Raw genomic sequence first — 48,813 nt, 5'->3', positions numbered from 1 at the left:
GCTACACCAAGGAAGAATGGAAGATGGTGGCCGAAACCAAGAAGATGCTCGATCCAAAGATCAAGCTTACGGCAACCGCTGTTCGTGTACCTGTATTCATCGGTCACTCGGAAGCAGTTAACATCGAGTTTGAAAATCCGATTTCGGCTGAAGAAGCGCGCGAAATTCTGCGCGAAGCGCCTGGCTGTCAGGTTGTCGATAAGCACGAAGACGGCGGCTATATCACGCCGTATGAATCGGCTGGCGAAGATGCAACCTACATCAGCCGTATCCGTGAAGACATCACGGTTGAAAACGGTCTGGCACTTTGGGTTGTTTCCGACAATCTGCGCAAGGGTGCTGCTCTTAACACGATCCAGATCGCAGAACTGCTTGTTGCTCGCGGCCTGATCACGCCAAAGGCACTTGCTGCTTAATCTAGATTGCAGTTTGAAAAAACAAAAGCGCCGGGAAACCGGCGCTTTTTTGATAGTGCATCCTGAAAAGTGTGGAACTGTTTTCGGGATGTGCGCTCGGGATCTAACCCGAGATACTGTCTTTGAGATTGTTGCGGACATCAAGCAGCTGTGCTCGAAGATCCTGCAAGTCGCTGATGGGCTGACCGAGTGCGCAGAAGACCTGCCCAGGAATGCTTTCGGCCTCTAGGCGCAAAGCTCTGCCTCCATCGCTCAGCGTAATGCGGACCTGCCGCTCATCCTGGCTGTCTCTGCGACGCGCGATATGCCCTGCTGCTTCCAGCCGCTTCAAAAGCGGGGTGAGGGTGCCGGAATCGAGACCGAGTTTCGCGCCGATTTCAGAAACCGTGCGGTTATCCTGTTCCCACAAAACAATCATGACCAGAAACTGCGGATAGGTCAGTTCCAGTTTGCTGAGGATCGGTTGATAAGCGCGGGTTAGCGCATTCGCGGTCGAATAGATCGCGAAACAGACCATATCCGACAGATTGAGATGGGATTCTTTTGGGTCTTCTTTCATAGCGCAAGCTCCATGGCAGAACTTTACATGAGGTGCAATTGAATTGCGCGTCACATATTTGTGACAATACATTTTGCAAAATTAGGTTGTGCACAATTTAATATTCTGTAATTTTGGTTGCGGAGATAAACGAACACTCACCAATGGAGATTTTCAAATGGCTATTCTTTACACGACCCAGTCAACAGCAACTGGCGGCCGTACGGGCAGCGCCAAGACCGCTGATGGTCGTTTAAGTGTTGTTCTCGACACCCCAAAGGAACTCGGCGGTTCGGGTGGCGAAGGTACCAATCCTGAGCAGCTGTTTGCATCCGGCTATGCTGCTTGTTTCCTCGGCGCATTGAAATTTGTCGCAGCGAAAGAAAAGATTTCGATTTCCGCTGACAGCACAGTGACTGCCACCGTTGGTATCGGTCCGCGTGAAGATGGCACAGGGTTTGGTCTGGATGTGGCTCTGGCAGTTGCTCTGCCGGGTGTTGAAAAAGCCAAGGCAGAAGAGCTGGTCAATGCCGCGCACATCGTCTGCCCTTATTCACATGCAACACGCGGTAATATCGATGTCCGCTTGAGCGTGGCATAAAGCGCATCCCGAAAAGTGGGTACCGGTTTTCAGAATAAGATGCGCGGTCAAACGAGTTAAGCAAAAGGCGCCCAAACGGGCGCCTTAGTTTCATTTATTGAGGCAGGTCATCCAACGCTTTCAATGCCGCCTCAACCTGTGCACGCGTTTCTCCGCCCAATGGCAGAATGGGTCGCGGTGGTTCGATCTTTGCAAGACCAAGCAGATCGGCGATCAGATACATGACGCGGAAACTGCCATGGGCTTTGAACAGGTTCCAGAGCGGTTCAAATGCAACGTTGATACGCTCGGCTTCTTGCTGTTTGCCACATTGTGCAACACGCACCAGTGCTGCAAACTGCTTCGGTAGAAGGCCCGCAGCCACGCTGTAGAAAGTATCAGCGCCTGCAAGCAGAGCGTCTTTTGCACCCCAATCGCCGCTATAACCGATGGCAAAATCATCTGGCGTTGTAGCGCGCAACTTCGCAACCTCTGCCGCGTAGTCATTATCGGCAGGCAGTGGCATTTTGATTGCCTTGATGTTTTTGAAATCTGCCAAGCGAGCAATCAGTTCATCGGTGAAAATGAAACGGGTGGTGCCGGGATTGTTGTAGATACACAAAGGTAGATCCGTCGTCTCGGCAACAGCTTTGAAATGCTGAAAGCCTTCTTCCTGTGTGAGCGGCGTATAGGACACGGGCGCGAGCAAAAGCGCATCAGCCCCGGCATCTGCCGCATCGCGGGCAAGCGCTTGCGCTTCATCGGTACGCAATGCGCCGATGCCCACGATCAGCGGTGTCTTGCCGCCGATGTATTGCACCGCAGTCCTGACCGTATGACGACGTTGTTCTCGTGTGAGGAAGGCATAGCCGCCAGTGCTTCCCAGCAGACCAATCGAGTCCGCGCCTGCCTCATGGATGCGTGTGAGAAATGCGTTGAGCGCGTCCTCGATAAGATTGCCTGCTGCATCGATTGGGGTGAGGGGGAAAGCGGAGAGGCCTTTGAAAATCTTCATTGCGATACTCATTTCTCAGACAGGTTCAGCGTGACAGAAGCAGGCGAATACCAGCGACAGCAAAGACGGCTGCAAGAACGCCTTCGATCCAGCGGCGAGCGCGTCGATACATGCGCACCATGGGCGCGGTAGAGAATACAATGGCGTAGCCGCAGAAAATGGTAATGCTCAGCGTTATACAGCCGCCGAGGAATGCCGTCAGCTGCGGCCAAGACGAGTTTGTGCCAAGGCCAAGCGTTACCAACGCGATCCATGACAGGATAGACTTGGGATTGGAAAGATGCAGCAGCAAGCCCCGTCGATAAAGCTCACCGCCTGATAGGAAAGCATCACCGCTCGTTGCGCGGGCAGCGATTTTCTCATCCGATGTCATGGCAGCGCGTGCCGCTTTGAAGGCCAGATACAGGAGGTAAAGCCCGCCGAAAATCTTGAGAACAATCAGTGCCTCGGCAAAACGTGTAAGGATCGCTGAAACACCGGTCGCAGCCATCAGCCCCCAGAAGATGGAGCCTGTCACGACGCCTGCGGCAAACATCAGTCCTGCTTTTCGGCCTTGGTTCATGGCAACGCCCATGATGCGCATATTGCTGGGGCCGGGACTTCCGGCAGCAATAACATAGGTCGTGTAAACGAGGAGAAGCTGATAGGCCGCCGGAGAAAGGCTCATGATCGTCACTCAGTTTGAACTGAGGCAATCAATAGCATTCTCTGCATGCAATATCTGTATGCGATTGTATCGAAATCTACCGGAAAAATGCCGAAATTGTCACGGTTTTGGTCGAAAATGGCAAAACTGTGCCGTTCATCGCAAATCCGTAATTCTATTCAGCCTGAGCTTCCAGCGCTTCCATATCGTCATCCGACAGGCCAAAATGATGGCCGATTTCATGGATGAGAACATGAGTGATGATATCGCCAAGCGTTTCTTCGTGTTCGGACCAGTAATCCAAAATTGCACGGCGGAAGAGCGTGATGCGATTGGGGCCTTCGCCGGTTTGCAGGCTGAAGCGTTCACCAATACCGGTGCCTTCGAACAGACCTAACAGGTCGAAAGGCGTTTCCAATCCCATGTCTTCGACAATCTGTTCTTCAGGAAAGTCAGAGATTTGGATAATGACATCGCCGCACAGCGTCCTGAACTCTTGCGGCAGATGCGCAAGAGCTTCAATCGCGATGGATTCGATTTCGTCTAGCGAGGGCGACAAACGTGCCGCCCAGTCACCGCTTTGATCTTCTCGGGCCATTTCAGCCAATCGTGTCCTATTCACTTGTTCAGGCCACCACGCATCGACCAGAGGCGTTTAATGCAATGACCATTATGCCCAAGGACGCTGTTGGGCGTTCTTTGCTTCAAATGTATCAATGTTCGTTACTTTTTCCATGGTCAGGCCGATGTCATCGAGACCATTGAGCAGGCAGTGACGCTTGAAATCATCGAGGTCAAAGGAAATTGAACCGCCATCCGGGCCATGGATTTCCTTGGCTTCCAGATCAATGGTGAGCGTAGCATTCGCACCGCGCGATGCATCGTCCATCAGCTTGTCGAGTTCTTCCTGGCTAACCTTGATCGGCAGAATGCCGTTCTTGAAGCAGTTATTGTAGAAGATGTCGGCGAACGAGGTCGAGATTACGCAACGAATGCCGAAATCGAGCAGAGCCCAAGGCGCATGTTCACGCGAGGAGCCGCAACCAAAATTGTCGCCAGCAACCAGAATCTGGGCGTTGCGATAGCCGGGCTTGTTGAGCATGAAATCCGCATTTTCGGTTCCGTCTTCGTTAAAGCGCATTTCGGCAAAAAGCCCCTTGCTCAGACCCGTGCGCTTGATCGTCTTCAGATAATCCTTTGGGATAATCATGTCCGTATCGATATTGACGATCGGCAGGGGGGCCGCGACGCCCGTGAGCTTGGTGAACTTATCCATGTTCCTGACCTGTCGGTTGGGTATTTTAAATTTGCAGTCTGATTTACATCAGCACCGCACAGAGTCAATGTTTCAGGCCATAACTGCCTAATAGGTCGCAACCCTGGGGCAGATTAGCAGCGCTTCCGGCCTGTTTTGAGGCAAGCCGGAAACAGTTAGCGTGTTCGGCGCAAGAATATGTCTGAAAATCGAATTAAATAATCAGAATCATGCGCCGAGGCGAAGTCAGGCGAAATTATTGCACGTTAAGTGCAATGCCGCCGGTCTCGCTGCCGGTCAACCTGCGAGATTTCCCGTCTGCACCAACAACGACCGTAAAGCGTCTGCGCAGCATCGAGAGGTTTGGTGAAACTGCGACATCAATCGCTGGATCAAACTGCAGGGTTATCCGCCATAGATCAGGCTTGATCGTTTCTTCAACACCGATAATGCGGGCTTCAAAGGCGGTTGAATGGAACATGCCTGAAACGCGTTGGCTGACACGATAAGGGGCAGCACTGTCTTCGATGAGAGCTGCTTCGGCTTTCACACCATGGGCTGCAAGGGTGTTCCAATCGCGCGTGCCGGACTGGCGAGCAACGAGGTCCAGTGCCTTTCCGTGGCTGATATGAATGCCTTCTTCACCCAGAGCCTGCCGCAAACGGCGAGCCTGATGTTTGAAATCAGTTGTATTGTGCCCAGCAAGGATAGCTGTGGTCATGGTTTCGCTCCTGAATGTGAGCAGCATTTTCGTAAACGGGTACTCGCATTGCCGTTTCTGCCGTCACCGGAACAGGAACGTGAATTCAGAATGCTTTACCAAGGCCGTGAGGCTGCGAGCGGCGGGTGCATTCCAACCGTAGGCTGGAAAATAAGCAGGCCTAAGGCGGATTTCAAGTCTTATGAATGGGAGGTGTTGCAACAGTTCACTCCTAGCAATATCCACTTTCAAAAGATCAATTATGCTGACAGCACGGAAATATTATATGTGCTTGACCGGATGGCTTAAATAATCAAAGTCTTATCTACGTTTTGATGTCTTATGATTAGCAGCGATGGGTGGAATATGCTTCGAATTTTTCTCTTGGGATTGACGGTTGCAGTGATGAGTTTGCCAGCTTCTGCGGAAAACAAGCCTGGCTTCAATCCGCATGAAGGACTTTTTACAAGCAATGAAGGCATGGAACTTAAGGCTGATGTGACGCACAAAAGTGGCGATCAATATGCCGTATCTCTGTCTACAAACGTCCCAATGGTCGACAATCAGCCAGGCTGCGGTGGCGGGGTGGCCGGTGATGTCACCATTAAAGACAAAAAGGCGATATTCAAAATCGAGAGCGAAGGTTTTGATCCGAAAGAAGCAGAGTCCGTCCGGAACCCGCGCTATTGCGAGATCAAGATGAATTTCGTTGGTGAATATAAGCTTGAGATCGAAGAGGTCGGTGGATGCACCTATTACCATGGCGCATCATGTGAATTCACCGGAACGCTCGAACACGAAGCGAGCGGAATTTAAAAAACTTTGTCGGGCGAGCGCTTGTCTGCTGATGCAGATCAGTGCACAAATTACGCATGAAAACAATTGCTCGCCCACGTCGTTCCGTCTTGTTCGTACCTGGATCCAATAGTCGTGCGCTCGAAAAGTCGCTGACGCTTGCAGCGGATTGTGTGATCTACGATCTGGAAGATTCCGTAGCGCCCGAAACCAAAATTGCGGCGCGAGACGCGCTGTCCGTACATTTTTCCGAGCATCCAAAGGTTGGATTTGAGCGGGTCGTGCGGGTGAATACTGCCGATACGCAATGGGGCAAAGGCGATGTTGCTGCTGCAGCCAATATGGGTGCAGACGCTGTGTTGCTGCCCAAGGTCGAGCGGCCGCAGGATGTGATTGACGCCGCCAATCGGCTTGACCGCAACGATGCGGACCCTGATATGCGTGTCTGGGCGATGATCGAAACGCCACGCGGCATCCTCAACGCGGATGAAATTGCGGTACTTGGCCGTCGTTCGGCGGCAAGGCTTGGCTGTTTTGTGGTGGGTCCAAATGATATTGCGCGCGCCACCGGCGTTCGTCCGCAAGCGGGACGGCCTTATCTGATCCCATGGCTGATGCAAATCATTCTGACTGCGCGCGCTGGCGGCATTGATGTGCTGGACGGCGTTTTCAATGACTTTCGGGATAGTGTGTGCTTTGAAGCGGAATGCTTGCAGGCGGCTCTGATGGGCTTTGATGGCAAGACGCTCATTCACCCCTCACAAATTGAGGTGGCCAATCGCGCCTTCTCCCCGTCGGATGAAGATGTTGCCCATGCCCGCGCGGTGATTTCAGTGTTTGCGCAGCCCGAAAATGCTGAGAAGGGCGTCGTGTCGCTCGATGGGCAGATGGTTGAGCGTCTGCATCTCGAAATGGCCGAGCGCATTCTCGCAAAATCAAATTCGTCATCATAACCAAGGAAGAATGACTATGAAGCTCTATCGTTTCATCACCGGCCCAGACGATTCCGCGTTCTGTCACCGCGTAACCGCAGCGCTTAACAAGGGTTGGCAGCTTTATGGTTCGCCGACCTATGCGTTCAACGCAGCAACCGGCGTTCTGCATTGTGGTCAGCCTGTGGTGAAGGAAGTCGACGGCGTCGATTACACACCAGACATCAAGCTCGGCGAATATTGATGGCTGTCCGCCGCATCGTATCCAACATAGCGGCCGATGATCTCGCGGCCGCGAAACGCTTCTACGGAGACGTATTGGAACTTGATGTGGTGATGGACCATGGCTGGATTGTCACCTATGCCGCAGATGCGGACGCAAGGGTGCAGATCAGTTTTGCCACCGAAGGAGGTTCGGGCACCCCGGTGCCCGAACTCTCAATAGAAGTCGATGATATCGATGCCGTCCATGGGCGGATGATTGCCGCTGGCTTTAAAGTTGAATATGGGCCGAGCGACGAGGAATGGGGTGTGCGGCGCTTCTTTGTGCGTGATCCCTACGGACGGCTTGTGAATATTCTCAGTCATAAGCAATGAAAAAAGGCCGGATTCCCGGCCTTTTCATTTTTTAGTTCAACCCACGCTTTTCAATCATCGCATCTGGCGTTGGCATCTTGCCGCGGAAGGCTTTGTAAAGCTCCTCCGGATCACGGCTGCCACCGGCTGAATAGATATATTGCTTGAGCTTTGCGGCCAGTTCCGGGTTAAACGCATCGCCCGTTTCCTCAAATGCCGAGAATGCATCGGCATCCAGCACTTCTGACCACATGTAGGAATAGTACCCTGCGGAGTAGCCGTCGCCGGAGAAAACATGGGTGAAATGTGGCGTGCGGTGGCGCATGATAATCGCATCCGGCATCGACAGCTTTTTCAGCGTTGCCGCCTCAAAGGCCAGCGGATCGCTTATCTTTTCAGTACCCGTATGGAAAGCCATATCAACAAGCGCGGATGAGGTGAATTCCACCGTATTGAAGCCTGCATTGAAAGAGCGCGCTGCAAGCACCTTGTCGAGCAGTGCCTTTGGCATTGCTTCTCCAGTGCGATAATGCACGGCATATTTTTCAAGCACGGCAGGGACTGTCAGCCAATGCTCGTAGAGTTGGGATGGCAGTTCGACAAAGTCACGCGAAACAGCGGTGCCGGAAACGGCAGGCCATGTCACATCCGACAAAAGCCCATGCAACGCATGACCAAATTCGTGGAACAGTGTGCGGGCATCGTCGAGCGAAAGAAGCGCGGGCTCACCTGCCTTCGGCTTTGCAAAATTCATCACGTTGTAGATGAAAGGCTTCTGCCCGGCATTAAGCTTGTGGCTCGATTGCAGCGAACTCATCCATGCGCCAGAGCGCTTGGAGGTGCGGGCAAAATAGTCGCCTAAAAACAGGCCGCGTTCGCTGCCGTCAGCGTTCAATACCTGGAACACCCTTACATCCGGATGCCAGACGGTGATGCCCTTCTTTTCCTCGAAACGGATACCGAACAAGCGGGTTGCAACATCAAAGCTTGCTTCGATGATTTTTTCGAGTTGCAGATATGGCTTGAGTTCCGCCTCATCAAAGGCAAAGCGTTCGGCACGGAGCTTTTCGGCGTAAAAACGCCAGTCCCACGGCGCTACTTTGTGGTTATGGCCGTCGGCCGCGATCAGACGTTCAAGTTCGTTTTCTTCTTCATGCGCCTTGGCACGCGCCTTGTCCCAGACTGGCTCTAGCAGGTCCATGACGGCCTTTGGCGTCTTGGCCATGGTGTCATCGAGCTTGTATGCGGCAAAGTTGGCATAGCCGAGCAGGTGGGCCTTGCGTTCGCGCAGTTCCACCATTTCGCGCACGATCTCGCGGTTGTCGGTCTCGCCGCCATTTTCGCCGCGCTTGCCCCAGGCGTTGAAAGCCTGTTCGCGCAGTTCACGGTTTTCCGAGAAGGTCAGGAATGGTTCGACAATCGAGCGTGATAGCGTGACTGCCCATGCGTCCGGCTGACCACGCTCGGCTGCAGCACTTTGCATGGCGTTTTTGAGGAAATCAGGAAGCCCCGCGAGATCGGCCTCATGGGTGATGAACAAAGCCCAGCTTGATTCATCCTTCAGAACATTCTGACCGAAGCGCGCGCCGAGGCCCGCCAGCTTTTCATTGATGCCTGCAAGTTCTTTTTTGCCGACTTCATCAAGCTTGGCACCGGAGCGAACAAAGCCTTTCCAGGTCTTTTCCAAAACGCGTTTGGTTTCGAAATCCAGATCAAGATGGTCGCGATTCTCATAAAGTGCATCGATGCGTGCAAACAGCTTCGGGTCCATCATGATGCGCGAATAGTGGCGCGACATTTTGGGTGCGATTTCGCGCTCCAGCGTTTGAATGGTCTCGTTGGTGTGAGCACCGGCACGCAGCCAGAAAATGGAGGAAACGCGATCAAGGGACTTACCCGTCAGCTGTAAAGCTTTCAGCGTATTTTCAATCGTCGCTTCAGTGGTCTCAAGAGAGATTGCTTCCACCTCCGCAAGGTCATCAGCCAGAGCTGCATCAAACGTGGCGGCGAAATCGTTATCCTTGAATGCGTTGAAATCCGGCAGGCCAAGCGGTCCGTTCCATTCGGTAAGCGCGTGATTGTAAGCTGGCTTTTCGGACATCAGAAAACTCCACATCAATTGAATTCCATATGCACCAGATTTAGGAGTTCATCTCCTTTCGGGCAAGGGCATTTGCTGTTGTTTCGCATTGCCGGATAGCGTGGCTTGACCCTGTCTCCCACAGATAATAGGGATGAAAGACGGTCTTGCTCCCATACAAATGGGAGTGCTTACAGGTTCCTCCAATTTAGGCTTTCTGATTACGGGTTTTCTTTTTCGTGGTCACGCCGAGAGCGATTGTTGCAATTCATGAATGTCGCGCCCGACCATCGTAGTGCCCAGAATGCGCAACCCGTAATGAGCGAATTGCGGGTCGGCGTTATCGGCGGTCTTCTCGCAGCGCTGGGTCTCATGTCGATGGCGCTTTATACGCCGGCTATGACCGAGATCGTGCATGCCTTTGGCACGACCGAAGCGATGGTGAAGCTCACCATATCAGTCTATCTCGCTGGCTTCTGCGTCTCACAGCTTATCTGCGGGCCGTTGTCGGACGGCTTCGGGCGAAGACCCATCACAATCGCCTTCATGGTGATTTATCTCGCTGCCAGCATCCTCGCGTTGTTCGCAACGACCATCGACACGCTTTTGGTTGCGCGGTTCCTGCAAGGCGTTGGTGCTGCTGTCGGCGTCACGATTTCACGCGCAATCGTTCGCGATCTTTTCACCCATGACGCATCCGCGCGGGTGATGAACCTTATCGGCATCGTTATTGCGGTCGGCCCTGCTGTCGCGCCCACACTTGGCGGGATGACGATGGAGCTGTTTGGCTGGCAGGCGATTTTTGTCGTCATGGTCTGTCTGGGAATTTTGGTTGTCCTGATGGCAATCTTCATTATCAGGGAAACCGTCAGTCGCGATCTCAGCCGTATTCGACCAAAGGAATTGCTGCGTTCCTACTGCACGTTGCTGACAAGTCGCCAGTTTGTCTACGCAAGTCTGGGCGTCGGCGGTACGACCGGAGGCCTTTATACGGCAGCTACCATTTTGCCGTTTGTGCTGATGGGGCGGGTGGGTATGACGGCAACGCAATTCGGTATTGGCCTGCTTTTGCAGACGAGTTGCTATTTCGTCGGGAGCCTGTTGTTCAGGCGGCTGATGACGATCTATCGCCCGCGACAGCTGGCCGCTGCCGGTTATGTTGCAATGGTTGCGGCAAGCATACTGATTGCGACGCTGCTCCGGGTGTTCGAGCCGGTGTATCTGCTGGTGATGCTGCCCATGGGGCTCTTTGCATTTGGAGTTGCGCTGGTCATGCCGGTGATGACATCCGCTGGCATGGCACCCTTTCCCAAGATGGCCGGTGCGGCTTCGGCCATGATGGGTTTCTTTCAGATGGGTGGCGGGCTGATTGGCGGCGCAATTGCGGCGCTGATGGGTGATCCGGTCATCGCCCTTGCAACGCTTATCCCGGCGCTCGGCTTCATCGCTGCGATTGCTTTTCTACTCTGGCTGCGTCTGCCGCAGACGGCCTGAAAATCACAATTTCAAACTCGTATGAAAAAGCTTTCATGATTATCCGCCGGGGCTTGACTTTGATTGCCGCCGGGCGCACATGACCCACGCAGCCGCATTTTCTTTGGCTGCATTTCAACCGGAGTCTTATTCTCTTATGCCAAGCGACAGTCACAGTCGATTGTTTCAGCCGTCAAGGCAGTTCGTGATCTGATCGTTTGGGGTCAGCTTGCACGGTCTGTCTTCGACGGCGGATCGACAGAAAGGCAAGCCTATGACCGACAACAACTTCGCCCCAGAAGTACTCAATGTTGCCGACCTCCCTGCTGCAGCAATTGCCAGCCGCATCGCCGATATTCGTACGGGCGACGCGGTAGAGATCGTCAATGAACTTGATGCAGATGACGCAGTCGCCGTTGTCGCCCAGCTTTCGCACGAAGATGCCATCCGCCTGCTTGATCAGCCGGAGCTGGAACGTGCCACAGAAATTTTGGCTATTCTTCCGCCAAACATTGCCAGCCAATTGTTGGATGGCATGTCTGCTGACCGTGCAACCGACGTCTTTCAGGAACTGGAAGACGCCGATCGTGCGCGCTTATTCCCAATTCTGGCACCAGAAACAAAGGCCGCGCTGAAGAAGCTGATGGGCTATCCGCCAAACACGGCTGGTAGTCTGATGACCATTGAGTTCATCGCGGTGCCTTCCGATTGGAATGTCGGGCAAACACTTGACCATATTCGTAAGGTTGAGCGCACGCGCGAAACGGTTTACGCAATCTATGTGGTTGATCCGCAGACCCGCGTTCTTCTTGGCGTGGTCAGCCTGCGTCGCCTTATTATTCGTGAACTTGATGAGCCGATTCTCTCGCTTGCACGCGACGATGATCCAATTACGATTTCGCCGCATGAAGATCGTGAAGACGTAGCCCGTCTGTTTCGTAAGCATGATCTTCTGGCCGTTCCTGTCGTTGATGACAGCCGCCACATCATCGGCATTGTAACTGTCGATGATGTGCTGGATGCCATGACAGAAGAGGCGAGCGAAGACGCCTATCGTTTCGGTGGTATGGAGGCACTCGACAAGCCTTACATGCGTATCGGTTTTGGCGAGATGCTGAAGAAGCGCGCTGGCTGGCTGGGCATTCTGTTTCTGGGCGAAATGCTGACTGCAAGTGCGATGCAGCATTTCGAGTTGGAACTTGAAAAAGCACTCGTTCTGACGCTGTTTATTCCGCTCATCATGTCTTCCGGTGGCAATTCCGGCTCGCAGGCAACATCTTTGATTATTCGTGCGCTTGCGCTGCAGGAAGTCAAACTGAAAGATTGGTGGCGCGTTGCCATCCGCGAAGTGCCAACCGGGCTAGCGCTAGGCAGTTTCCTTGGCCTCATCGGCATGGTTCGTATCGCCCTGTGGCAGAAGCTCGGCATTTACGACTATGGCGAGCATTGGATTCTGGTCGGTGCTACCGTCGGTATGGCGCTCGTCTGTATCGTGACTTTTGGCTCGGTAACGGGATCAATGCTGCCGTTTATTCTCAAACGGCTGGGCTTTGATCCGGCCAGTGCATCGGCGCCTTTTGTTGCCACATTAGTCGATGTGACGGGGCTTGTGATCTATTTCAGCGTGGCGCTGGTTATTTTGTCGGGAACGCTTTTATAGGCTCTGGCGACAAAAAACTGTTAGAAATACAGTGTAAAAACGCAATTAAATCCGGGCTTTTCGGGTTAATTAAGGGGCAGTTTCGCGCTGCCCCTTTCTAAAACGCAAAAAAACCTGTAAGAGCGCCCCATTGATTTTCCGTGCATCCATCTTGGCGCGGCTCCCAACTCATATAGAAGTGATCTCCATATGGAATTGCGTAATATCGCTATTATCGCACACGTCGATCATGGCAAAACCACATTGGTCGATGAACTGCTGAAGCAGTCGGGCTCGTTCCGCGACAATCAGCGCGTTGCAGAACGCATGATGGATTCGAACGACATCGAAAAGGAACGTGGGATCACCATTCTCGCGAAAGCCACTTCGGTTGTCTGGAAGAATACACGCATCAACATCGTCGACACGCCAGGCCACGCCGACTTCGGCGGCGAAGTTGAGCGTATTCTTTCGATGGTGGACGGCGCTATCGTTCTCGTCGATGCTGCTGAAGGCCCAATGCCACAGACGAAGTTCGTTGTTGGCAAGGCACTGAAGGTTGGCCTGCGTCCGATCGTTGCGATCAACAAGATCGACCGTCCGGATGGCCGTCATGAAGAAGTCATCAACGAAGTTTTCGACCTCTTCGCCAATCTCGACGCAACTGACGAACAGCTCGACTTCCCGGTTCTTTACGGTTCAGGCCGTAACGGCTGGATGGCGCTGAACCCAGAAGGCCCGCAGGACGAAGGTCTGGCACCACTGTTCGATCTGGTACTCAAGCACGTTCCAGCGCCAAAGGTTGCCGAAGGCCCGTTCCGCATGATCGGTACGATCCTTGAAGCTGATCCGTTCCTTGGCCGCATCATCACCGGTCGCATTCATTCGGGTTCGATCAAATCCAACCAGGCCGTCAAGGTTCTTGGTCAGGATGGTTCGCTGCTCGAAAATGGTCGTATCTCGAAGATCCTTGCATTCCGCGGCATCGAGCGTCAGCCAATTGAAGAAGCACAGGCAGGCGACATCGTTGCTATCGCTGGTCTCTCCAAGGGTACCGTTGCAGACACGTTCTGCGATCCTTCGGTCAGCGAACCTCTCGCAGCTCAGCCAATCGATCCACCAACCGTGACCATGTCCTTCATCGTCAATGACAGCCCTTATGCTGGCACTGAAGGCGACAAGGTTACGAGCCGCGTTATTCGTGACCGTCTGCTGAAAGAAGCGGAAGGAAACGTTGCGCTCAAGATCGAAGAATCCAACGAAAAGGATTCGTTCTTCGTTTCCGGTCGTGGCGAATTGCAGCTCGCAGTTCTCATTGAAAACATGCGCCGTGAAGGTTTTGAGCTTGGCGTTTCTCGTCCACGCGTCGTCATGAAAGACGGCGAAAACGGCGAGAAGCTTGAGCCAGTTGAAGAAGTCGTCATCGACGTCGATGAAGAATATTCGGGCACTGTTGTTCAGAAGATGTCTGAACGTAAGGCCGAAATGGTCGAGCTGCGTCCTTCGGGCGGTAACCGCGTTCGTATGGTGTTCTACGCACCGACTCGTGGTCTGATCGGCTATCAGTCGGAACTTCTGACCGATACACGCGGTACGGCGATCATGAACCGTCTGTTCCATGATTATCAGCCATACAAGGGCGAAATCTCGGGCCGTAACAACGGCGTTCTGATTTCCAACGATCAGGGTGAAGCTGTTGCTTACGCTCTCTTCAACCTCGAAGATCGTGGTCCGATGATTATCGACGCTGGCGTCAAAGTTTATCAGGGCATGTTGATCGGCATTCACAGCCGCGACAACGATCTTGAAGTCAACGTGCTCAAGGGCAAGAAGCTCACCAACATCCGCGCCGCTGGTAAGGATGAAGCCGTGAAGTTGACGCCTCCGATCCGTATGACGCTTGAGCGCGCTCTGTCCTGGATTCAGGACGATGAGCTGGTTGAAGTGACGCCTAAGTCGATCCGTCTGCGCAAGCTCTACCTCGATCCAAACGAGCGCAAGCGTTTTGAAAAGAGCGGCAAGGGCGCTGCCTGATTGCTTCTGACGATCTGATAAGAGAAACGGCGCCATTCGGCGCCGTTTTTGTTTTATCATTCAAGTAAAAGTTGGTAGCTTCATAAAGGCTTTTAATTAGTAAAGTGTAATATAATAAGGATTTTCTATTTTTAATTGATTGTTATCAGTTTTTGCTGTTTCCTTCTGTGAGTAAGGCAAAGTATTCCCGGTTTATAGGAACTGCGAACAATGTGTTTAGCCTGCAATCCCGGACTGATAGCTGTATTCAAACACGCAACGTCAAGGCGTGATTTCCTCAAGTATATGGGCGGTGCGGCGGTATCCGCTTTTGCGGCAACGGCGGTCGAACCAGCTGCAGCGATGGGCAACCGCGCGTCTGCCAATGCACCGGCCGATGTCATTTTCCGTCGTGGAACCGTTCTGACAATGAATGCTGAAACTCCGCGAGCTGAGGCAATTGCTATTCGTGGCAACCGTATTCTGGCCGTCGGCACCGCAGAGCATGTCGATAAGTTTCGCGGTAGCACCACGCGTACGATCGACTTAGACGGCAGAACATTGATGCCGGGCTTGATCGATCCGCATATGCATTCGGTCTTCGTTGTGATGGACGACTGGATCGATGTGAGTCCGATCACGACACCGACTTTCGAACAAGTCTGGAGCATGCTGCGCAACGGCATTAGCAAGGCTCGGGAAGGGGAATGGGTTCGGGCAAAGCAGTTCGATCCGAGCATCACCAAGGGGTCGCACATCCCGACCCTTGCGGAACTGGATGAACTGGCGCCGAACAATCCGTTTTTCATGATGGAGAGCAACGGCCATATTGCTTATGCCAATAGCAAAGCCTTTGCGCTGGTCGGTATCACAGATACGACTCCTAACCCGGCTGAAGCGCGCTATGCCAAAACACCCGATGGTAAACTGAGCGGACGTTTAGAAGAGCCGCCGGCATTCAACGCATTTCTCGAAAAGATGCCTCTGCCGACAGCAGCAGAAGTTTCAACCAGTATTCGCCGTATGCTGGATAAGGCGGCCTCTGTTGGCTGCACGTCATTGCATGATTGTGGCGTTGGCATGATGGCACCAGCAGAACATCTGGCCTTGCTCGATCAGGTCATGTCGCAGAACCCACCGATCCGCTATCGCGGCATGCTGGTTTCGACGGCCATGGATCAGTGGGAAAAAATGAACATTAAGCCGGGTCGCGGCACGGATCTCTATCGCTATGATGGCATAAAAGCCTGGGCCGACGGTTCCAATCAGGCCCGCACTGGTTATCAGCGCGAAAACTATCTTGGCACGAATGATCGTGGTGCGATGAACTATACGCCGGAGCAGCTGACGGCTGCGATCCGTCGTGCGCATCAGGGTGGCTGGCAGGTTGGTGTTCACGCCAATGGCGATGCTGCAATCGACGCGACCATTGAAGCCTACGAAACTGTGTTGAAGGAAACCCCGCGCGACGATCATCGCCATCGTATTGAGCATTGCAGCATTTTCCATGAGGAGCAGATGCAGAAAGCTAAAACGCTGGGGCTGCAGCCGTCATTCCTTATCGGGCATGTGCGCTGGTGGGGCAAGGCATTCCGTGATGAGATTCTCGGACCGGACCGCGCAAAGTTCTACGATCCATGCGCGACGGCACTGGCACAAGGTCTGCGTATTTCCTTCCATTCCGATTGGAACGTCACGCCGATTGAGCCGCTGCGCTATGTCGAAGATGCTGTTGCTCGTGTCATGAATGATGGCGGCGACGTGTTTTTCCCAGATGAGCGTATTCCGGCCGAGGCGGCACTTCGTGCCGTTACCATCGATGCTGCCTATCACTGCAAGATGGATGATATCGTCGGTAGCCTGGATGAAGGTAAATGCGCGGATTTTGCAATTCTGGAGGAAGATCCAACAAAAGTTGAGCCGACCAAGATCAGCAAGATCAAGGTTAGTGAAACCTGGATGGATGGTCAGAAGCGCTACAGCGCCTGAGCTTGACGCCTTTTGTTTAACGCTCGCCGCGGCGATAGGGCTGCATCAGGGCCTGTGGAACGCGTGCGCGGCGCGCCATGACGATTAACGCTACAATCGACATGATATAGGGGATCATCAGGAAAAGCTGATAAGGAACGACCTTGCCGTAAACCGTCTGTAAGCGCAGCTGGAACGCGTCAAACAGCGCGAAGAGCAGAGCGCCTAAAAGCGCGCGTGCGGGCTTCCACGAGGCAAATACGACGAGTGCAATACACACCCAGCCGCGTCCCTGCATCATGGTTGGGAAGAACGAGTTGAATGCGGAGAGCGTGAGGAACGCACCGCCAACGGCCATCAATGCGCTGCCGAACATGATCGTGAATATACGAACGCGGATCGGGTTAATGCCTTGCGCTTCGGCGGCATGTGGATTTTCGCCAGTCATGCGAATGGCGAGGCCAAGCGGTGTGTGGAAAAGCACGTAACCAAGCAGGAGCGCCAGTGGAATAGCGATCCATGTGAGTGCAGTCTGGGTTCCGAAAACCTGTCCGATAAATGGAATATCCGCAAGCCATGACGGATTGACCGGCTGAAATGGCATGATCGTAGGCGGGGTCGAAGACAATGGCACCAGAAGACGGAACAGGAAGTAGCTGAGGCTCGAAGCAAACAGCGTGATGCCCAGGCCCACCACATGCTGCGACAGGCCGAGCGGCACGGTGAGGGCTGCGTGCAGCAGACCGAACACCGCACCCGATGCTGCGGCTGCAAGTACGCCTACCCAGAGGTCAGCCCCGTTAAAGACCGTCAGCCAGCCGATCATCGCGCCAAAGGTCATGATACCTTCGATGCCCAGATTAAGAACGCCCGCGCGTTCGCAATAAAGCGCGCCGAGCGTGCCGAAAATCAGGGGTGTTGCGATGCGCAGGACCGAGACCCAAAGGCCGGCAGAAAGCAGGATATCCATCAACTCGTTCATCGGGCGATCCTGTATTGGGTGAAGAAAAGTGCTACGAGCATGGCGAGCAGCGAAAGTGCGACGGTGACATCGGCGATGAAGCTTGGAATGCCAATGGCGCGGCTCATTCCATCTGCTCCTACGAACATTGCGGCAGCAAAGAGTGCTGAGAAAATAGCTCCGATGGGGTTCAAATTGGCCAGCATGGCAACAATGATGCCGGAATAACCAAAGCCCGGCGACAGGTCGGTCGTGACATAGCCTTTAACACCCATGACCTGTATTGCACCGGCAAGACCAGCCAGACCACCGGAAATGCAAGCAACTTTGACCAGCGTTTTGCCGAGCGGTACACCAGCGAAACGAGCGGCCTGTGGATTAAGTCCAGCTGCTTTGGTTTCAAGGCCAAAGACAGTGCGCTTCTGCACATAGGCGATGACGAGAGCAAGGGCGATGGCAATCAGAATGCCGATATGGAGCCGCATACCTGACATGATTTTTGGCAGCACGGCTGCGTCCGGTACAGGTTCTGACTGCGGCCAGCCGAAAGCCAGAGGGTCTTTCATTGGCCCTTCGATCATCATCGACACAAAGAGCACTGCGACAAAGTTTAGAAGCAGGGTTGTCACCACTTCATCGACGCCAAAGCGCAGGCGCAGACCGAGTGGGATAAGCAGAAATATCATGCCTGCGATCGCGCCAACAATCAGCAGCAGCGGAATAAGCAAGGGCGCAGGGAGCGCTAATTGCGTACCGCAGGCAACAACTGCAAGGGCGCCCATATAGAACTGACCTTCAGCGCCGATATTCCAGAGCTTGGAACGGAAGGCGACAGCGGCAGCAAGACCCGTCAGCATCAGAGGGGCCGCGCGCGTCAGTGTTTCGGTGATCGAAAGCTTTGTGCCAAATGCACCAATTGCGATCTGGCGGAAAGATTCAAGCACCGGCGCACCGGCAGCTGCAATCAGCAGGCCAGCGAGCACAAAGGCAGCGAGAACAGCGATAACCGGCGCGGTTGCCACCAAAGCCATGGGCCGTGTTTCGCGTCGTTCAATACGCATCAGTTCAGCCCCTTCGAGGTATGTGTCTGCCACTCCCCAGCCATCATCAGGCCCAGTCTTTGCGCATTGGCCTCGGCTGCATCAATCGGTGGTGACAGCTTGCCCTTGACGATGGCCTGCACGCGGTCGGCAAGGCCGATGATTTCGTCAAGGTCTTCCGAGATAAGCAACACGGCAGCCCCCTTGTCACGCGCTTCCAGAATGCGGGCATGAATGGCAGCTACGGCACCTTCATCAAGACCGCGTGTCGGCTGCGCTGCAATCAGAATGCGCGGAGCTGTTTCAAGATTGCGACCCAGGATAAGCTTCTGCATGTTGCCGCCCGAGAGCAGGCGAATACGACTATCAGGCGTGCCGCCACGCACGTCGAAGTCCTTGATGATGCGATCCGTAAATTCACGCGCTGCCGCTCGATTGACCAGAATGCCATTGGAAAACTGCGGATCACGCACGCGTTCAAGCACGGCATTTTCCCAAAGCGTCAGGTCACCGATTGCACCTTCTGCATTGCGATCTTCAGGGATGCGGCCAACACCGTCTGTCACAAATTGACGGGGGTCAAATTTTGTCACCGCTTGTTCGAATAGAGCGAGTGAACCGTTGGCAGGCTGGCTAAGTCCCGAAACAAGACGACCCAGCGCTGCCTGACCATTTCCGGAAACGCCGATGATGCCCAGTGTCTCGCCTGCACGCAGATGAAAATCGAGATCGGTCAAGCGTGTGGCGCCATCCTCTACCACGGTCACGTTCTTTGCCTCGAGCAAAGTCTCACCGGGAGTAGCGGCTGCGCGCGAAGGGCGCGAAACACGGCTACCGACCATAAGTTCAGCCAATTCTTCCTTGGATGTTTCGGACGCTTTGCGCTCAGCCACAAGCTTGCCGCCACGCAAGACCACAACGCGGTCAGCGGCAGACATGACTTCATGCAGCTTATGCGAAATGAAAATGAGCGACAGGCCCTGACGCGCCATTTCTTTCAAAGTCGCAAAAAGGCTTTCGGCTTCCTGGGTGGTCAGAACGGCAGTCGGCTCGTCGAGGATGAGAATGTCCGCGTCATTATATAGCGCTTTGAGAATTTCCACGCGCTGCTGCTCGCCGACCGAAAGATCACCAAGCCGCGCATCGGGATCGACCTGCAGGCCAAAGCGCTTGGCGATTTCTGCGATCTTGGCATGAGCAGCGCCATGCGCTGACTTCAGCTTCCAGAGGCTTTCGGTGCCGGTGATGATGTTTTCCAGAACCGTGAGATTGGGAGCCAGCGTAAAATGCTGATGCACCATGCCAACGCCCGCATCGATTGCGGCGCGTGGCTTACCTTGCGGGATTTCGGCGCCCTTGACGAAAACGCGGCCTTCATCGGGAACATAATGGCCGAAGAGGATATTCATCAGTGTGGTTTTGCCAGCGCCGTTTTCACCCAGGAAAGCGAGGATCTCACCACGCTCAAGCTTTAACGAAATATCGTCATTGGCGGTCAGTGAGCCGAACCGCTTGGTGATGTTTTGCAGTTCAAGAACTGTGGTGGTCATGTGTTCAACCCCGCAACGGGAAATTTGTGCTGCCAGCGATGGTCCTCTTCCATCAGCTCGCCAAGGTTCAAGAGAAGATTGTCCGCTCCCATCGGTGCAATCAACTGAATTGCAAGCGGCATACCGTTTGCGTCCTCGCCAAAAGGCATGGAAAGCGCCGGGAAGCCTGAAATATTGGCCAATGCCGCATAAGGGGCAAATGCATTCATCTTATGCCAATGTGCGTCCACATCGTCGTGATCCATCGCGTATGAGCCGATGGGCTGCGGACCTCGCGCCAGCATCGGCGTAATCAGCACATCTATATCATGGAAAATCTGCCAAAGCTGATAGGCGGTCGTGACGCCACCATTCATCGCGTCGTAGAGTTCGACTGCGCTCATCTTGCGCCCGCGTGATGCCACGGCCTGTGTTAGTCTTTCGAGCTTTGCTTCATCAATGGAAAATGCATCAATCGCAGATGCCAGATTGGCCGAAATAATCCGGTCAAAAGCCGTCGCGCTGGCATCGACAGGTGATGAAAGCGCGTCTGCATCGATCGTGCGGATTGTGTGGCCCTGCGTTTCCAGAAAACGAGCCGCATCGGCAACAACTTGCTGGCGTTCTTCTGTCACGGGGTATTTGGTCAAATCGCCCGAAACAACGCCGATGCGCAACTTCGAAAGGTTCGTGCCCGATGCGAAGGCGACATCGGGAAGGAAGCTTTCGGTGTTTCCAGCGACCAGTGGGAAGAGGGCTTTTGCATCGCGGATTGAACGACACAGCGCAAATTCGCTTGCGATACCTGCGAGGTAATTACCGAAATGTGGACCAGCTGGCATAGCACCGCGGCTTGGCTTGAGGCCGATTAGCCCGCAGGTTGCCGCTGGAACGCGGATCGAGCCTCCAGCATCGGTTGCATGGGCTATTGACACGATGCCTGCTGCCACGGCTGCGGCAGCGCCGCCGGATGAGCCGGCAGGCGAAAGTTTTTCATCCAAAGGGTGGCGAGCGAGAGGGCCATCCACTGGTTCGCTTGCAAGCGCCATACCGAATTCGGGAACGGTTGTCGTCCCGAAGAAATTAAGCCCGGCTTTGCGTAAACGGGCAGCGAGTTCTGAATCAAGTTCGCGCGGTGCATCTGCGCAGGCACGTGAGCCAAGCCGGATCGGCAGGCCAGCGCAGGGGCCGCCAAGATCTTTGAAAAGCGACGGCACACCGGCAAATGGAGCATTGTGATCAAAAGCGATCGCATTTCTGCGCCCCAACTCTTCGTCGAGATATGCAATGGCGCCCAGAGGGCGCCATTTTTCTGCGGTTTCAATCGCGGCATCCATAGCCTCTCGTGCGGTCAAAACGCCTTTCGCAATCGCTTCTGCGAGCGCTGTTGCATCCTGTTGCTTGATATCGAGTGCCACGTCTGCTGTCCTGAAATCGATTACTTAGGTTCAGCCGGATTTGGCTCGATCTTGAAAGTGCCAGCCTTGATCTCGGCGCGACGTGCTTCCATTTTGGCTTCGACTTCTGCTGGTGCTGAGCCCTTGACATAAACGATGTCGTTGCCGCCTTCCTTCATCAGGCTGAATGGCGTGTAATCCTTGCCGGTCGGCGTTCCTGCCTTAACGTCAGCAATGGCTGCATTGAGGATCGGGCGGAAATACCACATCGCATTGGCGAAGACGGTGTCCGGGTAGCGTGGCGTGTAATCGATCAGCGAACCGATTGCCTTGATGCCGCGTTCCTTGGCCGCGTCTGCCGTACCGATACGCTCGCCAAACAGGATATCTGCACCGGCGTCGATCTGGGCAAGACCAGCTTCACGGGCCTTTGGTGGATCAAAGAATGTGCCGATGAATGAAGCATTGAACTTTGCATCCGGGCGGGTTTCTTTAACGCCATCCTGGAAAGCATTGATGAGCATGTTGACTTCCGGAATTGGCACAGCGCCAACCGAGCCAAAAGTGCCCGACTTGCTCATGCCGCCTGCGAGCATACCTGCAAGATATGCGGCTTCAAAATTCCAGGTGCCGAAGACGCCGAAATTGTCGCCCTGTGGCTTGCCGGAAGAGCCCATGATGAATGTCGTCTGCGGATAGTCGCCTGCAACCTGGCGTGCTTCACGTTCGACAGCATAGGATTCGCCGACGATCAGCTTGATGCCTTGTTCGGCATATTCGCGCATGGCGCGTGGATAATCGCTGGCAGAAACGCCTTCTGAGAAGACATATTCGATGACGCCTTCGTCATGTGCCTGCTTGAGTGCTTCATGAAGGCGCGAATTCCATGCGTTTTCAACTGGTGACGCGTGAATGCCTGCGACTTTCAGTTTCTCATCTGCTGCAAAAACGCGGGTTGAAATTGCTGTTACGCCGAATGCCGCAGACATTGCAAGAACGCTGCGGCGTGTGAGTTTGGACGTTGTAGTCATGGGAACCCCTCTTGGGTGATGTGTAGACGTGCAATTATGCGCGACTGATTGCTCTGCCTCTTTTCTCGAGACTTATGAACAACGTCACGTATTTCAGACGAATCTGCCGTTAATTCAAGCGCTTTTATCAGGCGATTGAAAAAGAGGCACTGGTTTTTCGTCGTATCTTTGTGGGTATATCATCCTTGTGGTGCATAGTCGGAACCGTCGACTGATGAAGGACGACCTTCAAGGTTGAGTGCGCTGACACGCTGCGGAGTTTCAGCGATGATCTTGCCGTGTTTCACAACTGTCAGACGGTTTGCCTTGAGACGCAGAGCTTCCAGCGGGTCGCGTGCCTGAAGGACCACGAAATCTGCATTGCAACCTTTTTCAAGGCCATAGCCTTCAAGGCCAAGTGCCTTTGCCGAATTAACAGTGAGAGAGTTGAAGACCTGCTTCTTCCCTTCAATCGACGTCATCTGTGCGACATGAACGGCCATGTGGCCTACTTCGAGCATGTCACCTGAACCCATCGAATACCAAGGGTCCATCACACAGTCATGGCCAAAGGCCACGTTGACGCCAGCTGCCATCAGTTCAGGCACGCGGGTCATGCCGCGACGCTTCGGGTAGGTGTCGGCACGGCCCTGCAGGGTGATGTTGATCAGCGGGTTTGGAATTGCGTTCATCTGAGCTTCCGCAATGAGCGGAATGAGCTTGGAAACGTAATAATTGTCCATTGAGTGCATGGAGGTGAGATGCGAGCCAGATACACGGCCCTGCAAACCAAAACGCATCGTTTGTGCAGCCAGTGTCTCAACATGGCGCGACATTGGATCGTCGGTCTCGTCGCAGTGGATGTCAACGGGCAGTCCACGCTCCGCTGCAATGCGGCAGAGCTCTTCAAGCGAGGCCGCACCATCCGACATGGTGCGTTCGAAATGCGGAATGCCGCCTACGACATCAAGGCCCATATCGAGCGAACGGTTGACGAGATCGACAGCGCCGGGCGAACGATAATAGCCATCCTGCGGAAACGCCACGAGCTGGAGGTCGATATAAGGTTTCACCTTTTCGCGGACTTCGATCATAGCCTCAGCCGTGAGAAGGCGCGGATCGCTGACATCGACATGGCTGCGAATGGCAAGCAGGCCTTGGCTTACGGCCAGATCGCAATAACGCAAGGCACGCTCGACCATGGCTTTCACCGTCAGCATTGGCTTTAATTCGCCCCAAAGCGCAATGCCTTCCAGTAGCGTGCCCGAGCGGTTTAAGCGTGGCAGGCCGAGCGACAGGGTCGCATCCATATGGAAATGAGGGTCGACGAAAGGCGGTGTGACGAGACGATCAGAAGCGTCGATTTCCTTGGCGGCCTGATGTTCACCCTTGGATGGCACAATATCGGCAATCTTGCCGTCCTTGACCAGAATGTCCTGCTTTTCACGTCCGTCGGGAAGATTGGCGTTTCTCACAATCAAATCGAACATCGGCGGACCTTTCATATTTTGGCAGGGTGAGCGGCGGGCGGGACGCAGGCTCATTTTTCATTGCCTTATACCCAACGTTAATCGGGCGCAATGCTAACGGAGCCATAAGGGGTCGTCATCCGCAACGTAAAATGCTAGGCCCCCAGAATATTGCTTACAGGGTAGCCATGTTCACCATCAGCCGCATTGAAATCCTCACGCAGGAGATAAAAAAGAGCCGCTTTTTGGGTGTGGCCGCTCCTGTGGCCAATGAACAGGCAGCAAAAGATTTTCTGGCTGAGCATTCCGATCCCGCTGCCAATCACAATTGCTGGGCATGGCGTATCGGGCAGAACTATCGCTTCAGCGACGATGGCGAACCGAGCGGCACGGCAGGCAAGCCCATTCTGCAGGCAATAGACGGGCAGCAGCTCGATAATATCGTGGTTGTGGTCACGCGCTGGTTCGGAGGCATTTTGCTGGGCAGTGGCGGATTGATGCGTGCATATGGCGGCACGGCTGCCATGTGTCTGCGTCAGGCGGACAAGACCGAAGTGATCCCGTTAATCGGCTTTTCGCTTGCCTGCGATTTTTCCGACCATGCGCTTTTGAAAGCGCGACTTACAGCTGTCGAGCATGTGACGATTGCGAATGAAAATTTCACGGCAACCGGTGTCGAAATCACCGGCGCGATGCCGCTCGCAGTTCAAAGTGAGCTGGCGCAGCTTGCCACCGATCTTACGCGCGGCAAGACGATCATCAAATTTGACGATTGATCAGGGCGCATCCCGAAAAGTGTGAAACGGTTTTCGGGCAAAGATGCGCGTAAAGTAAAAATTAGAGCGCGATGCGCTCTAAGAGAGCTGTGACTTCCGAAGTGCTTCTGCCGAATAGTGCTTGCGCTTGTCTTCATACATCAGCAGGTCAGCCCGCTTCGCAACAGTTTCCAGTTTTTCGCCTTGCATACTGGTAGCGGCGCCCATCGAGAGCTCAATTTTGAGCTGCGAATAATACTGATTGTTGATGTCGACCAACCGGCGGATGTCTTCCATGACAGCATCTGCACCGCGCTCATCCACATAAGGCAGCACGACTGCGAATTCGTCGCCGCCGATACGGGCAGCATGGCCGGGCAGATTCACCGCTTCATTAAGCACTTCGCCGATGCGCCGCAGCAAGCCGTCGCCGCTGGCGTGACCGAGCTGGTCATTGGCTGCTTTCAAACCGTTGAGATCGATAATGATGATGGAAACGGGCGTATGGCCCTTGCGCTCAAGTCGGTTCAATTCATCAACATAGAATGCACGGTTATGCAGCTTGGTCAGCACATCATGCTTGCCGAGATATTCGAGATAGGCTTCGGCCTTTTTGCGCGCCGTAATGTCAGCAAGCGCAACCTGAACCAGCGACCAATCGTCTTCGTGGCCGGGTAGCACCGAGAACTGCAGCAAGAGGTGGCGCTCGGTGCCATCAAGCGCATAATTGACCACTTCGCGGCGCTGAAAATATACACCATTCCAGAGATCGATCAGTTGCTCGCGGAAATTTGTCTCCATATCGTCTTTGAAGACGTTAGGCAGATTTTTGAGCAGGGTTTGTTTGTCGGGTGCGAGAAACAGATCCAGTGTTTCCCGATTAATATCCAGAACCCGGATTTCACTCATGCATTGACGCACAAACTCCGGATGGACGTCGGTGAAAACGCGGAAATCGACAATGCCACGCTCTCGAATGTCATTCATCAATTGCTTTATGCGGCTGAAATCCTCAACCCAAAGCGAGACGGGTGAATGTTCGAACAAGCCTTCGGCGTGTTGCTTATGCTTATATTGCTCGCGTCGTGCTTCTTCGCGTGCCGTCACATCTTCAATCGAAAGCAGAACCCGGTCCCAGCTATCCTCATGGCCCGGCAGAACCACGCCTTTCAGCTGAATGTCGAGACGTTTACCACTGAGTGAATAATTCACTGTATCGCTGGTGAAGGCATTGTCGCCATTCCAGAGCTGAACCATTTCTTCGATATGCGGATCGAGCATATCGTCACGGAAAACACGCTCCAGATTTTCGATCAAGTGATTGACATCGCGTGCTTCGTAAAGCGATAGGGTTTTTCGATTGACCTTTAGAACACGGATGAGACTTGTGCAGATGCGCAAGCGGGTCGTGTCTTCGTAAAGAAACGCTCTGAAATCCGTAACGCCGAGTTTGCGCCATTGCTCGAACTGCGCTCGCAATCCGCTATAGTCCTCAAGCCACAGGGAAATTGGCGCCAACTCAAAGACACTGGCACCGTCATTCAAGGCAGATTCAATATTCATAGTCGGCTCTAAACCTGAGGCGTCCGTGCAATGAGCGCAGATCATAACGGAAAATAATCGATGCCTTATATTACGCGATGACAAGTTAGACCAGCAATTATGTAGGATGACGTGTTTATTAACCAAAACTCGTAGCGATTGCTTAAAGGGCAGTTTGGTAGAGACAAGCCCATGAATAACAATTATCGATTGTAGCGAAGACTAATCATTGTTCATTTGTGCTCTCGTTTTATTCGTTGCCAAGGGGGCTTGGCTGACGAGAGTTGCCGGGGCGGGTTTGAGGATAATGACTAAAAATGGATGAGCGGCTAAAAAGCCAGGAAGTGCCTTTGGCCGTAGACCTCGACGGAACACTGGTCGCGACAGATCTTCTATGGGAAAGCGCTTTCATTCTTTTGAAGCGGAACCCTTTGTTTCTGTTTTTGTTTCCAATCTGGTTGCTGTCTGGCAAGGCCAACTTGAAGCAGCAGATTGCGAGCCGCATTTCAATGGATGCGGGTTTGTTACCTTATCGTCGGGATTTTCTGGATTATCTACGTCAGGAGCATATGCGTGGCCGCAGGCTCGTGCTGGCGACAGCTGCAGCAGAACCTCTTGCCCAAGCGGTGGCGGCGGAACTCGGCATTTTCGAAGCAGTGCTTGCGACGAGCGGGAAGACCAACCTGTCATCGCATCGTAAGGCAAAGGCGCTGAACGAGAACTATGGTCCGAAAGGCTTTGACTACGCCGGCAACGACCGCGCGGATCTCGCGGTCTTTGCGGCAGCACGTGAGGCGGTTGTCGTGGCTCCCGACCGCTCAGCCTCGCGCTTTCAGAAAGCCAATGGCAGCCGACTGTTTGAAAATAATTCCAAGGGTATCAAACCCTATCTGAAAATGTTGCGTGTCCATCAGTGGCTAAAGAACCTGCTGGTGTTTGTGCCCGCAATCCTTGCCCATACAATCTTTTACCCTGATGTATTGCTGTCTTCGATTCTGGCTTTCACCGCATTTTCCGCTGCGGCCTCTGCGATCTATATTCTCAATGATATCATTGATCTGCCGCTAGACCGTCAGCACGCTCGTAAGAAATTACGCCCCTTTGCTAGCGGGACGCTCAGTATCCCGTTTGGGCTTAAGGTTTCGGCTTTGCTGCTGTTGATAGCAGCTGCGACATGCTTCTTCTTGCCGCCTGAGTTTGCACTGGTCATAGGCCTTTACCTGATCGCAACGACTGCTTACTCATTAGCGCTCAAGCGGATGTTGCTGGTCGACGTAATCTGCCTTGCGGCGCTTTATACACTGCGACTATTGGGGGGGACAACGGCGACAGATATTCCGCAGTCATTCTGGCTGATGGCATTTGCCATGTTCTTCTTTCTGTCACTTGCGCTGGTCAAACGCTATGTCGAGCTACAAAACTCGACGGCGACGGAAAAAGACCGCATTGCTGGCCGCGGTTATCGCCCTGAGGATATTGATATTGTCGGGCAAAGTGGCGTGGCCTCCGGCTTTACGGCCGTCGTGGTTTTGGCGCTTTATATCAACAGTTCCGCAGTCCAGCAGCTATACACTTATCCATGGCTTATCTGGCCGCTTGTTCCGATCGTGCTCTATATCATCATCCGCGTGTGGATTTTGGCGCATCGCAAGGAAATGGACGACGATCCTGTTGTGTTTCTCGCCAATGACTGGCGCAGTCAGGTGGTGATCGCCATTGGTGCAGTCCTTCTGTTCGTAGCCGGAATGCGGTAATGGAACAGTCTTTCGACAGCTTTGGACGCATTGATCGCGGCAAGCGCAACGCGATTGCGTTCGACGATGTATTTTCCAAACTGGAAGGCCCAGAAACGCTGCTGGCTTTCGGCAATGGAAGGTCTTATGGCGACAGCTGCCATAATGATGCGGGTTTGCTTGTGCCGATGGGGGCGCACAATCGGATTGTCAGTTTTGACCCGCATACCGGAATTCTGGAAGCGGAATCCGGCGCGCTGTTGAGCGAAATTATCCAGGCAGTTGCCAAATACGGCTATTTTCTGCCGGTAACGCCCGGTACGCGCTTTGTGACGCTTGGCGGCGCAATCGCCAATGACGTACACGGCAAGAACCACCATTTGCGCGGAACATTCGGAAGCCACGTCGAGAGCCTGGAGCTGCTTCGTTCTGATGGTGTGCATTACATTTGCTCAAGCGCTGAAAACGCCGAGCTCTTCGCGGCAACGATTGGTGGTATGGGTCTGACAGGGCTTATCCTCAATGCTCGTATCCGTCTGATGCCGGTTGGGTCGCTGGATGTAGAAGAACGCATCACACCGTTTAAAAGCCTGTCTGAGTATTTCGCAATTGCGGAAGAAGCCGACCGCGACAATGAATATGCAGTGGCCTGGGTGGATCAACTGGCAACTGGTCGCTCGGAAGGGCGCGGTGTTTTGATGACCGGGCATCACGCGATCAATGGCAACCGTAGCGTGAACAGTGGTGGGGCGCGGTTCGGTGTCCCGTTCGATCTGCCATTTTCGATGCTCAATAAGCTGAGCCTGACGGCATTCAACACTCTCTATTTTCATGCAAAACGCCGCAAGCAGGAGCCGCATCTGACAGGCTTTGCGAGCTTCTTCTATCCGCTGGATGGTTTGCGCAATTGGAACCGCTTTTATGGCCCAGCCGGGTTATATCAGCATCAGAGCGTCCTACCTTTTGAGGCGGCTGAGAAGGCCATCCCGGCAATGCTGACAGCAAGTCGTGATGCCGGACAGTCCTCTTTTCTGACAGTTCTCAAGCGTTTCGGCGATCTGCATTCTCCGGGGCTGCTGTCATTTCCAAAGCCCGGTTATACGCTTACGATGGATTTTCCCAATCGCGGTCGCAAGACTCTTGATCTGCTGGACCAGCTTGACAAAATGACCGTTGAGGCAGGCGGGCGCGTTAATCCATACAAGGATCAGCGCATGAGTGCTGAAACATTCAAGGCAGGCTTTCCAGAGTGGCAGCAGCTTGAAGACATGCGCGATGCGCGGTTCTGCTCCGATTTCTGGCGGCGTACCGCATTAAAAAATTAACCACGGGACAGACGATGAAATATATCCCATTCATTCTCTTCACGGTCATGACCAATGCGGCAGCACAGTTACTGCTCAAATACGGCATGATGACGTTCAGTAATGCCAGCTATACAGCGGATACGTTGATTTACCGGATCTTTCAGATTGTCTTTAATCCGTGGGTTTTCGCTGGTTTGACCATGTTCGTGATTTCCATGGCATCACATATGTACGTGCTCTCAAAAGTCGATTTGTCTTTTGCCTATCCTTTTTTGAGTCTTGCCTATGTCGCTGTGGCAGTTTTCGCATGGCTTTTGTTCAAGGAAGAACTGGGCGCGTATAAGATTGCGGGCATCGCCTTCATTTGCATTGGAACAGTGCTGATCGCGCAGAGCGGCAAGACGCCGAATGCCGAACAGAACGTGGCGGTTCAAGACCGTTCAGCATCATAAATTTAAGGTTGGGGCAGGATTATGAGACATATTATTTTCGGTGGCGATGGCTTTGTGGGGCGTTATCTGGCTCCCATGCTTCTCGCTGACGGGCATGAAGTGATCGTCGCAGACATCGTGAAAAGCGATCTCGCGCATTATGCGCAAGCAACTTTCGTGCATACGGATGTGACCGACCCGGAAGCAATCCGCAAGCTTGGGCTTCGCGCCGACGATATGATCTATAATCTCTCGGCCAAAATGCTTTCGCCGCTTCAAGTGCGGGCCAAGCGTCACGATTTCTTCTTTCCGGTCAACTATTACGGTACGGAAAATATCATCAAGGCAATGGACGAGGCTGGTGCAAAGCGCCTCGTGCATTTCACCACTGACATGGTTTATGGCCACACTTATGTCTGGCCGCAGAAGGAAGACCACCCATGCAATCCGCTGGGCGAGTATGGCCTGTCGAAGCTAAAGACCGAGGAATTGGCTGCAGAATGGCGCAAGAAAGGGATGAACATTTCGCTGTTCCGTCCGCGCCTGATTATCGGACCCGGACGCCTTGGCATTCTGGAAAAGCTGTTCAAGCTGATCGATAACAACCTGCCGGTGCCGATGATCGGTTCTGGCAAAAATCCCTATCAGTTCATTTCCGTGTTCGACTGTGCGTCTGCTTGCTATGCTGCTTTCAAGGCAGGCGTGCCGAACGAGGTTTATAATTTAGGCTCGCTCAATCCGCCGCCAGTACGCAAATTGCTCGGCGATCTGGTCAAACACGCAGGCTCGAAGTCCATTCTGGTGCCGACACCAGCCTGGGCGGTTAAGCGCACGCTGGATTTCCTTGACTGGCTTAACAAGCCTTTGATGGACCCAGAGCAATATCTGATTGCTGACGAAATGTGCGTTCTCGATGTGTCGAAAGGCGAGCGGGAACTCGGCTGGGTGCCGCAATATCGCGATGAAGACATGCTGATCGCAGCCTATAGCGAATATCACAAAAAACTTGCATCGAAGGCAGCGTGAGGACAGGCCATGACCAATCAAGTAATAACAAATACCACGCCCAAGCCGAAGCTTTTGACGGTTGAAGACGCCAAGGCGCTTGACCTGCCACGCATGACAGAGCTTTTCACTGGACACCTTAATCCGGGACAGCTTCATTTCATGAAGCTGCTTGGCTTTCACAAGGTGAAAATCGAGCGTGCCGAAGGCATGTATTATTATGACCAGAATGGTCGCAAGATTCTCGATTTCTTCGGTGGCTTCGGGTCTCTGGCACTAGGGCACAATCATCCGCGTATTCTGGAAGCCCGCCGCAAGTTTCAGGAAGAAATGCGGCATGAAATCGCCATCGCTTTCATGTCGCAATATGCGGCGGCCCTTGCCTATGACATTGCAGCCTGCTCGCCGGGCGATCTTGATATGGTGTTCTTGGGCTCGTCCGGCTCGGAAGCTATGGAAGCTGCGATCAAGGTTGCAGAACGTGCTGCAGGGCCGAAGAAGCCGAAGATCGTCTATGCCGAAAATTCTTTCCACGGCAAAACCAAGGGTGTGCTGTCGATCACCGATGGCGGGCTTTATCGTGGTGAGTTCAAGCTGGTCGACAATACGGTGCGCGTACCGTTCGGCGATATTGAGTCAATCGAGAATGCGTTACGCTCAGACCCTGAAATTGGCGTCATCGTGCTTGAAACCGTTCAAGGCGGCGGCGGCATTATTCAGGCCGATACCGCATTCTGGCAGAAGCTGCGCCAGCTCTGTGACCAGTATGGTGTGATCTGGGTTGCCGATGAAGTGCAGTGCGGCTTTGGCCGTACCGGAAAGTTCTATGCCTTTGAACATTACGGCGTCATTCCGGATGTTACTGCCCTTGCCAAGTCGCTGGGTGGCGGCAAGACGGCTATGGCCGCGATGATTGCCAAGCGCGACGTCTATATGAAAGCCTATGGTACGCCGAAGACGGCGATGATCCATGCAATGGCAACTTTTGGCGGCATTGGTGAAGCCTGCATCACCTCGATCGAGACGATCAACGTGCTTTACGACGAGCATCTCATCGATAACTCGGCGGAAACCGGCGATTATCTGCTGGAGCGCCTGAATGAGCTGCACGCACGTTATCCTAAACTCATCAAGGAAGTGCGCGGCAAGGGCATGATGGTTGGGCTGGAGTTCCATGACTTCTCCAACGCAATGCCAATGGTACTTCGTCCTGTGTTGGCGATGCTTGATGACAAGCTGAAAGGCTCGTTGCCGGGCTTTATCGGCAGTCATCTGCTGCGTGATCACGGCGTACTGGTGGCTTTCACCGAATATAATCGCAACGTGATCCGCCTTGAGCCACCACTGATTTGTGGACGCGCGCATGTTGATGAGTTCATCACAGCGCTTGATGAAATTCTTGGACGCGGCATTGTCGGCATCGTCAAGGACTTCGTAAAAGCGCAGATCAAGTAAAGAGAAAAGCCGGGTAAATCCCGGCTTTTTTATTGTTTAAGTATGCCGGGGCGTAGCAATAAATCCCAGCAAGGGTCGAGCGCAACCACATCGCGATCTTTGAGTGCATCGGCATAGATTTCCTGTAAGGCAAGGCGAGATGTCGTCATCGGGCACTTAGGCCGCAATATCCCATCAGTTGCTTCAACTGCGGCCTTTGTCTCCGGTGTCATTGCTCCGACGGTGCGGAAAGGGTCAGCACCGATCTGGATTTTCCGGGTGGCTTCTCGGTTGAGGAGCCACGGAAACGGATCGGTGAAGTCGAGTGTCATCAGCGTTTTTAACTGGATGCTGTTTTCTTTCTCGAATTTTTTGAGCGCCTTGACCGCTTCATCAACCGAGATAAGCCAGTAAATCTGATAGTCGAGCTCGGAATAAAGCCGCCAGCTTGGCAGTTGTCCTTGCTGTGCCAGTGCCTCATAAGGTGCAGAATAATCCGCATAATGCTGCGGCAGGAGTTTCGCCCGCTCCATCATATCGGCTCTGGTTGAAACCTGAGCCATGTTTTTCAGCTCGGTAACGGGCAGCTGAACATAGGTTGGGGCGACAGCAATTGCGCGCAACACCTTATGCTCAACCTTGCTGACCGTGGGAACCGCGATGAAAGCTGTAAGGATCAGCACAGTCATCTTGATTTTATTGTCGCTCAACGGCTTGATGCGTTGCCAGATCATCAGCAGAACTGGCCACAGAAAAATGAATTCCTGACTGCCCGTGTTTTGTGTTTCGACAAAAACCCCGCCGACAACGGTGATTGCGAGCCAAACTGAGCCGCGATCGAAAAAGCGGGTTGGCGTAATGTTGTGGCGTGTTTCGAGCCAGAACAGCACAAGAACCAGAACGCCTGCTGGCAGAATAACATCGAGCTTGCCGGATATGACGGTGAGAAAACGTGGCAGCAACGCTGCTTCGTTTAGCACGAGCAATTGGCCGATATCTGCGAGATAGGCGGATATCATATGGCCATTGAGTTCCAGTCCGGCGAGCACCAGAAGGGCTGCGATAATGGCGATCAGCACGTTACTTATTGAGATCCGCCCGGCAAGAAGGGCTGTAAATCCGAAAAGCCCTCCAACGAGAAAACCAGTGATCTTTGTCAGGAACAGGCAAAGCATCGTCGCGGCACATAACAGTGCAAGCTTTCTACCGTTGGGCATGAAAATAAGCCCGGCGGCCAGCACATAAAGCAGCAGACACACTTGCCGGTTATAAATGCCGAAGCCGTCGAGACCCGGAAAAGATGTTTCAAACTGAGCGTTTGCCGGAGAGATGGCGAAAATCAGAAACGGGATCAGCAATGCGAAAGCGGTGGATCGGCTTTGACGATCGACATCGGCAAGAACGACAGCCATCAATGGTGCTGCGACTATGAGTGTCGACCATTGCGCGAGCAGCATTGGCTGTGCGTAGGAAAACACGTTCAGTCCCCAGGCGAACAGATAGTACCCGAGTGGCCCTGCAGGGGTGAAGAAATCAACCGACGGAATTTGCCCGGTGTCTATCCGCCGCGCTGCATCGAGATAGATATAGGTGTCCCAATACATTGGGCCGATTGGCACAACTAGCGGCAGGACCAAAAGGACGACAAGCAAGGCAAGAATGAGCACCATCCAGAAGATCGGGCCGCTTATAAAACGGGATCTTCCAGATTGGTTATCCGGCATTGAAGAGACCGAAGCTTTCAAATTCTGCCCCCGCTTCCTTGAAAATGGTCCAACTTTATACTCTTTCTAACTCCCAGACGTTTAAAAACTCCAAAACACGTCTTGCGCTTGCGATATACAACAATATGGTGCCGCGAAGAATTGACCCGGAGTTGAATGTTGCAGAGCGTCGATGTTTTGGTGATAGGCGCTGGCGCTGCTGGCATGATGTGCGCGATTGAAGCCGCGAAGCGCGGGCGTTCTGTGCTGGTGCTGGATCATGCGAAAAAGCCGGGTGACAAAATCCGTATCTCGGGCGGTGGCCGCTGCAACTTCACCAATATCCATGCAAGCCCGAAGAACTTTCTGTCGCAGAACAAACACTTCTGCATTTCCGCACTGAGCCGCTATACCCAGCGCGACTTCATCAAACTCGTTGAGCGTTATCGGATTGCCTATCACGAAAAGACGCTTGGGCAGCTTTTCTGCGATGGTTCGGCAACACAGATCATCGATATGTTGCTTGATGAGATGCATCGCTACGGCGCGCGTTTGCAGCTTGAAACAGCAATTGAGAATGTCGAGAAGACCGAGCGCGGTTTTGTTATTCGCCATTCGGGCGGCACAGTTTCAGCGAAATCGCTGGTTATTGCTAGCGGTGGCAAGTCGATCCCGAAGATGGGAGCGACCGGCTTTGGCTACGAGATTGCCACGCGCTTTGGTCTTCGTATGGTCGAGACACGTCCCGGTCTGGTGCCTCTGACATTTGAACCGCATCTCCTCGAACGGCTAAAGCCGCTTGCAGGTGTTGCCGTTGATGCAGTTGTTTCGTGCAAAAAGACGAATTTTGCAGAGGCAATGCTGTTCACGCATCGCGGCATCAGTGGCCCGTCTATTCTGCAGATCTCCTCTTATTGGCGTGAAGGGGATGAAATTGTCATTTCCATGCTGCCGCAGACCGATCTGTTTGAAGCGCTGCGCGAACAGCGGTCCAAAAATGGTAAGCAGGCTCTACAAACCGCACTTTCCTATGTCATACCCAAAAAGTTGGCCCAGCTTATTGCCGCAGATTTTCCAGCGAGCAATCTCGCTGACCTGTCAGATGCCGTGTTGCGCCGCGCCGCTGCTGCGGTCAATGACTGGCGTGTGAAACCGGCAGGATCAGAAGGCTATCGCACGGCTGAGGTCACTTTGGGCGGTGTCGATACGCGCGATCTTGATTCTAAAACGATGGAAGCAAAGAACGTTCCCGGCCTCTATTTCATAGGCGAAGTGGTCGATGTCACCGGCTGGCTTGGTGGCTACAACTTCCAATGGGCATGGTCGTCCGGCTGGAGTGCTGGGCAGGTCGCTTAATTCTTGATCAGACTTGCATCGAGCTTTGGCGGATATTCGAGTTCGATTTCGTTCTCAGCATAGATGAAACCGCTGAGGGCCGGATCTGTTATGATTGGGATGACGCGGTATTTGCCATCGGGCAGATTTGCCGGGAAAAACAGCGGATAGGAATCCTGACCGTCTTCACTGTGGTAAATCACATATTTTCCGTCTCGTTGCTCAATCGGATTATCGTCGATCATGTGGCTTTCGCCGGGTTTAAGCGTCGGGCCTGAAATGTCATAGAGCTTGTGCGCGACGCGCGTGCCGTTGTCGCCATTGAACAAAAGAAACAGTTCTGCGTTGGTGAGTTCCATATCCGTATCGCCGGTGTTTTTCACGGTCAGCGTGAATAGGTTGCGATAGTAGTCAGGGTTTTCCGCGGTGTCTTTATAGTCGGAAAGGGCAAGAGAGGCCATTTGTGGCTTGGTGCCATCGGTGTCGTAGCGGGCAACAAGATCATAGGCTTGCGTGAGCGAGATCCAGCCTTGAGACATGCCGGTGCTGCCCTCACGAGCAAATTTCATGAAATCGCCACTGAATGCCAAAATGCGGACGGTTTCGCCTTCCAGAAGATAAGCAGGCGTGCGGGTCTGTGGATCGGGTTTGCTATATATTTCCAGCTTGGTGACCGGAACAGTCCAGCTATTCTCGGTGTCATCCTGGGCTGCGATTGTTTCCAGCGTGACGTTGCCTTCCCGATCATAGGTTATCATGCGGGCCGGTTTGTCGATGTAAGGCCAGTGCCAGGCTTCTTCTTTCGCGCGCGATTGTTCCAGCAAATGAGGCGAACCATCCGGATCAATCTGAACGATATCGACACGCCTATCGTCGTCGCCCTCAAAATAGCAGCTGCTTTTGATGGCGTTCTGGCTTTCAATCAGCTCGACATTCCACAATCCACTGCAGTTGAGTCGATCGTTGAATTCTTCCGGGAGATTAAGCGATGCGTAGGATTTTCTGTCAGCGTCATAGAGAAAGATGCCGAAGCCAGTATCCGGACTGTCGCTGGTTGTTGCGCCAATTGCGACATCGGGAAAGCCGTCAAAATTATAGTCAGCGACAGTGAAGCTGGGTTCACCTTCAAAATTTTTAGCCCACTCGGCATCGATCATCACAAGCTCTGAACCATCAGGTTGCACGATCACATAGCCTCTATCTGTCTTTGCGACATGCGCTTCGACATCCGTATCGGGTGTGAGTTGCAGCAGTGTGCTTTGCGCAAGCGAAGTGCCGGTGAAGCCAACCGAGAGGCAAACAAAGGCAAGTCCAAACAGTGAAGAGCGGGAAAACTGTGTCATCTTGAACGCGTTTTTTATGAAGGAATAAGCCTGTTTACCTTATTCCACCAGAAAGTGGGAGTGTCCGCATTCATTATCTTCAAGCCGTTTCAATCGCTTGAGTGTGTCGTCCCGTCGCGCTCGGCGGAACGCGCTTGTTACCTGGGTGCGATTCGCGTATCGCCTAGAGTAACGGATGAGGATGGAGGTTCGTCCGAATGCCGCAAAGAAATTCCCCCCTGGCGCCGTTCCAATACGGAACTTTTCGCGCGCTCTGGTCTGCGACACTATTTTCAAATCTTGGCGGTCTCGTGCAAACAGTCGGCGCGGGCTGGATGATGGCTACCATTGCGCGCTCCGATGATATGGTCGCGCTGGTTCAGGCCTCTACAACGCTGCCTGTGATGATTTTCTCGGTTGCGGCTGGCGCGCTTGCCGATAATTTCGACCGCCGCCGCATCATGTTGACCGCGCAGGTTTTGCTTCTTCTGGTTTCTGTCGTGCTTGCGGTGTCCGCCTATCTTGGCATCCTTACGCCATGGATGCTGCTTGGGTTTACCTTCCTCATCGGCTGCGGTGGCGCTTTGCACAATCCGTCATGGCAAGCTTCGATGGGCGATATTGTCCCGCGAACCGATCTGCCTGCCGCCGTTGCGCTCAATTCCATGAGCTTCAATTTGATGCGCAGCATCGGACCGGCCATTGGCGGTGCGATCGTTGCAGTCGCCGGTGCTGCTTTTGCCTTTATCTTCAATGCATTCAGCTATTGCGCGCTCATCCTCGCGCTCTGGCGCTGGCAGCCACAGATAGCAAAATCCACCTTGCCGCGTGAAGCACTCGGCCCGGCGATGGTAGCAGGGCTGCGTTACGTCTCCATGTCGCCCAATCTTTTGAAAGTCATGTTTCGCGGCTTTCTATTCGGTTTGTCTGCGATTGTGATTCTTGCGCTTTTGCCGCTTGTGGCGCGTGATCTCGTTCAGGGGACCGCACTTACCTATGGCATCATGCTCGGCTTTTTCGGCATTGGTGCCATTGGTGGCGCGCTTTCAAGTGCTCGTCTGCGCGAATTGCTCGGTAATGAATGGCTGGTCCGCAGCGCCTTTGCTGCCTTCGCGGTCAGCTGTCTTTTGCTTTCGGTCAGTCGCAGCATATGGATGAGCTGTATTTTCTTACTTCCGGCTGGTCTGTCCTGGGTTTTAGCTCTTTCGCTTTTCAATGTGACGGTTCAGCTATCGACCCCTCGCTGGGTAGTTGGTCGCGCACTGGCTCTTTATCAGACTGCTACGTTTGGTGGCATGGCAGCAGGCAGCTGGCTTTGGGGGGCGGTGGCTGACGAGTTTGGTGTGCCCGGTGCCTTGATGGCTGCAGCGGGAGTTTTGCTGTTCGGAGCGCTTGTCGGGTTTTTATTACCACAGCCGGAATTTGAATCGCTCAATCTCGATCCGCTTAATCGTTTCAGCGAACCCAAGCTGCGGCTTGATCTTCGATCACGCAGCGGCCCGATCATGATCATGGTCGACTATAAGATCGCTCAGGAAGACGTGCCGGCTTTTCTGGCTGCAATGGCATTGAGACGACGCATTCGCATTCGCGACGGCGCGCGACAATGGGCTTTGCTGCGCGATCTCGAAAACCCTGAAACCTGGACGGAGAGTTATCACGTTCCGACATGGGTGGAATATGTGCGCCACAATCAGCGACGCACGCAGTCAGATGCCGAAGTGTCAGAAAGACTTCTGGCGCTGCATAAAGGGGCAACGCCCCCGTTAGTGCACCGTATGATTGAGCGGCAGACTGTATCCATCCACGATGACATGCCGCTCAAAGCGCATCTCGATTTACACTAGGACGCGCATCTTTATCCGAAAACCGTTTCACACTTTTCGGGATGCACTCTAAGCCGCCGAAAATTCAGTTTTGGCAATCTGGTTTCTACCGCTCTTCTTGCTCGTATAGAGCTGATGATCAGCATGTTGCAGCCAAAGCGCGCCACCCATATCGGGATGAGTGCGAGCTGAGGCGACCCCCATGCTGACTGTGACCTTTGTGCTGACAGCTGAGCCAGGATGCGGAATGTTGAGTGACTGGATCTGAAACTGGATTTCGTGGGCTGTTGCCAAGGCCATTTCAGGATCAGCACCTGGGAGCACACAAGCAAACTCTTCCCCACCGTAACGTGCAGTCATCCCCGAAACCTTGTGCACTGCACGGGTAAGAGCAGCCGCAACCATAGCTATACAGCGGTCGCCTTCGGGATGGCCGTAAGTATCGTTGAAGAGTTTGAAGAAGTCGATGTCCAGCATAATCACCGAAAGCCAGGCACCTGCAGGTGCGAGCCGCGAGATTTCAGCGGTCAGGATTACTTCAAGCTGACGGCGGTTGCTAAGCCCGGTCAGGGCATCCGTGACAGCCATCTGTGCGAGTTGGTCGCGCAAACGCTTCAGCTCAATATGGTTGGAAACGCGCGCACGCAGAACCACTGGATTGATCGGCTTTGTCACATAATCGATAGCACCCAGCGAAAGGCCACGAACCTCTGCTTCCTGATCATCGAGGCCGGTTGTGAAGATAACCGGCACGTCCGCTAGCAGACGATCATTCTTCAGGCGCACGCAGACCTCATAACCATCGACGCCCGGCATCATGACATCCAGCAAGATGATGTCCGGCAGCACCGTGCGTGCTACCTCGAGCGCCTGCTCACCTGACGTGGCGAAGCAGATTTCGTAGTGATCTTCCAGCACCGCATTCATGATCTCGATGTTCGATACTTCATCATCAACGATCAGTACGGTTGCACGATTAGGCATTAATTCTACTCCAGGAGTCTTTAGCGCACGGCAAACCGAAGTTTGCTTCTGGTTCTAAATCTGCTGCTGGTTGAGCCAGCGGCATCACTCATCCGTCTATAGATGAAGTTTCTTCAGTGAAGGCTAAATTGAGATTGCGTAACGCCGTCTCATAATCGAGCTTGTCCAATGCAGTTTTCGCATCGCGCAATGCCTCGCCTCTTGGTCCTTCGTCTGCGACGGTGCCGAGCAGCTGCAACAAGGCGTCGAAACTGCTGCGAGCACGCATACTACGACGTGTCAGGTGGTCCCGTAGTGCCGCGACTGCGGCCGCAACATCGGCCGCCTGCGCGTTCACGTCTGAATGCTGAACGAGCGCGGCCTTCTGCTCCTTCAGGCTGGCTGCAGCCTTCAAAGCGGGCTTCATGGCCGAGTTAAGCGCCGAAAGCGTTGGCTCCAGTCCCACCAGCTGTTCATTGGCAATCGCCAATTCGACTTCTGCTGAAATGCGCGATACTTCAGGAAGCTCCAGCGATGCAGCAACGCCTTTCAGCGTGTGGGCAAGACGCCGAGCGCCTGTCAGATCGCCCTTGGCAATCTGATCCATTATCGTCTCGATAACATTTGCAAAGTCGTCATGGAAGCCGATGATGAGACGACGGAGAAGAGCCTGCTTTCCATTCACACGCACGAGCGCGCGCTTGAGATCGAAAGGTGGGAGACGTTCCGGCAAGTCGGTTGAAATGCCTTCAGCTTTCTTTTCCGCTGGTTGTTCCGATGTCGTGTTAGCCTGCCGCGGCTTCATCCAGCGCTCTAAAGTACCGATCAGAACACTTGGATCAATTGGCTTTGCAACGTGATCATTCATGCCCGCTTCGGCACATCTACGACGCTCTTCCTCATAAGCGTGAGCGGTCAGCGCAATAATCGGTAACGCTTCTACCGTCCAGTCGCGACGAATATGGCGGGTTGCTTCAAGACCGTCCATCTCCGGCATCTGCACGTCCATGAGTATCGCGGAATAGAGGGCACCAGATCGCGCAACACTTTCACAGGCAATGCGTCCGTTTTCGGCAATATCAATATCGAGACCCGCATCACTGAGGAGCTGATAAGCAATCTCTCGATTGATCGCATTGTCTTCCACGAGCAGCACATGAGCGCCGCGCAGTGGTTCTGCAATGAGTTCAGAATCCCTTACTGCTTCGCTCTCATCTCTGGATAATGGGAAGAGCGCGTTCAATGTTTGCAGGATCTGCTGCGATTCAATCGGTTTCGGCAGATAGGCTGCGATGCCAGCGCGTGTAGCCTTAGCCTTGAATTCATCGCTGCCATAGGCTGTGATAAGTACAATTTCCGGTAGCTTTGTAAGCTTCGCATTGGCGTACAAGCTGCTGACGGTTTCCATGCCGTCCATGCCTGGCATTTTCCAGTCCAGTAGCAGTACATCATAAGGATTTCCGCGCTGGAAAGCGGTTTCCAAAGCACCGATAACTTCATTACCCGACGCTACAAGGTCTGCTGTCATCGACCAGTCAGCGAAAATGCTCTGCAGAATTTCGCGGGAGGCCGGATTATCGTCGGCCACAAGAACACGCAGTTTTTGAATATGTGCCTGTGGGCGTTCGATGATCGAATGCGCGCGATCCACATTGCCGAGCGTTGTTGTCACGGTGAAGACACTGCCTTTGCCCGGCGTGCTCAATACTGTGATGTCGCCGCCCATCTGTTCGGCAATCTGTTTACTAATGACCAGCCCAAGGCCTGTTCCGCCAAAGCGCCGAGTAGTCGAACTGTCGGCCTGCGAGAAGGAGCTGAAGAGCTTGGATTGCTGATCCGCTGTCATACCAATACCGGTATCGGCAACGGCTATCTGCAAACGGTAATCGCCACTCTCCGTCGGTTTACCGCCGATACGGAGTGTAACCGACCCATTTTCGCTGAACTTGATGGCATTACTCATGAGGTTGAGCAAGACTTGGCCCAGACGCATTTCATCGCCGACAAGCCGCTCTGGCACGCCTTGATCAATATGCAGATTCATCGTCACGTTTTTGGCGCGGGCGTCAGCGCTGGTGATTTGCAGCTTGCGATCAAAGAGTGCGCGTAACTCGAAAGGGCGGTTTTCCAGCGTCAGCTTGCCGGCATCATTTTTGGAGAAATCAAGAATGTCATTGATCAGGCGAAGCAGCGAACCGCTGGCCCCGTTGATTTTGGTTAGGTAATCGCGCTGGCGCTCGGTCATGTCAGTGCGAAGCATCAGATGACAGAAACCCAGAATCGCATTGAGCGGCGTGCGGATTTCGTGGCTCATATTCGCCAGAAACATGCCCTTGGCCTTATAGGCTTGCTCGACCTGCGCTGAGCGTGTTTCGATCTCGGCATTCTTGGCCATGATTTCGTCGCGCATTTTGCTGATGCTGTTGACGCAGGCGACGAGCATGTCTGAGAACCACACCAGAACAGCGGCTTCAAGAGCTACGATTACAGCGTGGATCATCACGCGACGAATATCGCTTCCTGTCGGGAAAACGAGTGAAGGCAGTAGATAGTCAAGCGTCAGATGGTGAAGCGCTACTGCAACGGCTGCAATGATGGTTGCTCTGCTGTCGCACCAGCCGATGGTCAGAGCCAGCATTGCAAAGAAATACATATGCATGTCCATCTGCCAGATATGGCCGCGTAGGAGATAGAGAAGGATGGCAGGTTCCGCGACGAGGGCGACGGCAGACAGGAAGCGAGTGGCCGGTGCGATGTCTGCACGCCACCACATCAGGTTGTAACTCACTGCGAGGAATGCGCCCGCCAGCGCTCCCCCAATCACCGAGGCGCCAGTCCCATAGGCGATGGCCGCGAAAAGTGGCACATGCAGCCAGAACAGAACAACCAGAAAGCGCGCAAAGCGTCTGCGAATATCGTCAAGTTCAATGATCATGTATTAGGCCCCGGTGACCGCAAGGTCGAAACAGCTGGAAAGTTGAGCGGGTTCAAAGACGAGCCACGCACCCGCATCATAAAGTGCAGCAACCGCATCAGGGCGATCGGCGTGGACAACCACAACGTTCATTCGTTCGTTGAAGGAAAGGATCTGCGCATCGGCTTCACTGAGCAGTGTGGCGACTTGAGACGGGTCTGCCCACGGGCGCATGAGGACAGCAAATTGTCCATTTTCTCCGCGCGGAGAAAGCATTGCGTAGACCAGCACTGCAAGGCCGATAAGAAAAAGAGCGAGGGCTGGCAGCATGTCGAGCATGCGCCACTGTGACTGCGCTAAATGGGAGTTCATGTGTCTGTATCCGCAATTCAACACGCCTTGGACGTACTGCTTCATAGTATATAAAAAAGCGCGTGTCTTGCTGTATGTGCTAATTTAAGATTGTATTATTTTTTGATAGCTGAGGCTCTTTCAATCACCCGCATTTGTGACTTCGCAGGAGTGAATGTTGATAGTGAGCATCGATTCGGCCTCTTATTAAATGCAACTTATCAGCTAGTGATCTGATTCAAACATTTGTATTCCTTGGTTCGTAGGTGGAGCAAATGTTGGAATCACAAGGACCACTAGAAGTATATGTATCTTGTGGATTTTTCGAATTTGACGTTCGAAATAGCATATGTGTCAGCCGGGATTCGGGCGTCAAATTTCACCGCCTAGTCGGGATATCAGCCTAAATTGTGATTTGAGAATTCCTCTTTAGTTCAATTGTGAAGCTGGACTGCATCTTAGAGCATGATTGATTGTTTAAGTTGCTAATGATTTTTGAGTTGGGCAGAATTTTGCTTTACGTACCTCAGGACGGACGCTAAGGTTGTGATGTGACGCTTTGGGAGGAGTTCACATGCAATCTAATATTCTAGCGCTGAAAAGCCGCAATGCGTCTGGCTACGACAACGTTGTCTTTGGTCTGTTCGCATGAGTTTGGCTGTGAAACAGAATGCTATTCCGCTTCTTGAAGCGGTGTCATTGTCGAAGTCTTTCGGCCCGGTTCAGGTTCTCAAAAACATCAATCTCAGCATTTATGGCGGCGAAGTTCACGCGATTATCGGCGAAAATGGGGCTGGCAAATCGACATTGATGAAGCTGCTTGCTGGCAACGAGCGTCCCACGAGTGGCGAAATTCGCATTGATGGCGAGCTGATTGCATTTTCTAATCCGGTGGAAGCCGAAGCACAGGGTATTGTCCTTGTGCATCAGGAAATTCTGCTGGCGCCCGATCTGACCGTTGCACAAAATATTTATCTGGGACGAGAACTTTCTAATGGGCTTGTCGTTGATGATAAATCGATGCGCGAAGGCGCGCGCAAAGCTATTCGTGATCTCGGTGCGGACATTAACCCCGATGCAATCGTGGGGAGCCTGTCGATAGCACAGCGCCAGCTTGTGCAGATCGCTCGTGTGCTACTCGTACCGCATCGCGTGGTGATTTTTGACGAGCCAACTGCATCGCTGACACCTGTTGAAACCGAAGCGCTGCTGAAGGTTATCTGCGATATTCGAGCCAAGGGTGTTGCCGTTCTTTATATCTCCCACCGTCTTCCGGAAGTGAAAGAGATTTCGGATCGCGTCACGGTTCTCCGCGATGGAACGCTGGTGGCAGCTCATATGGCGTCAGAGCTTCAACCGAACGATATGGCTCGTCTTATGGTTGGTCGTGATGTTGCGAAGCTTTATCCAGATCGTGTAGCGCAACGCGGCCAGGAGCGTGTGCTGGAAGTCGAAGATTTTAGCGTTCCTGGCTATGTAAAGACTGCAAGCTTTACGTTGAACAGGGGAGAAATTCTGGGCTTTGCAGGTCTGGTCGGAGCAGGTCGCACAGAGCTGATGGAAGGCATTGTCGGGCTTCGTCCAGGTAAGGGACAAGTGCGTCATCGGGGGCAGTCCGTAAACTTTCGCAACGCACATGAAAGTCTTTCCGCTGGGATCGCCTATTTGAGCGAAGATCGTAAGGGCAAGGGTTTGTTGCTCGCCAAGGATCTTGGCATCAATCTGACGCTTGCATCGATCAGTAAGTTTGTGCGTGGATTGCAGATAGACCGGCGAAAAGAGCGTGCAGCGCTTGATGATGCGATCAAAGAATTCGATATTCGCACGGGCCGTAAAGATATTCTTGCTGGACAGTTGTCCGGTGGAAACCAGCAGAAACTTCTGCTGGCAAAGATGATGATGCTCAATCCGTCTATCGTGATCATTGATGAGCCAACGCGCGGCATCGATGTGGGTACAAAAGAGCAGATTTATCAATTCATCGCCAATCTGGCGGACGAAGGCAAATCGATTATCGTTGTTTCATCCGAAATGCCTGAACTGATTGGCATATGCGACCGTATCGTCGTCATGCGTGAGGGCAGGGTCGCGGGCGAAGTATCCGGCGAGCGGATGACCGAACACGACATCGTTGTTTTGGCAACAGGCGTCAGCACAGAAGAAGCGGCATAAAATAAAAGGGGAGTAAATGACTGACGTTGTAACTGACAAAAGCAGGGTGCCGAAGACGTCTCGCGACTGGGATTTGCGGGCTGTAGCACCTTTTGTTGCGCTGCTTCTGCTGCTTGTTCTGGGTACGATTGCCAATCCGAATTTTATCAGCATCGACAATTTGCTGAATGTTGCGACGCGCAGTGCCTTCATCGCAATCATCGCATTGGGTGCGACCTATGTAATCTCGTCAGGAGGATTGGATCTCTCGGTTGGTGCTATGGCTGCCTTCGTGGGCAGTATCATGATCATGTTCATGAACAGCGGTGTTATCGCCGATCCAGTTATGATGTTGATCGCGGCGGTGCTTCTGGCAGTGGTTGTGGGGGCACTTTGCGGGCTGACCAACGGGTTGATTACGACCCTCGGGGGGATTGAGCCGTTTATTGCGACGCTTGGAACGATGGGCATTTATCGCGGTTTGACGACATGGCTATCTCAGGGTGGTGCAATTACGCTGCGTAACCCCGAAATTCAGGCACTTTATCGCCCTGCCTATTTTGGCTCGGTTTTCGGTGTTCCCATTCCAGTCATTGCAATTTTTGTGACAGCAGCGATTGCAGCCTTCGTACTTTATCGCACGCGCTATGGGCGCCATGTTATCGCGGTGGGCTCCAGCGAAGATGTGGCTCGCTATTCGGGTATCTCGGTCAAGCGCGTTCGTACTATTGCCTATGTGGTGCAGGGGTTGTGCGTCGCTGTTGCCGTCCTGCTCTACGTTCCGCGTTTGGGTTCAACTTCTGCGACCACGGGAATGTTGTGGGAACTTCAGGCGATCACAGCGGTCGTTGTCGGTGGTACGGCACTGCGGGGAGGCGTGGGCCGTGTCTGGGGCACAATCTGCGGTGCATTCATTCTCGAAATCGTCGGCAATATCATGCTGCTTTCCAATTTCATCAGCGAATACCTGATCGGGGCGATTCAGGGTGCGATCATCATCATTGCTATGCTGGTGCAACGGTCGCTCTCGCGACGATGAAAACTGGGGCGTAACGCACAGCGTTATCGCGCCCCGACGACAAGTTTGACGGGATTGAAGGGGCGGTCCGGTCACTCAGGGATAAAGCCCCCTGAACATTTGGGAGGAAATAATGCGAGGAAAATTTCTAGGTGTTGCTTTTGCTGCCTTGGCGGCTGGAGCTTTAGCCTTTACCGGCGTAGCAAGTGCGCAGGATAAGAAGGTGACGATCGGCGTATCGATACCTGCTGCTGACCATGGTTGGACAGCTGGTGTTGTTTATCATGCCGAACGCGTCGCCAAGCTTCTGATGCAGGAGCATCCCGGCCTCAACGTGATCGTCAAGACATCACCAGATGCAGCCAGCCAGGCAAATGCGTTGCAGGATCTGGCTGTTCAGGGGCTTGATGGTCTTGTCGTGTTGCCAACCGATCCAGATCCGCTGGTCAATGCGATCAAGGAAATCAAGGATAAGGGCACTTTTGTAGCGCTCGTTGATCGCGCACCAAGCAGCAATGACAATTCGATCCGTGATCTTTATGTGGCGGGCAACAATCCGGCCTTGGGTCAGGTCGCTGGCGAATACATCAAGAAGACCACACCTGATGCACAGGTCGTCGTTATTCGCGGCCTTCCGATCCCGATTGATCAGCAACGTCAGGACGGTTTTGACAAGGGTATCGAAGGCTCCAACGTCAAGATTCTTGATCGCCAGTATGGCAACTGGAACCGTGACGACGCCTTCCGTGTCATGCAGGACTTCCTGACAAAGTACCCTAAGATCGATGTTGTCTGGTGTCAGGATGACGATATGGCTGTCGGTGTGCTTGAAGCGATCAAGCAGGCCAACCGTGAAGACATCCAGTATGTCATCGGCGGTGCTGGCTCCAAGGACATGATCAAGAAGGTCATGGATGGCGATAAGCTTATGCCGGTTGATGTGCTTTATCCGCCTGCAATGGTTTCCACCGCTATGCAGTTGGCTGCAGGTCATTTCTACGACCAGATTCCGGTGAGCGGCAACTACATCCTCGACGCTACTTTGGTGACCAAGGATAATGCCGAACAGTTCTACTTCCCGGATTCTCCTTTTTAATATCCTTCTGCGCGCCCGCTTTGTCGGGCGCGTATTTGAGTTACCCCAATACAGTTTTGAATTTCATTCGGAGGACTTTTGATGAAGACGATCAAGGGGCCAGGGATATTTCTCGGGCAGTTTGCAGGAGATGAAGCGCCGTTCAATACCTGGGATGGCATCACGAAATGGGCTGCAGAAAAAGGCTATGCCGGTGTGCAGGTTCCCACATGGGCAAGCCAGCTGATCGATCTGAAGAAGGCTTCTGAATCGAAAGATTATTGCGACGAATTTGCAGGCGTTGCGCGCGAAAATGGCGTTGAAGTGACCGAGCTTTCAACCCATTTGCAGGGCCAGCTTGTTGCCGTGCATCCAGCTTATGATGAAGCCTTTGATGGTTTTGCAGCACCGGAAGTGCGTGGCAATCCGAAAGCGCGTCAGGCATGGGCTGTTGAACAGGTGAAGATGGCAATCCGTGCCTCGCGCAATCTTGGTATCGGCGCTCATGCAACGTTCTCTGGCGCTTTGGCCTGGCCGTTTATCTATCCATGGCCGCAGCGTCCTGCCGGTCTTGTCGAAACGGCATTTGATGAACTAGCGCGCCGCTGGCTGCCAATCCTCGATCATGCGGAAGAGCATGGCGTGGATATCTGCTATGAAATCCATCCGGGTGAAGATCTGCATGACGGCGTGACGTTCGAGATGTTCCTTGAACGCGTCAAGAACCATCCGCGTGCGAATATGCTTTATGATCCATCGCATTACGTGCTGCAATGCCTCGATTATCTCGACAATATCGACATCTACAAAGACCGCATCAAGATGTTCCACGTCAAGGATGCCGAGTTTAACCCGACGGGTCGTCAGGGTGTTTATGGCGGCTATCAGGGCTGGGTGAACCGCGCTGGTCGCTTCCGTTCGTTAGGTGATGGTCAGGTCGATTTTGGCGCAGTGTTTGCAAAAATGGCGGCCAATGATTTTGATGGTTGGGCTGTGGTCGAATGGGAATGCGCGTTGAAGCATCCTGAAGACGGCGCGCGTGAAGGGGCTGAATTCGTCAAGCATCATATTATCCGCGTGACCGACAAAGCCTTCGATGACTTCGCTGCTGGCGGCACCGATGACGCTGCCAATCGCCGTATGCTGGGATTGTAAGGTAGTTCAATGACCATTGAAGCAAAAACCAAAGAAACAGCCAATCCACGCATTCGACTTGGCATGGTTGGCGGTGGTGCAGGGGCCTTTATCGGTGGTGTGCACCGTATGGCCTCACGCCTCGATAATCGCTTTGAACTGGTGGCGGGGGCTTTGTCCTCGTCGCCAGAAAAAGCGCAAGCCTCGGGGCGCGAGCTGGGGTTGGCGGAAGACCGCATCTATTCGAGCTACAAGGACATGGCGATCCGTGAAGCGCGTCTCAAGAATGGTATTGAAGCGGTCGCAATCGTTACGCCAAATCATGTGCATTATGATGCCGCAAAGGAGTTTCTGCGCCGCGGCATTCATGTGATCTGTGACAAGCCACTGACCTCGACCTTGGCTGATGCAAAGAAGCTCAAGAAAGTAGCCGACGAAAGCGGTGCGCTGTTTGTGCTGACGCATAATTATACCGGCTACCCAATGGTGCGACAGGCGCGCGAAATGATTGCCAATGGCACGTTGGGTGATCTGCGCGTGGTGCAGGTTGAATATGCGCAGGACTGGCTCACGGAAGCGGTTGAAGAAACGGGCGCCAAGGGTGCTGTGTGGCGTACCGATCCAGCACAATCCGGTCTTGGTGGCGCAACGGGTGACATCGGCACTCACGCCTTTAACTTGGCATCCTTTGTCACCGGCCTGACGCTGGACAGTCTGGCAGCTGATCTTGATAGCTTCGTTCCGGGTCGCCGTCTGGATGACAATGCGCATGTGATGCTGCG

The 48,813-nt window shown here is 53.4% G+C and carries 42 protein-coding genes (1 of these 42 running past the window's edge); 23 read left to right on the top strand and 19 right to left on the bottom strand.

Annotation, left to right across the window (positions count from 1 at the left end):
• On the top strand, window positions 1–416 hold a 416-nt coding region (locus tag RT142_RS17745), incomplete at its 5' end, for an Asd/ArgC dimerization domain-containing protein (protein WP_313030334.1).
• A gap of 103 nt (window positions 417–519) precedes the next feature.
• Here the strand turns inward: RT142_RS17745 and RT142_RS17740 are convergent.
• Window positions 520–975 carry a MarR family winged helix-turn-helix transcriptional regulator gene (locus RT142_RS17740; protein ID WP_113486925.1) on the bottom strand — a complete coding sequence of 152 codons (456 nt, stop codon included), beginning with the start codon at window positions 973–975 and terminating at the stop codon, window positions 520–522.
• A gap of 157 nt (window positions 976–1,132) precedes the next feature.
• Here RT142_RS17740 and RT142_RS17735 point away from each other — a divergent pair, with 157 nt between their 5' ends.
• A complete protein-coding gene (locus RT142_RS17735) occupies window positions 1,133–1,555 on the top strand; it encodes an organic hydroperoxide resistance protein (protein ID WP_313030331.1) in 423 nt (140 codons plus the stop codon).
• 94 nt (window positions 1,556–1,649) lie between these two features.
• Here RT142_RS17735 and RT142_RS17730 read toward each other — a convergent pair whose 3' ends face one another.
• The 5 genes from RT142_RS17730 to RT142_RS17710 form a co-directional block, all read right to left on the bottom strand.
• A complete protein-coding gene (locus RT142_RS17730) occupies window positions 1,650–2,549 on the bottom strand; it encodes a dihydrodipicolinate synthase family protein (protein ID WP_113159762.1) in 900 nt (299 codons plus the stop codon).
• Between the two features lie 25 nt (window positions 2,550–2,574).
• Window positions 2,575–3,216: a LysE family translocator gene (locus tag RT142_RS17725; RefSeq protein ID WP_079213920.1), complete on the bottom strand. Its 642-nt coding sequence runs from the start codon at window positions 3,214–3,216 to the stop codon at window positions 2,575–2,577.
• Window positions 3,217–3,370: 154 nt separating this feature from the next.
• Entirely contained in the window at window positions 3,371–3,793 is a 423-nt protein-coding gene (locus RT142_RS17720) for a metallopeptidase family protein (protein ID WP_105520011.1), read from the bottom strand.
• Window positions 3,794–3,865: 72 nt separating this feature from the next.
• Complete coding sequence (gene leuD / locus RT142_RS17715) at window positions 3,866–4,471, bottom strand: 3-isopropylmalate dehydratase small subunit (RefSeq protein WP_313030324.1); 606 nt, start codon at window positions 4,469–4,471, stop codon at window positions 3,866–3,868.
• A gap of 235 nt (window positions 4,472–4,706) precedes the next feature.
• On the bottom strand, window positions 4,707–5,171 hold the full coding sequence (locus RT142_RS17710) for a glyoxalase superfamily protein (protein WP_105520165.1): 465 nt from the start codon (window positions 5,169–5,171) through the stop codon (window positions 4,707–4,709).
• Between the two features lie 321 nt (window positions 5,172–5,492).
• Between RT142_RS17710 and RT142_RS17705 the strand changes: the two genes are divergently transcribed.
• Genes RT142_RS17705 through RT142_RS17690 form a run of 4 tightly spaced genes read left to right on the top strand, consistent with a single transcriptional unit; the run spans window position 5,493 to window position 7,474 of the window.
• Complete coding sequence (locus RT142_RS17705) at window positions 5,493–5,966, top strand: hypothetical protein (protein ID WP_235820919.1); 474 nt, start codon at window positions 5,493–5,495, stop codon at window positions 5,964–5,966.
• 41 nt (window positions 5,967–6,007) lie between these two features.
• The gene (locus RT142_RS17700; protein ID WP_313030319.1) at window positions 6,008–6,898 is read left to right on the top strand and encodes a CoA ester lyase; all 891 of its coding nucleotides are present in this window, start codon (window positions 6,008–6,010) and stop codon (window positions 6,896–6,898) included.
• A 16-nt stretch (window positions 6,899–6,914) separates the two neighbouring features.
• Window positions 6,915–7,121, top strand: coding sequence for a DUF1737 domain-containing protein (locus RT142_RS17695; protein WP_007877777.1), 207 nt, complete (start codon window positions 6,915–6,917; stop codon window positions 7,119–7,121).
• On the top strand, window positions 7,121–7,474 hold the full coding sequence (locus RT142_RS17690; protein WP_105520008.1) for a VOC family protein: 354 nt from the start codon (window positions 7,121–7,123) through the stop codon (window positions 7,472–7,474). Before RT142_RS17695 ends, RT142_RS17690 begins: the two co-directional genes overlap by 1 nt.
• A 31-nt stretch (window positions 7,475–7,505) precedes the next feature.
• Here RT142_RS17690 and RT142_RS17685 read toward each other — a convergent pair whose 3' ends face one another.
• Window positions 7,506–9,554: a M3 family metallopeptidase gene (locus tag RT142_RS17685; RefSeq protein WP_313030313.1), complete on the bottom strand. Its 2,049-nt coding sequence runs from the start codon at window positions 9,552–9,554 to the stop codon at window positions 7,506–7,508.
• A 297-nt stretch (window positions 9,555–9,851) separates the two neighbouring features.
• On the opposite strand from RT142_RS17685, the gene RT142_RS17680 reads away from it, so the two are divergent.
• The 4 genes from RT142_RS17680 (at window position 9,852) to RT142_RS17665 (ending at window position 16,647) form a co-directional block, all read left to right on the top strand.
• A complete protein-coding gene (locus RT142_RS17680; RefSeq protein ID WP_313030311.1) occupies window positions 9,852–11,027 on the top strand; it encodes a multidrug effflux MFS transporter in 1,176 nt (391 codons plus the stop codon).
• A 253-nt stretch (window positions 11,028–11,280) separates the two neighbouring features.
• Window positions 11,281–12,666 carry a magnesium transporter gene (mgtE, locus tag RT142_RS17675; protein ID WP_207441915.1) on the top strand — a complete coding sequence of 462 codons (1,386 nt, stop codon included), beginning with the start codon at window positions 11,281–11,283 and terminating at the stop codon, window positions 12,664–12,666.
• A gap of 189 nt (window positions 12,667–12,855) precedes the next feature.
• Window positions 12,856–14,679, top strand: coding sequence for a translational GTPase TypA (gene typA / locus RT142_RS17670; RefSeq protein ID WP_007877786.1), 1,824 nt, complete (start codon window positions 12,856–12,858; stop codon window positions 14,677–14,679).
• Between the two features lie 210 nt (window positions 14,680–14,889).
• The gene (locus RT142_RS17665; protein WP_313030305.1) at window positions 14,890–16,647 is read left to right on the top strand and encodes an amidohydrolase; all 1,758 of its coding nucleotides are present in this window, start codon (window positions 14,890–14,892) and stop codon (window positions 16,645–16,647) included.
• 16 nt (window positions 16,648–16,663) lie between these two features.
• Here RT142_RS17665 and RT142_RS17660 read toward each other — a convergent pair whose 3' ends face one another.
• The 6 genes from RT142_RS17660 to RT142_RS17635 all read right to left on the bottom strand — a co-directional run bounded on the left by RT142_RS17660 (window position 16,664) and on the right by RT142_RS17635 (window position 24,053).
• Entirely contained in the window at window positions 16,664–17,608 is a 945-nt protein-coding gene (locus tag RT142_RS17660; protein ID WP_113486912.1) for an ABC transporter permease, read from the bottom strand.
• A complete protein-coding gene (locus RT142_RS17655) occupies window positions 17,605–18,648 on the bottom strand; it encodes an ABC transporter permease (RefSeq protein WP_007877789.1) in 1,044 nt (347 codons plus the stop codon). The genes RT142_RS17660 and RT142_RS17655 overlap by 4 nt, the downstream gene beginning before the upstream one ends.
• Window positions 18,648–20,177 (bottom strand): ABC transporter ATP-binding protein, encoded by a 1,530-nt coding sequence (locus RT142_RS17650; protein ID WP_313030300.1) that lies wholly within the window; start codon window positions 20,175–20,177, stop codon window positions 18,648–18,650. Before RT142_RS17650 ends, RT142_RS17655 begins: the two co-directional genes overlap by 1 nt.
• Window positions 20,174–21,574: an amidase gene (locus RT142_RS17645; protein WP_313030298.1), complete on the bottom strand. Its 1,401-nt coding sequence runs from the start codon at window positions 21,572–21,574 to the stop codon at window positions 20,174–20,176. The genes RT142_RS17650 and RT142_RS17645 overlap by 4 nt, the downstream gene beginning before the upstream one ends.
• A 20-nt stretch (window positions 21,575–21,594) precedes the next feature.
• Window positions 21,595–22,584, bottom strand: a complete 990-nt coding sequence (locus tag RT142_RS17640) for a BMP family protein (protein WP_007877792.1) — start codon at window positions 22,582–22,584, stop codon at window positions 21,595–21,597.
• A 179-nt stretch (window positions 22,585–22,763) separates the two neighbouring features.
• Window positions 22,764–24,053, bottom strand: a complete 1,290-nt coding sequence (locus RT142_RS17635) for an amidohydrolase family protein (protein WP_313030295.1) — start codon at window positions 24,051–24,053, stop codon at window positions 22,764–22,766.
• 167 nt (window positions 24,054–24,220) lie between these two features.
• On the opposite strand from RT142_RS17635, the gene RT142_RS17630 reads away from it, so the two are divergent.
• Window positions 24,221–24,808 (top strand): IMPACT family protein, encoded by a 588-nt coding sequence (locus tag RT142_RS17630; protein WP_064321223.1) that lies wholly within the window; start codon window positions 24,221–24,223, stop codon window positions 24,806–24,808.
• Window positions 24,809–24,886: 78 nt separating this feature from the next.
• On the opposite strand, the gene RT142_RS17625 is transcribed toward RT142_RS17630, so the two are convergent.
• Window positions 24,887–26,350, bottom strand: coding sequence for a GGDEF domain-containing protein (locus RT142_RS17625; RefSeq protein ID WP_064321222.1), 1,464 nt, complete (start codon window positions 26,348–26,350; stop codon window positions 24,887–24,889).
• 296 nt (window positions 26,351–26,646) lie between these two features.
• Here RT142_RS17625 and RT142_RS17620 point away from each other — a divergent pair, with 296 nt between their 5' ends.
• Genes RT142_RS17620 through RT142_RS17600 form a run of 5 tightly spaced genes read left to right on the top strand, consistent with a single transcriptional unit; the run spans window position 26,647 to window position 32,260 of the window.
• Window positions 26,647–28,083, top strand: coding sequence for a UbiA family prenyltransferase (locus RT142_RS17620; RefSeq protein WP_113159772.1), 1,437 nt, complete (start codon window positions 26,647–26,649; stop codon window positions 28,081–28,083).
• On the top strand, window positions 28,083–29,387 hold the full coding sequence (locus RT142_RS17615; RefSeq protein ID WP_113159773.1) for an FAD-dependent oxidoreductase: 1,305 nt from the start codon (window positions 28,083–28,085) through the stop codon (window positions 29,385–29,387). The genes RT142_RS17620 and RT142_RS17615 overlap by 1 nt, the downstream gene beginning before the upstream one ends.
• A gap of 14 nt (window positions 29,388–29,401) precedes the next feature.
• Window positions 29,402–29,821: an EamA family transporter gene (locus tag RT142_RS17610; RefSeq protein WP_064321219.1), complete on the top strand. Its 420-nt coding sequence runs from the start codon at window positions 29,402–29,404 to the stop codon at window positions 29,819–29,821.
• A gap of 21 nt (window positions 29,822–29,842) precedes the next feature.
• On the top strand, window positions 29,843–30,826 hold the full coding sequence (locus RT142_RS17605; protein ID WP_113159774.1) for an NAD-dependent epimerase/dehydratase family protein: 984 nt from the start codon (window positions 29,843–29,845) through the stop codon (window positions 30,824–30,826).
• Between the two features lie 9 nt (window positions 30,827–30,835).
• Window positions 30,836–32,260: an aspartate aminotransferase family protein gene (locus RT142_RS17600; protein ID WP_313030291.1), complete on the top strand. Its 1,425-nt coding sequence runs from the start codon at window positions 30,836–30,838 to the stop codon at window positions 32,258–32,260.
• Window positions 32,261–32,289: 29 nt separating this feature from the next.
• On the opposite strand, the gene RT142_RS17595 is transcribed toward RT142_RS17600, so the two are convergent.
• Window positions 32,290–33,963, bottom strand: coding sequence for a hypothetical protein (locus RT142_RS17595; protein WP_409558589.1), 1,674 nt, complete (start codon window positions 33,961–33,963; stop codon window positions 32,290–32,292).
• 159 nt (window positions 33,964–34,122) lie between these two features.
• Between RT142_RS17595 and RT142_RS17590 the strand changes: the two genes are divergently transcribed.
• Window positions 34,123–35,298, top strand: a complete 1,176-nt coding sequence (locus RT142_RS17590; protein ID WP_313030340.1) for an NAD(P)/FAD-dependent oxidoreductase — start codon at window positions 34,123–34,125, stop codon at window positions 35,296–35,298.
• Here RT142_RS17590 and RT142_RS17585 read toward each other — a convergent pair.
• The gene (locus RT142_RS17585; RefSeq protein ID WP_313030288.1) at window positions 35,295–36,620 is read right to left on the bottom strand and encodes a hypothetical protein; all 1,326 of its coding nucleotides are present in this window, start codon (window positions 36,618–36,620) and stop codon (window positions 35,295–35,297) included. The two genes, RT142_RS17590 and RT142_RS17585, sit on opposite strands and share 4 nt — an antisense overlap.
• 197 nt (window positions 36,621–36,817) lie before the next feature.
• Here RT142_RS17585 and RT142_RS17580 point away from each other — a divergent pair, with 197 nt between their 5' ends.
• The gene (locus RT142_RS17580) at window positions 36,818–38,446 is read left to right on the top strand and encodes an MFS transporter (protein ID WP_105519992.1); all 1,629 of its coding nucleotides are present in this window, start codon (window positions 36,818–36,820) and stop codon (window positions 38,444–38,446) included.
• Window positions 38,447–38,494: 48 nt separating this feature from the next.
• On the opposite strand, the gene RT142_RS17575 is transcribed toward RT142_RS17580, so the two are convergent.
• From RT142_RS17575 to RT142_RS17565, 3 genes are all read right to left on the bottom strand, one after another.
• Window positions 38,495–39,409 (bottom strand): diguanylate cyclase, encoded by a 915-nt coding sequence (locus RT142_RS17575; RefSeq protein ID WP_007877812.1) that lies wholly within the window; start codon window positions 39,407–39,409, stop codon window positions 38,495–38,497.
• A gap of 88 nt (window positions 39,410–39,497) precedes the next feature.
• Window positions 39,498–42,323, bottom strand: coding sequence for a response regulator (locus RT142_RS17570; protein WP_313030285.1), 2,826 nt, complete (start codon window positions 42,321–42,323; stop codon window positions 39,498–39,500).
• Window positions 42,324–42,326: 3 nt separating this feature from the next.
• Entirely contained in the window at window positions 42,327–42,674 is a 348-nt protein-coding gene (locus RT142_RS17565) for a hypothetical protein (RefSeq protein WP_007877815.1), read from the bottom strand.
• Window positions 42,675–43,301: 627 nt separating this feature from the next.
• On the opposite strand from RT142_RS17565, the gene RT142_RS17560 reads away from it, so the two are divergent.
• From RT142_RS17560 to RT142_RS17540, 5 genes are all read left to right on the top strand, one after another.
• A complete protein-coding gene (locus tag RT142_RS17560) occupies window positions 43,302–44,825 on the top strand; it encodes a sugar ABC transporter ATP-binding protein (protein WP_313030283.1) in 1,524 nt (507 codons plus the stop codon).
• Window positions 44,826–44,841: 16 nt separating this feature from the next.
• Window positions 44,842–45,843, top strand: a complete 1,002-nt coding sequence (locus tag RT142_RS17555; protein WP_007877818.1) for an ABC transporter permease — start codon at window positions 44,842–44,844, stop codon at window positions 45,841–45,843.
• Window positions 45,844–45,955: 112 nt separating this feature from the next.
• Window positions 45,956–46,918 (top strand): substrate-binding domain-containing protein, encoded by a 963-nt coding sequence (locus RT142_RS17550; RefSeq protein WP_007877819.1) that lies wholly within the window; start codon window positions 45,956–45,958, stop codon window positions 46,916–46,918.
• Between the two features lie 81 nt (window positions 46,919–46,999).
• Entirely contained in the window at window positions 47,000–48,052 is a 1,053-nt protein-coding gene (locus tag RT142_RS17545; protein WP_194780047.1) for a sugar phosphate isomerase/epimerase family protein, read from the top strand.
• 9 nt (window positions 48,053–48,061) lie between these two features.
• Window positions 48,062–48,813, top strand: partial view of a Gfo/Idh/MocA family oxidoreductase gene (locus tag RT142_RS17540; RefSeq protein WP_313030278.1) — the 5' portion only. Its footprint extends 421 nt past the window's final position; 752 of the gene's 1,173 nt are visible here — the first part of the coding sequence; its start codon is at window positions 48,062–48,064; its stop codon lies off the right edge, out of view.

Source organism: Brucella sp. (genome assembly GCF_032066345.1).
Taxonomy (GTDB): domain Bacteria; phylum Pseudomonadota; class Alphaproteobacteria; order Rhizobiales; family Rhizobiaceae; genus Brucella; species Brucella pseudogrignonensis.
This window is presented reverse-complemented; position numbering and strand designations above follow the sequence as displayed.

Coding starts and splice junctions, on each gene's coding strand:
- RT142_RS17685 (WP_313030313.1), bottom strand. CDS start 9,554: ATGTCCGAAAAGCCAGCTTACAATCACGCGCTTACCGAATGGAACGGA.
- RT142_RS17620 (WP_113159772.1), top strand. CDS start 26,647: ATGGATGAGCGGCTAAAAAGCCAGGAAGTGCCTTTGGCCGTAGACCTC.
- leuD (WP_313030324.1), bottom strand. CDS start 4,471: ATGGATAAGTTCACCAAGCTCACGGGCGTCGCGGCCCCCCTGCCGATC.
- RT142_RS17740 (WP_113486925.1), bottom strand. CDS start 975: ATGAAAGAAGACCCAAAAGAATCCCATCTCAATCTGTCGGATATGGTC.
- RT142_RS17555 (WP_007877818.1), top strand. CDS start 44,842: ATGACTGACGTTGTAACTGACAAAAGCAGGGTGCCGAAGACGTCTCGC.
- RT142_RS17580 (WP_105519992.1), top strand. CDS start 36,818: ATGCCGCAAAGAAATTCCCCCCTGGCGCCGTTCCAATACGGAACTTTT.
- RT142_RS17720 (WP_105520011.1), bottom strand. CDS start 3,793: ATGGCCCGAGAAGATCAAAGCGGTGACTGGGCGGCACGTTTGTCGCCC.
- RT142_RS17625 (WP_064321222.1), bottom strand. CDS start 26,350: ATGAATATTGAATCTGCCTTGAATGACGGTGCCAGTGTCTTTGAGTTG.
- RT142_RS17695 (WP_007877777.1), top strand. CDS start 6,915: ATGAAGCTCTATCGTTTCATCACCGGCCCAGACGATTCCGCGTTCTGT.
- RT142_RS17665 (WP_313030305.1), top strand. CDS start 14,890: ATGTGTTTAGCCTGCAATCCCGGACTGATAGCTGTATTCAAACACGCA.
- RT142_RS17615 (WP_113159773.1), top strand. CDS start 28,083: ATGGAACAGTCTTTCGACAGCTTTGGACGCATTGATCGCGGCAAGCGC.
- RT142_RS17570 (WP_313030285.1), bottom strand. CDS start 42,323: ATGATCATTGAACTTGACGATATTCGCAGACGCTTTGCGCGCTTTCTG.
- RT142_RS17630 (WP_064321223.1), top strand. CDS start 24,221: ATGTTCACCATCAGCCGCATTGAAATCCTCACGCAGGAGATAAAAAAG.
- RT142_RS17585 (WP_313030288.1), bottom strand. CDS start 36,620: ATGACACAGTTTTCCCGCTCTTCACTGTTTGGACTTGCCTTTGTTTGC.
- RT142_RS17660 (WP_113486912.1), bottom strand. CDS start 17,608: ATGAACGAGTTGATGGATATCCTGCTTTCTGCCGGCCTTTGGGTCTCG.
- RT142_RS17730 (WP_113159762.1), bottom strand. CDS start 2,549: ATGAAGATTTTCAAAGGCCTCTCCGCTTTCCCCCTCACCCCAATCGAT.
- RT142_RS17640 (WP_007877792.1), bottom strand. CDS start 22,584: ATGACTACAACGTCCAAACTCACACGCCGCAGCGTTCTTGCAATGTCT.
- RT142_RS17545 (WP_194780047.1), top strand. CDS start 47,000: ATGAAGACGATCAAGGGGCCAGGGATATTTCTCGGGCAGTTTGCAGGA.
- RT142_RS17560 (WP_313030283.1), top strand. CDS start 43,302: ATGAGTTTGGCTGTGAAACAGAATGCTATTCCGCTTCTTGAAGCGGTG.
- RT142_RS17735 (WP_313030331.1), top strand. CDS start 1,133: ATGGCTATTCTTTACACGACCCAGTCAACAGCAACTGGCGGCCGTACG.
- RT142_RS17705 (WP_235820919.1), top strand. CDS start 5,493: ATGATTAGCAGCGATGGGTGGAATATGCTTCGAATTTTTCTCTTGGGA.
- RT142_RS17565 (WP_007877815.1), bottom strand. CDS start 42,674: ATGAACTCCCATTTAGCGCAGTCACAGTGGCGCATGCTCGACATGCTG.
- RT142_RS17575 (WP_007877812.1), bottom strand. CDS start 39,409: ATGCCTAATCGTGCAACCGTACTGATCGTTGATGATGAAGTATCGAAC.
- RT142_RS17610 (WP_064321219.1), top strand. CDS start 29,402: ATGAAATATATCCCATTCATTCTCTTCACGGTCATGACCAATGCGGCA.
- RT142_RS17600 (WP_313030291.1), top strand. CDS start 30,836: ATGACCAATCAAGTAATAACAAATACCACGCCCAAGCCGAAGCTTTTG.
- RT142_RS17725 (WP_079213920.1), bottom strand. CDS start 3,216: ATGAGCCTTTCTCCGGCGGCCTATCAGCTTCTCCTCGTTTACACGACC.
- typA (WP_007877786.1), top strand. CDS start 12,856: ATGGAATTGCGTAATATCGCTATTATCGCACACGTCGATCATGGCAAA.
- RT142_RS17650 (WP_313030300.1), bottom strand. CDS start 20,177: ATGACCACCACAGTTCTTGAACTGCAAAACATCACCAAGCGGTTCGGC.
- RT142_RS17710 (WP_105520165.1), bottom strand. CDS start 5,171: ATGACCACAGCTATCCTTGCTGGGCACAATACAACTGATTTCAAACAT.
- RT142_RS17605 (WP_113159774.1), top strand. CDS start 29,843: ATGAGACATATTATTTTCGGTGGCGATGGCTTTGTGGGGCGTTATCTG.
- RT142_RS17655 (WP_007877789.1), bottom strand. CDS start 18,648: ATGCGTATTGAACGACGCGAAACACGGCCCATGGCTTTGGTGGCAACC.
- RT142_RS17635 (WP_313030295.1), bottom strand. CDS start 24,053: ATGTTCGATTTGATTGTGAGAAACGCCAATCTTCCCGACGGACGTGAA.
- mgtE (WP_207441915.1), top strand. CDS start 11,281: ATGACCGACAACAACTTCGCCCCAGAAGTACTCAATGTTGCCGACCTC.
- RT142_RS17690 (WP_105520008.1), top strand. CDS start 7,121: ATGGCTGTCCGCCGCATCGTATCCAACATAGCGGCCGATGATCTCGCG.
- RT142_RS17680 (WP_313030311.1), top strand. CDS start 9,852: ATGAGCGAATTGCGGGTCGGCGTTATCGGCGGTCTTCTCGCAGCGCTG.
- RT142_RS17595 (WP_409558589.1), bottom strand. CDS start 33,963: ATGCCGGATAACCAATCTGGAAGATCCCGTTTTATAAGCGGCCCGATC.
- RT142_RS17550 (WP_007877819.1), top strand. CDS start 45,956: ATGCGAGGAAAATTTCTAGGTGTTGCTTTTGCTGCCTTGGCGGCTGGA.